The organism is Longimicrobium sp. (assembly GCA_036389795.1).
Lineage (GTDB): Bacteria > Gemmatimonadota > Gemmatimonadetes > Longimicrobiales > Longimicrobiaceae > Longimicrobium.
Map to the genome: position 1 here is coordinate 1 of DASVWD010000020.1, position 47,987 is coordinate 47,987.

Consider the following 47,987-nt stretch of genomic DNA (forward strand, 5'->3'; position numbering starts at 1 on the left):
GCCCGGACTACTTCGACTCCCAGGGTGGAGAGCGCGTAGCGCGACGCCTGCAGCGGCGTCTGGAGAGGCTCGGCTACAAGGTGGAACTGCGGAAGGCCGCCTGAAGAGCGCGACCCCGGCTCCGTAGTTTCTATTCAGGGAGCCGCTGCGCCGAATCTGTTTCAGCACCGATGTTTGGCGGCGACCGAAGGATCTACTCACCCCGAAGCGAGGCCGGCTTCCGCGCGCTGCATCTGGCCACCAGCACGCGGAGTAGATCCTTCGGTCGCGTCCCACCCTTGGTGCGGGAGCGAATTACGCGCGGACGCTCCCTCAGGATGACCCTTTCGTCTTAAGTGGAATGCACAGTCGGTTTCGGAAGATGGTATCACACGGAGGAAACGGAGTTGACGGAGAACGGCGGGGTTCCCCTGCTGACTCCGTCAACTCCGTGCGAGGCTTCTCGTCGGAGGATCGCAATCCAGCGCCATCCCTGGAAAACGGGATCAGAAGCTCAGCTCCGGCTCGTGGTGGCACGAATAGCACACCATCGGGTGCGGGACGCTGATGCGCGCGCCGGGCTTCAGCCGAATCGACGTGCCGCAGCGCGGGCAGCCGCCCTGGAACGAGCGGACCAGGTACTGGCCCCGCCAGCTGCGGTAGACGGTGAACGCCCCCACCAGCACCGGGATCGAGGTGAGGAACGGGTCGAAGATGGTCACGAAGAACATGGTGACCGCCGCGGCGGCCCACGCGCCCGCCAGCGCGGCGGTGCGCACGGCGCGCGACCAGAACGGGACGGGGACCACTTCCGCCTTCCCTTCGGCGTCGCGGTGCCCCGGAAGGACGATCCGCGCCACCACCGGCACGGCCTGATCGGCGTCTCGCATCGCTAGAGGCTCCCTGACGAGGACTCCCCGGATCTCCTGCTCGGCCTGAAGGACTGCGCCGCGCGGCCTCCCCGGGCCCGCGGGAATACAACGGGGCGGCGGGAGGACGCCTCGTAGGGGGCTGCGCGATTCGCGTGTGGGGGATTTCCTGATCTTCTGTCGGGGACGGCCGATCAACCGTCACCGGCTCGTCCGGACAGGCGAAAAGCCCCGGGCGCTCGCCGCGGGGCCTGGAGTCCGCCTGGTCGTGGAGGGAGGGTTATGCGTCGGCGCCCGCGCGGGCGCGGCGGCCGCCGGAGGGGGCGCGCGGGGCCTCGGGGGGCTGGAGCTGGTCGAGCAGGAGCCGGCGCAGGAAGCCGGTGAGCTCGGCCAGGGGGATGGTGGCGCGCAGCTTCACGTGCTGGAACACCATGCCGTCGCGCGCGGCCAGGATCAGCCCGGCCACGTGGTCGGGGTCCACCTCGCGGCGGAAGGCGCCCTCCTCCTGCCCCCGGCGCACCAGGGCCGCGATGGCGCTCAGGAACGCCGCGAAGCGGTGCTCGATGGAGGCGCGCACCGCGGGGACGTCGCCCGCCGAGGTCCACAGGTCGATGAACCCCCGCTGGGTGGCGGCCATCTTGGGGTCGAGCCCGGCCATCATGAAGCTCTCCATGAACGCCGTGAGCTGGTCGGCGGGGCTCATCCCCTCGCGCGGCTCCAGCAGCTCGAGCTGCTGCCCCACGTAGCGCTCGACCACCGCGGCCAGGATCGCCTCCTTGTTCTCGAAGTACGGGTACAGCCCGCCCTTGGTGAGCCCGACCGCCTCGGCGATGGTGCGCATGCTGGTGCCCGCGAGCCCGTGCTTCGCCAGGCAGTCGACCGCGGCCTGGAGGATGGCCTCGCGGCGGTTCTCCTTCAGCTTCTGGGGGATCTTGGGCATCGTCGGAGAAGGCGGGGAATGGCCTCCGGGTGGGCGGTATACGGATGTAGTGCGCGGACGGCGCGGACGCAAGGGGAGCGTGCGAGCCGCGAAGTGCGACGTGCGAAGTGCGCCGTCGGGTGCAGCTCCTACCCCGCGGTGATCGGCACCTCGGGGCCCAGCGCGTACCCGCGGCCCAGCCGCAGCCCGCGCTCGGCGCAGAAGTCGAGGGGGACGTACTCGTTGGACGGCGGGCCCTCGGGCCACTCGGGGAGGAGGCCCATCGCCTGGTACGCCTCGGCCACCAGCTCGGAGCAGAAGACGCTGGAGAGGTCTTCGCCCGGGCTGGCCCCGCCGGGACCGTCGTACGCCGCGCGCAGCTGCTGCAGCCGGCTCCGCTCGAACTCCGTTTCCGCGAAGCGGTGCCGCACCTCCTCCAGCCGGGCCAGCATCGGCGGGGTGAGGGGCCGGTCGAGCGGGCGCAGCATGATCTCGCCCCGGTAGGTGGCCACCCGCTCCGCCACCGTCACCAGCTGCACCCCGGGGCGGGCGAGCCCCGTCTCCGCGTCGGGGACGTCCACCAGGGTGGTGGACTCCCAGAGGAAGGGCTCGTCGCGCCCGGGGAGGCGCACCACCATCCCCACGTGCGACCACCTGCCCCCCGAGCAGAACTTGATGGTGGTGGAGATGGCGCTGGTCCCGGAGAAGAGCAGCAGGTCCCCGGTCTTCAGCCGCTCCCGGACCTCCTGGTAGGTGGGCATCGCTTGCGTGGGGTAGATGCGGACGCCGCCCGGCGGAGACCATCTACAGCGGGCGCCGGCTTTTTCTTCCGGTAGGGGTACGACCTCGCGCCTGCCTGCACGCTCAGAATTCGAGCGCATCGTCCACCAGCTTCAGCCCTACAAGCTCCACCTGCTTCGGCAGAATGCGGTAGTAGATGACGAACGCGGGAACTCCGGGGGCCGCCTCCGTCGGCAACGCGAAGATCTCGGGGTGGCTCGTCGGCTGCCCGATCCCGTGCGGGTCGCGTGCGAGCGCGAAGATCACGGCCTCCATCACCTCGTCCCAGCGCTGGATGTCCGAGTGCTCTCCCATCTGAGCCCGGAAGCGCTGCGACTCCACCACCTCGTAGAGGATGTATCTTCCCATCGGAAGCGGGGCCGAAAGCGTGCGCGCGAAGGGGGGACGCCGCTTTACAGCTCCGCCAGCTGCAGCGCGAAGTCGGCTTCCTCCTGGGTGATCTTCCGCTCCGAGAGGAACACCGTCGCGTACGGAATCGTCTCCCCCTCCTCGGCCAGCTTCCAGCCGAGCTCGGCGTGTGAAAGCTCGCTGGACTCCGCGGCGGTCAGGCCTCGCAGCGCCTCGATCACGAAATCCACCATCGCGATCTCCTCCCCGCTGAAGGGCGAGAGGTCGGCCTCGCGGATCGCGATCGCCCGGACCTGCTTGAGACCGCCCACGAAACGGGTCCTGAGCGCGAGATCGCCGGCCTTTTCGAGCGCGTCGCGCACCGGGACCAGCCGCCGCGGCGCGGGACCGTTCGGGAGCCGCTGATACTCCTGGCCCGTGATCGAGCGCCCGGTCTTCTGGTGGAAGAGGAAGTCGGCGTAGAAGAGGATCTTGTTGAGCTTGATCGCCCCGAAGAACCGGTCAGCCTCGGAGCGCTCCGCCACGTACAGGATCAGCTCCGCCAGCTTCCTGTCTTTCTTCGCAACCATGGTCCTTCACTCCATGGCTCGGGTTCGCATCCTTCAGCTCAAGATGATGGCCACACTCTCAAAAAACCTACCGTACGTCGTGTAGCCGGTCAATCAGAGCGCCCGACGCATACCCCGATGTCGACGCTCGCGGGAGGGCCACCTGTCGGGCTCACGACTTCTCACGCAGAGCCGGCAGAGCCAGCGGAGGGGGTTCCTCCGCTGACTCCGCTGACTCTGCGTGAGACCTGATGTTCTTATCAGGCGGCGCGGACGGGGACGGGGCGGTCGGGGAAGCGGCGGACCGGCACCTCCGCCTCGGGGCGGCAGGCGCGCGGGACGGCCGCCTGGGGGAGCGCCTCCAGGACCGCGCGCAGCAGCTCGGCCCGGTCGGCGGGAACCAGCGTGGCGCCGTGCAGGCGTCGCAGCCGGCCCAGCAGCCGCGGGTCGGGGAACGTGCCCTCCAGGTCCACGCTCAGCAGGATCGGCACGGCCGGCCCGCACGCCTCGCGCACCCGCACCACGTCGGCCTCGAGCTCGGCGTCGGGGCCGGCGGCGTGCAGCACCACCAGCGAAGGCGCCCGCTCCGTGCGCAGGCGCCCGAGCACCTCGTCGGGGGAAAAGAGCAGCTCCAGCGTGTTGCCGCGGAGCCGGTACGCGAGCCACGACCCGATGCTGGGCGGCGGGCTCGACAGGAGGATGGTGGCCACTGTGCCTGACCGGCGGTGGAAGGGTTCCGGGGGATGAAACGCCGCGGAGGTTCGGGAGGTCTTACGCCGGCTCGCCGGGCGAGGGGCCGCCGGCGCCGTTCTCGGAGGCGCGCATCCCCACGCCGCCCTCGTCGGTGATCACCAGCGCGGCGGGGTCGTGCTCCAGCGCCGCCAGCCGCGCCGCCAGGTCGCCCAGCCGCTGGGCGGCGTCGTAGATGGCCGCCACCTGGCGCTCCAGGGTGGGCTCGGCCTGCACCAGCCACTCGCGCCGGAGCAGCTGCGCCTCGCCGGTGACCACCGCCAGCGGGTTGTTCAGCTCGTGGCGCACCGCCCGGATGAACGCGGGCAGCGCCGCCGGCGGGGCGGGCGCGGCCTCGGGCTCCGCCTCGGGCGCGGCGGCCTCCCGGGCGCGGCGGGCCGAGGCGCGCGGCGGCGGCTCGGCGGCGGGCTCGGCCTCCTCGCGCCGCGCCTCGCGGAGCGCGCAGAGGAGCACCTCGGCGCCGCCCTCGCCGGGCGCGGCGTCGGCCGTGAGCTCGAAGGCGCGGTAGATCTGCGTGGCGTCGGAGAGGCGCACCTGCAGCCGGGCCGGGCGCGGCGTCTCGCCGCGCAGGAGCGCCGCCAGGCTCCCCCGGTCGTCGGGGTGCACGCGGGTGATCCAGTGGTCCAGCCGCGCCCCCAGCGCCTGCGGGGCCACCCCCAGCACCGCCTGGACGGCGCCGCTCCAGCGGGCGGCGCCCGTGCCGCGCTCCACCTCCAGCACCACCACCCGCCCGAGCTCCAGCGCCGCCTCCAGCCGCTCGGCCCGGCCCTGCACCTGGCGCCCGGCTCGCCAGGCGTCGAGCGCGGCGCGGCTGCGGCGGCGGGCGTCGTGCGCCTGGGCCCCCGCCACGGCCGCGGCGGCCGCCCGCGCCACCAGCTCCACCGCCGCGCGGTCGGCCTCGTCGAAGGCGGGCTCGCCGGCGGCGCGCGCCGCCACGGCCACCCCCACCGCGCGCCCCTCCACCAGGAGCGGCGCCGCCAGGTAGGGGCCCCCCAGGTCGCGCTCCACCAGGAACGCCGCCGGGTTGGCGGACACGGCGCCCGTCGTCCGCGTGGCCTGCTGCTGGAAGGCGCCCCCCGCCAGGCTCCCCTCGAGCGGGAGGAGCTCCCCCTCCTCGCCCGCCAGCGCGCCGGTGCCCGCCCGGAGCCGCAGCGTGTCGGGCTCGGCCGCGTCGGGGGTGGCCAGCGCGGCCGCGGGGGCGTCGGCCACGAGCGCCAGCGCCTCGGCCAGGGTGCGGAAGAGCCGCTCCGTCTCGCCGGGTCGCGCCGCCGCCTCCACCACCCGCGCCAGCGCGGCGAGCGCCGCCCCCGCCCGCTCGGGCGGGAGGGCGGGCGTGCCGGGCGCGGGGGGGAGCGCGAACGGGTTGGACATGGGGCGGGGCGGCGGGTCCGGGGGGCGGGTCAGTTCAGCAGCGGGACGGCGCGCAGCCGCTCGGGGAGCGACTGGTCGGGGCGGGCGGCGTCGTGCAGGCGCAGCGCCTGGATGCAGGAGAGCTCCGCGCCGCCCTTGAAGCCCTCCCCGAAGGCGCGCAGGAAGGCGTCGACCACCCGCGGGTCGAACTGCGTCCCCGCGCAGCGGCGCAGCTCCTCCAGCGCCACCGGCTCGGGGCGCTCGGCGCGGTAGGGGCGGCTGCTCACGATGGCGTCGAAGGTGTCGACCACCGAGACGATGCGCCCGGCCGTCGAGATCGCCTCGCCCGCCAGGCCGAAGGGGTAGCCCGCGCCGTCCCAGCGCTCGTGGTGGTGCAGGATCCCGGGGACCGCCTCGCGCAAGGACGAGCTCCGCTCCACGATGGCCGCGCCGATCAGCGGGTGCTGCTTCATCACCGCGTACTCTTCGGGGGTGAGCGTCCCCGGCTTGGTGAGCAGGTGGTCGGGGATCCCGATCTTCCCCACGTCGTGCAGGAGCCCGGAGACGGCCAGCGCGCGCAGCTCCTCCTCGCCCAGGCCCAGCTCGGCGCCGGTGGCCACCGCGTAGATGGTCACCCGCTCCACATGACCGCGGGTGTAGCGGTCGCGCGCCTCCACCGCGTTGGCGATGGTGAGCAGCCCGTCCAGGAACATCTGCTCGATCTGGTCGGCCTGCTCGCGCACGCGCTGCTCCAGGCGGCTCTGGTAGTAGCGGTTCTCCAGCAGCAGGCGGCGGTGCTCCACCGCGCGCGAGAGCGCGTGCAGCACCTGGTCGATGTTGAACGGCTTCAGCAGGTAGTCGTCGGCGCTCAGCCGGAGCGCCGCGATGGCGTTCTCCATCGTCCCCGCGCCGGTCAGCAGGATCACGGCGACGGTGTCGTCCATCGCCTTCACGCTCTTGAGCAGGTCGATCCCGCTGATCCCCGGCATCATCAGGTCGGTGAGCACCACGTCGGCCCCCCGCTCGGCGAACAGCTGCAGCGCGGCGGCCCCGTCGGGCGCCTCCAGCACCTCGTACGGCTCGCCGGCCAGGAGCTGGCGCAGCACCTGGCGGATCCCGGCCTCGTCGTCGACCAGGAGCACGCGCGGGCGTCCGTCTACGGCGCCGAGCAGGGGCGTCGTGGGGGTGAGGGTCACCATGCTTCGAGTTTTTCCGGGGGGAACGGAGGCGAGGCAGCGGGCGCAGGGCCCGCCTCAGGGAGAGGCAGGTGCCGGGCCATCTCTGCCACGGATGCGCGTATCAGCCCGTAAGTGTAAGCTGCGTTTCGGCATGTGTCCACGCCTACGATCGCGGCGTCTCCCGGCGGCGCGCATCGCCGCGTTACAACCCCCTGCCACGCCGCGATACGGGCGTGTCGTTCGGAAGCCGCGCTTCTTCATGCCCGCGCGCGCGGATCGGTGCGGATCGGTAATGTGGATCGCGATCCGGCGCCCGTTCCGGACGAGAAAGCGCCGGCCCGCCACCCCGACACCCGCACTCCGCACCCAGGACTTCGCACTTCGCACTGCGCACTGCGGTTTGGGCGTGTCCCTCCGCTGCGCTCCGGGCCGGGCTGCGCGCGCGGTAGGGCACGATACGACCGTGCCCAACCGCGCCGGGCCGCCGCCGCGACGATACCCCTGTCGCGGCGCCGTCCCGGCCCTCCGGGCGCGCATCCCTCACGCGAACGGCGAGGGGACAGGGGACAGGGAACAGCCCGCGAACCCCGTCTTGTCGGCACAACGCCGCATCCCGCGCCCGCTACGAGCGGAGCGAGGAAGTCCCTCTCCCGCGCAGCGGGGGAGGGACAGGCGCCTCAGGCGCCAGGGAGGGGGCCCCCGCCGCCGCGACGGGCGGGGTTTCGTCCCCGCTGATACCGGGAACGGTGCCAGTTCGGGTGGCGGGAGAAGAGGCGGCGCTGTAACGGGATGTTGCGGCGGGCGGTAACATTCCAAGGCACCGCGCCGGGGAAGACCCGGCCCGCGTTCGCTCCAAGTGGTTTTCCCGCCGTCACTTATGCGGGGCGCGGGCAAAGGCATGGCGTCTGCCCCTGAGCCCCGGACGCGCCGGCACGGCGCGAAGTGACGGCGGCCGCCGGACGGGGCCGCCGCCGGCAACGCACCCGCCCGGGAGAAACCCATGACACGTGCAGGGTCGGCCCTCTGGAGAGCCGCCGCGCTCTTCCTCACCACGGCCGGCGTGCTCGCCGCACCGGCCTCCGCGCAGGGCGTGCGCGACCAGCTGCGCATCCCGCTGCCGCCCTCGTTCGACGTCCCCGCGCGCGGCTCCTTCGCCGCGCCGGCCATCGCCATCGGCGTCCCCACCGGCTTCGGCGCCGACTTCGGCGACGTGTTCGTGGGCGTCGGCTACCAGTCGCGCACCCGCTTCTCCGAAGACGCCGACGGCGGCGCCGTGATCGGGCTGGGGCTCGGCGACGCGCGGCGCTACGTGGGGCTCGAGGTGGCCGCCTCGCAGTTCGGCACCTTCCGCAGCTGCTGCCGCGGCGGGCTCTCATTCAAGCTGCACCGCATGCTCCCGGGCGCCACGGGCATCGCCGTGGGGTGGGAGAACGCCGTGGGCTGGGGGCACCTGCGCGGTGAAGACGACGGCCCCTTCACCGACGCCGGCAGCAGCGTCTACGGGGTGGTGAGCAAGGTGTTCTTCCTCCAGGACGACCCGGCCATCCCCTTCAGCAGCGTGGCCGCCACGGTGGGCGTGGGCAACGGCCGCTTCCGCACCGAGGACAACATCCTGGAAGACCGTGAGTCGGCGAACGTGTTCGGCAGCCTGGCCGTGCGCGTGGTGGAGCCCGCCTCGGTGATCGCCAGCTGGACCGGGCAGGACCTGAACGCCGGCGTCTCGCTGGTGCCGCTGCGCCGCTTCCCGCTGGTGATCACCGCCGGGGCGGCCGACCTGACCACCGAGCCGCGCGCCATCATCGGCGTGGGCTTCGGGATTTCGTACCCCTACTGAGGCTGAGCCTACGATGAACGCACCTTTCGTCCGGCGCCTCCTCTGGGGCGCGCTCGCGCTGCTGCCGGCGGCCCTCGCGCCCGCGGCCGGCGCCCAGGTGGTCTACCCGGGCTTCTCCCGCTCCGACCAGTCCGACGTCACCTTCGTCTCCCTCACCACGGCCGACATGCTGGGGCTGGAGCCGGGGGTGGCCAAGAGCTACTCCTGCCCCGTGGCCTGGGGAGTCCGCAACGCCGCCCAGACCGTGGCGGCCGACCTCTCCGGCCAGCGGCTGCGCCCCACCCTGGTGGCCGCGCCCGCCCTCGGCAGCGCCGTGCAGGCGGACCTGGGCTCGGTGCTCGCGGGCGAGGACAGCGACGTGGCCGAGGACCGGCTCGCCGCCGCGCTCACGCCCCCCGAGAGCCGGGGCGGGGCCGCCGCGGCCCGGCGCCTGGTGAAGCACCTGGACGGGCTGGTGGCCGTCACCTCGCAGCTGAACCCCGAGCGTCCCGGCTACATGATCCCCTCGCGGGTGAACGCCGCGGTGGCCGTGTACAACGCCTACCTGGACGCCGTCCCCGAGAGCTGGCTGGAGAGCCGGCCCGAGGCGGTGCTGGCGGTGGGCTCGGTGCTCGCCCGCATGGTGACGGGGGCCATCGAGAACCACGGGCGCACCGAGCTGGGTGCCTCCTGCGCGCCGCTGGTGTCGCCGCCGCCGCCGGCAGTCGCGGCCCCGCCGCCGCCGCGGCCGTTCGCCCTGTGCGTGCTCGCCGCGTCGGGCCCGGTGCAGGTGTACGGGCTCATCGATGCCGAGCGCGGCGACAGCACGGTGGTGGTGGCCGGCCAGCGGCGCGCCTTCCGCGAGGCGTACCCGGCGCAGCCCACGGCGGCCTCCGCCCGCTGGCTGATCGAGGACGAGGACATGGTGCTGGGCACGCGCACCTACAAGCGGTCCGGCCTCGCGCGTGAGATCCTCCCCGGCCGGGTGGCCCGGTTCGCGGAGTACCGCGGCGTCACGGTCTACGCCGAGCCGGGCGTCACGCGCCCCGAGAAGGTCTACGTCCCCGTGGGCGAGTGCAGCTTCCAGGAATACGCCATGTTCGAGGCCCGCGGCTGAGCCGGGGGTACGGAAGTACGAAGTACGGATGAAGGGCCGGGCGGCGAGGGTGCCGCCCGGCCCTTCGGCCGTTCGTCCCGAGCGCGCGGAGCCGATCACCAGAGGGCCGGCTCCGCCCCGCGGGTTGCGGTTGAAGCCTCGCGGGGTCGGCGAGGCTTTCCGTGGCTCCAGCGGGTGTCTTCAGGCACTCGTCCCCGGGCCGCGCGGATCCCGATCGCCCGGCCCCTGGGCTCCCGGACGGCCGCCGGCCCTCCCCGCGGCGAACTCCGTCGGGGTGAGCCCCGTCTCGCGCTTGAACGCGCGGCAGAAGTGGCTCTGGTCGTAGAAGCCCACCCGGAGCGCCACCTCGGCCCCCGGCACGCCCGGGTCCAGCAGGAGCCGCTCGGCCGCACGCACGCGCACCGAGCGCAGGTAGCCCGCCACCGTGCACCCCATGGCGCGGCGGAACTCGCGCGAGAAGCGCGGCGGCTCCACCTCCACGGCGGCCGCCGCGTCGGCGATCGTCACGGGGCCCGCCGCGTGGGCCCGCAGCCAGTCGAGCGCGCGGGGGAGCCATCCGGGGCGGTCCGCCCCGCGCCCCGGCCGCGCCCGCCCCGCGGTCGCCACGATCTCCAGCCACAGCCCCTCCACCGCCAGCGGCGACAGCGCGTCGGCCTCCAGCAGCTCCCGCCTGAGGCGCGCCACCAGCGGCTGCAGGGGCGAGGCGGCCCCGCCCAGGCGCTGCCCCAGGGCGCGCGTGTGGTCCGCGTAGCGCGCGGTCACCTCCGGGCCGATCTCCAGGCTGAAGCACCGCGCCGGACGCGCGCTGAACTCCTGCGCGTGCACCTCGCCCGGCGGCCGGTACAGCACGTCCAGGGGGACGCACTCGGCCGCGGCGCCGCCGGAGCGCTCCCGCCAGCTCCCCTCCAGCACCACGCACAGCAGCGCCCGCTCGTGCGCGTGCGCCTCCAGGCGCTGGCGCGGGCGGTAGCCCGTCTCCTCCAGCAGGAAGGAGCCGGCGTGGGCGCGGCGGACCGCGCGGCCGCAGAACCGGCCGGCGGCGAGCAGGGGGACCGTCTGCATGGTGACGACCGGGGCGAGGGGTGGCCGATCCGCCGACCCGGGCAAGCTACGGCGTCCCGGCGGCCCGCACCACGCCCGCGTGCCCCGCCGCGCCCGTCACGGCGCCACCCCGGGCACCACCGGCCAGCCGTACCGCACCGCCAGCCGCTGCAGCACCTGCACGGCCAGCCCGTAGCCCGTCAGCCCGTGGTTCGCGAGCACCACGGCGCCGCGCCCGGGCGACGGGAAGCCGACCAGCAGCGCCGTGTGCCCCGCGCCGATCCCGGCCGCGTGGAAGGCCGGCCCCGCCGGGGTCTCGGCCACGCGCAGGCCGCCGCCCGCGCGCCGCGCCGGCCCCAGGAGGTCGCGGCCCGCGTCGGCGCCCGGCGCGAGGAGCCGGCGCGCCACGGCCGCGTCCAGCGGCGCCGGCGCATCGCCCGCCGCGGCGCGGAGCAGCGCCGCCAGGAGCGCGCCGAGCTCCGCCGCGCTCGTCTCGAACGCCGCCGCCGCCGCCGGGTCGACCGTCTCCCGCGGCAGCGCCACGGCGCCCGCCCCGTCCGCCCGCGCTCCCAGCGGGGCCAGCACCACCTCGCGCGCGAGCGCCGCCGGCTCGCCGAGGGTCTCCAGGCGGCGCCGCAGCTCCGCCTGCTCGGCGGCGCGGCCGCGGAGCAGCGAGTCCAGCCCGGCCGTGTCGGCGAGCCGGCCGCGGCGGGCCAGCTCCAGCGCGGCGAGCGCCAGCGGCAGGCGCGCGAGCTCCGCCGCGTCGAAGCGCGTCGCCGCGGTCGCGGGCGCCCCGCCCGGCGCGACGGTGCCGAACCCCTCCGCCCACGCCACGCGCCCGTCCTCCACCACGGCCACCGCCACCGCCGTCGCCCCGAGCCCCGCCGCGAGCCAGGGGACCTCCGCGCGCAGCCACGCCCGGAACTCCGCCTCGCTCCACCGCTCCGTCACCCCCGGCACCGGCCCGAACGCGCGCTCCCACAGCGGCAGGCGGTGCTCCGGATCCAGGCGCACGCCGGTGGGCGCCCCGGCGGACGCCAGCCGGAACGTCGCGACCGAGTCCGCCAGGAGCACCCGGTGCGTGCGCGTCCCCGCGGCGCCGTCGACGGCGATGGCGAGGGGGAGCCGGTACGGCGCCGTCCGCTGGCGGAGGGTGACCCGCGCGGCGGGCCCGTCCGCGCCCCGCTCCGCGCGCCACGACACGTCCAGCACCGGCAGCCCCGGCCGCTCCAGCCAGTCCGCGAAAAAGCGAGCCAGGCCGGTGTCGGCGGGGACGGCGCGCCGGAACGCGTCGGCCAGGTCCACCAGCGACATCGCGCCGCCCGCGCGCTCCCGCGCCAGCGCGCGCAGCGTGCCGAAGAACGCCGCGTCGCCCACGCGCTCGCGCAGCATCTGGTAGATCCACGGCCCCTTGGAGCGCGCGGGGAGCGGCGTGTAGTCGTCCAGCAGGCGGCGGTCCTGCCCCGTGCGCCACAGGTGCACGTGCGCGCGCGTGCCGAAGAGCGGGTCGGCGTCGCGCAGCAGCGCGCGGGCCGCGGCCGCCCCGCGCGTGGCCTCCACCACCAGCGCGGCGCCGTGGCTGGCCAGCGCCTCGTCCACCATGTCGTCGCCGGGCGGGCGCGAGTCCACCAGGTTGGGCCACCACATGTGCGCCAGCTCGTGCGCGAAGAGCGGGACGTTCACGCTGTCGCCCAGCAGCGCGTGCGTGTGGGCGACGAAGTAGCCCGGCTCCGAGCGCCCGCCGAACCCGGGCGGCGCCAGCGCGGCCGGCAGGTCCGCGATGGCGAAGGACTCGAACGGGTACGGCCCGTACGCGCGCTCCAGGATCTCCACCATCGGCGGGATGGCGCGGGCGTACAGCGCCGCCTTGCGCGCGTGCCCCGGCGAGAGGTAGACCGCCACCTCGGCCGCGCCCACGCGGTGCCGGCTCACCACGTACGGCCCCGCCACGAAGCTGCGGGCGAGCCGGCGCCCCGTCCGCCACGTCTCGCTCCGCCCCATGCCTCCGTCGGCGCTGTCCGCCAGGACGCCGACCGCCAGCGCGTGCCACCCCGCCGGCATCCGCACCCGCGTCTCGCCCGGGGCCGCCAGCGCGGGCGGCTCTCCCGCCGCGCCGGCCAGGCCGGGGTACCAGTTGCCCCGCCACGAGGCGAACGCCCCCTCCCGCCCCACCGAGAAGCCGCGCCCCGGGTCGAGCGCGACGAGCGTGTGGGCGCGGAAGCGGAGCACCAGCGAGTCCGCGCCCGCGCCGCCCTCCAGCGCCACCCGCGCCGAGTCGCGCCCCGCGCTGAGAGTGGCCTGCACTCCCGGCCCCGTCACCTCGTCGAGCGCCGCCGCCCCCGCGCTCACCACCAGCACCGGGCCCGCGGCGGGCCGGCCCCGTGAGCGCAGGTGCATCGTCCCGCCGATCCGCAGCCGCGCGCTGTCCGGCAGCACGTCGACCTCCAGGTCGAGCCGCACCAGCTCCCACCCTCCGTCCTGCGCCCGGACCACGGCGGGCATCGCTGCGAGGATCGCCGTCGCGGCGAAGAGGAAGCAGAGCCGTCTTCGGGATGAGGTTCGCATGCGCGTGGCCCGGGCAAGGGTCTGCGGACGTGGTCACGGAAAAACTAGCGTTCCCCGCACGCCCGGGCTTGTACGGATTGGAGGGGTGTTTGTACGGATTGAAGGCTTATCGGCCAAGAAAGCACTCAATTTCGTGGATCCGGTGCTTGATGCGGTATTCCTTGACCTGCCGCCACATTCCCGCATCATTGATGTAGCCGCTCCAGACCCACCGCTCCGCCGTTTCTTTCTTCGCCAACGTTCGCAGGAGAAACAAAAATGAGCCCAATACTCGCCTCCGTGTCGATTCGTGCGACCATGCCAGTGGCCGCACTCCTGTGCTCAGCGCTTTCAGCCTCCAACGCCTCTGGCCAGCGCGTATTCTTCGGCAATCTGCACAGCCACACCTCGTACAGCGACGGCACAGGCACCCCCTCGCGCGCGTACAGACACGCCCGCGACGCCGCCCGTCTCGACTTCCTCGCAATCACAGAGCACAACCACGCGGGGGCCGAGTTCGGCGCCGGAGAGCGCGCCGACGGACGATTGATCGGAACGGACCACAGGCTCTATTCGGGTCCGCAGAACTCCGCCCTGATCCCGAGCGCGAATCGATACAATGAAGATGGGCGTTTCGTCGCCATCTACGGCCAGGAGTTCTCGACCATCGGCAAGGGGAACCACGTCAACGTGTTCGACGTCGACCGGGTCATTGAGGTAAGCAACGGCGAATTCGCCGAATTGATAGATTGGCTGGAGGACCATCCCGATGGCACCGGCCATCCAGCGGTGCTCCAGTTCAATCACCCGGCGTTGCACAGCACGTCGAAGGAGTACGGCGCCGACGACTTCGGCTCGGAGGAAAACTGGATAGCAATGATGGGGCGCCACGCCTCGCTGATCGAGGTCCTCAACGGGCCGGCGATGGAGAGCAGCGCAGGGCACCGCGCCGAAGAAGTAATGGAGGAGGACTTCTTCCACTATCTCAATGTGGGATTCCACCTTGCTCCCACAGGAGACCAAGACAACCATTATGCCACCTGGGGCACGGTCACCGATGTGCGCACCGCCGTGATCGCAGATGAGTTGACCCGCGCCAAGGTCATGGGCGCACTCCGGAACCGGCACGTCTACGCGAGCGAAGACCGCAACCTGGAACTGATCTTCCGTGTGGGCGGGCACCTGACAGGGGACATCGTCCGTGATCCACCGGCCATCGGCTCAGAATTGCCAATCGAACTCACCATCCGCGACGCGGACGAGCCGAACGCCCAGTACACGGTCTCGGTGTTCGCGGACGACAAAGCGGGCGGCGAGCCGGCGCGGTTCGTCACCTCTCGAACCGTCCAGGGAGACACCCCCGCCGGGACACCGCTGCGAATCGGCGGGGTCCGGTACAGCGGCCCGGGGCAGTACGTATTATTGAAGGTGCGCCAACGCAGTGGAGTTCTGGCGGATCGCGCCTGGACCGCGCCCGTCTGGTTCGAGCCCTGAGTTGTCGGCGCCGGCAGGGCGGCCCCGGAAGGGCCATGGGATCCGGCGGGTCGCTTGCGGTGGCCCGCCGGATCAACGTCCAGGCACTTCCGCCTCCTCGCCCCGGTACACGCACCCCGAGGTGCACGTCTCGCGGACGACGACCTTGCGGAGGCCGGGGAGCGACGGCGCCAGGCGCTCCCAGATCCAGCGCGCCAGGTTCTCGCTGGTGGGGTTCTCCAGGCCGGGGATCTCGTTCAGGTAGCGGTGGTCGAGCGCGTCGTGCAGCGGCCGGAACGCCGCCTTCACGTCGGCGAAGTCCATCACCCAGCCCAGGCGCGGGTCCACCGGCCCGGCCACGTGCACCTCCACCCGGAACGAGTGCCCGTGCAGCCGCGCGCACTTGTGGCCGGGCGGCACGTTCGGCAGCAGGTGCGCGGCCTCGAACTGGAAGACCTTGAAGACGTCCATCGGCGGATCCCCGGCCGGGTCTGGGCTGAACGGCGCGAGCGGGCGCGGGAAAGGTGCTCCCCGCCCCCCCGCCGCGCAACGTGCCGCATGCGCCGGGCCGCCCGCCGCACGGCACGCTTCCGCCAAGTGCGTCCGGCGCATACATTTGATCCGCCCGCCGCGCGCGGGCGTCCGCCGCCGCCTCCCGCCTCTCTTCCCGGTCCCGAGCGAGAATCCGCCGCGATGAATTTCTCGACGATGATGCGCCGGCTGCCGCTGATGTGGCTGCTGATCGGCGCATGCCTGGTGATCCTGGCCGCCGGCATGCGCGCCGCCGCCTCGGTGCTGAACCCGGTGATGATGGCCGTCTTCCTGGCCGTGCTCCTGGGCTCCACCGTCAACGCGCTCACCCGCCGCCGCGTCCCCTCGGGGCTGGCGGTGACGGTGGTGATCCTGGTGGTGGTGCTCACGGGCCTGGTCGGGGTCGCCTTCCTGGCGGGCTCGCTGCGCCAGGTGGCCGTGCAGCTCCCGTCCTACGTCGCCCAGCTCAACGGCCTGTTCCAGCAGTTGAAGGCGGACCCCAGCATCGGCCCGCGGCTTCCCGCCGACCTGCCGTCGCTGGTGGGGGGGCGCGACGCCGCCCGGGTGGCGGTCTCGATGGTGACCGCGCTGCTGGGAGCGGTGGGGAACCTGAGCCTCACCCTCTTCATCTTCGCGTTCATGCTGGGCGGGGTGGCGCGCATGGAGCGCGACGTGGAGACCCGCGCCGCCTCCCGCACCGACTTCGGGCTGCGCTTCCAGGCGTTCACCGAGAAGATGCGGGCGTACATGGGGGTGCGCGCCGTGCTGGGGCTGGTGGCCGCCGCGCTCGACTACGTGCTGCTGCTGGTGATGGGGGTGGAGCACGCGCTGCTGTGGGCCGTGTTCTCCTTCCTGCTCTCCTTCGTCCCCAACATCGGGTTCACCCTCTCGGTGATCCCGCCCGCGCTCATGGCGCTGCTGGGGCTGGGGTGGAAGCAGGCGGTGATCGTGGTGGTGGTCTACATGATCATCAACAACGTGGTCGACAACGTGATCGGCCCGCGCTACGTGGGCGCCGAGATGAAGATGTCGGCCCTGCTCAGCTTCCTCTCGGTGATCTTCTGGGCGTGGGTGCTGGGCCCCACCGGCGCCGTGCTGGCCATCCCGCTCACCGTCTTCCTGCGCGACGTGGCGCTGGGGATGGGCGAGAAGCCCGTGGTCGTCCAGGTCCCCGGCCCCGGCCCGCTCCCGGTGGAGGAGGTCTCGCCCCCACCCCCCGTCCCGGCCGTCTGAAGGCGGCACGGCGCGGCGAAGGGGCGAAAAGCACGGCCTTCGCCCCTTCGTCGTTCGTGGCGACCTCGATCCCTCCGTCACGCGCACCCGGTCTCCCGAACCATGCCCGAGCCGACCGCCGCCCCCGACCCCGCCCTGCGCGCGCGCCTGGAGTCCGCCGCCGGGGGGCTGGTCTACACCAGCGAGTCCGACCGGCCGTTCGAGTGGTTCTTCCTCCCCGGCGGCGCGGCGGGGTGGCCGTACGGCGTGGACGAGTTCGCGCGGCGCCTCGGCGCGGCGCCGGGCGAGAAGCGGGAGGAGCGCTCGCTGGAGCACTTCCTGGCGCGCCACATCGAGACCAGCGACCCCTACGACGTCGAGGCCCAGCGCATCCGCCCCCGCTACGAGGACCTGCGCCGGGTGCTGGAGGCGAGCCTGGGAGAGGTCCGCGTCTTCCGCCTGGGCACCATGGAGGTGCGCTGCTACGCCGTCGGCAGCGACGGCCGCGGCAACCTGGCCGGCCTGCGCACCATCGCCATCGAGACCTGAGCCGCCCGCACTTCGCACTTCGCACTTCGCACCTCGCACTTCGCACTGCGGTCCCGGGCGTGTCCCTCCGCTGCGCTCCGGGCCGGGCTGCGCGCGCGGTAGGGCACGATACGACTGTGCCCAACCGCGCCGGGCCACCGCCGCCACATAACCCCCGTGGCGGCGGCGTCCCGGCCCTGTCGGGCGCGCATCCCTCACGCGAAGCCTGGTCACCGAAGTCCGCCCGACGCGCCGAACCCCATCCCCCGCCCCGAACGAGCCTGCGCGGGTGGGCTTCGTGCACGATTCGACATCTCCGCCCGGAGGGAAGCTGGCAGAACTCGCGTTCGACCGGGAGGAACCGGCCGGGATACCCGCGGTCCAGCCTGCGAGACAGGAGTCGCCCGGCGGTCACCGGCCCGAGGAGGTCCTGCTCGAATACTGATCGTTCCCTTCGGACTCCGCTCCCCTGGCGCCGGCCTTGCGCATGGAGAGCGCACTTTGTTGGCGGACTCCTGCGTTTGAACAACCTTTTCGGCCGGTAAGCCGCGCTTTATTGTTCAGCCTGTTTGCTTTGAAGGCCTCCGCCCCCGCTACCGGAACAAAAAAATGACCAGGCCCTCCGATCCGCGCCGCCGGCCGTTCGTCCCTTTCCGGGCGCCTCGGCCGCTGCTTCACCGGATCGGAACCCTTGCCTTCAGCGGGTCTGAAATCCTCGAAGAGTATGCCGGGATCGCCGGATTCGTCCTCTGGCAGTCGTTTCGGGATGTGGAGCTCTCGGCTACGGCCAGTCTGGGAGAGGAACTCTTTCACAGGCTGACGGTCGACCGGCGCAGCCTGATCGACGAGCTGGAGGAGCGGTTCACTCCGGTCAAGCCCCCGCTTCTGCTGATCTGCGAGCTCACGGCAGCGGAGGCTCCAGCCGCGGCTGAGATTGCCGCCGGTTGCGACCTGATCGCTGATTGGTCAGAACAGCAGAGCAGGCTTGCAACCGCATCCGAATACGCGCAGATGGCGAGCCTTACTGACCCGAAAAAGGCCATGTATGCCGTGCGGGCGGCGCGGACGCTCAGGATGCGGGCGGAGTGGGCGCGCGCCTGGAGCTGGTTCGACCATGCCATTTTTCTGGCCCGCAGGTCCGGCGATTGGAACGCCTACTCCCTCGCCTGTGTCAGCCTCGGCTACCTCTATCTGGAGCGCGGCAACTTTCCGAAAGCCCGTCAGGTTCTAAAACGCGCCTTGCGCGCTGCCCTTCGGCATCACCTGGTCGAGCAAGCCGGAGCCGCGTACCACAACCTTTTTGTCCTCGAAGCCTCCTCGGGCCATTGGGATGCGGCCGAGTCCTGCGTGGTGAAAGCCCTCAAAGCCTATCCGAGCGGTTCGCGCTTCCGCCCGCGCCTGGCGCGCGATCTGGAGTATCGCTTCATCCAGCGCGGCTACTTTGGGCGGGCGCTGCCGCTTGCCCAGGAGGTGCTTGAGCACTTCACTGCGCCGGCCGAACGGGCGCTGGTCTGGTCTGATATCGCGAGAGCCGCAGCCGGAGCCGGTAACCTCGAGGTCTTCGAGCGGGCCTGGACTCAGGCCTTCTTTCCGGTCGAGGAAGGGTTAACCGAGCCGTTCACGATCGCCATTCTTCTAAACCTCGCCCACGGGGCCGCATTCCGCGGTGAAGCGGCAAGAGCTTCGGTGCCTGCGAGACAGGCAATGGAACTGGCTCGTGCCCGGCAGGAAGGCCAGTCCGTACTGGAGGCCGAAGCCCTTCTTGATTCCCTTCGGTCCGTCAGATCCGAACCCGCGCCAGCGCCAGATCATCCCTCCCGAGCGACTGATGCGGTGACCGAGGTATTTCTTCGCACGCTTCAACAGGATCGGGCGGCGGCATAAACCTGTCCGCCGCCCGTTCCGAATGGGTCAGAGGATCACTTCCCGCTGCCCATGTACCCCGTACCTTCGAACCTCGCCTGCTCAGGGGGAGTTGTCTCGGGCGCCGTGGGGCTGCCGGTCGTACAGGCAGAAGCGAGCGCCAGGAGCCCGAGCAGGGCGATCATGCGAAACCTCATCTTGCCACCTCCGGAAGAAGGGTAGGGAGAGCGCGGAAAAATCCGCGGGTGGCAAGTTAGTCGGTTTCGTTCACTCTGTCGCTCTTTTGGAGTCTGGGGCGGCAGGAGCATGAAAACCCCAGGTCCTGCCCCGGGGCGGCGCCTGCACCCCGTTTCGCCGCGCGCAGCGCCGAAGTCCCCTCCCCAGGGTGTTTCGGGTGAGGGACGGGCTCCCCGGGCGCCAGGAGAAGGGCCCCCGCGCGCCGCGGACCAGCCCTCTTCGCGCCCTGGGATAAACATTTGTGGTCCAACGACTTACCCGCCGACGCCCGCAGTCGCCCGGCAACGGATTCGTTGCGCCGAAACAATTGCCAGATGGCGGTAAATGTGTTAGCTTTCGAATCTGTGCGGTGCCCGCCGCACGCGCTGCAACGCCCCCGCCGGATTTGAACCGGGGGCGTCTTCACTTTCCGCCTCCGGATCCGATGCGACTGAATTCCTTCCGCGCCCCCGTGCTCGGCGCGCTGGCGCTGGTGCTGTGGTCCTGCACCGACGCCGGCATCACCGACCCGACGCTCACCGCGCCGGCCGGCCCCCGCCGCGCCCTCACCGGCAACGCCGGGATCGTCATCAACGAGATCATGCCGAACCCTGCCGCCGTCGCCGACGAGGTGGGCGAGTGGTTCGAGGTCTTCAACGCCGGCGACACCGACGTCAACCTGCAGGGGTGGAAGATCGCCTCGGCCAACGACGCCGTGCACACCATCTCGTCCAGCGTGCCGGTTCCGGCCGGCGGCTACGTGGTGCTGGCCCGCAACGGCAACACCACCGTCAACGGCGGCGTGAGCGCGGCGTACGTGTACACGGTGGGCACCGTCACGCTCAACCTGAACAACAGCAACACCGACTGGCTGGCGCTGCGTGACCCGTCGGGCGTCTCGGTCGACTCGGTGCACTGGGGGACCAGCTCGCCCCCCACCGGCGCGTCGCGCGGCGTGGTCAACCCGCTGCTCGACAACACGCTGATGAGCGGCACCGGCGCCAACTGGGCCACGCAGACCACCGCCTACAACTCCGTCGACAAGGGCACCCCGGGAGCCCAGAACAACGGCGCCATCCCGCCGCCGCCTCCCCCGCCGCCCGTGGGCGCGCTGGTGATCAACGAGATCCTGGCCGACCCCAGCGCCGTGCTCGACGCCGACGGCGAGTGGTTCGAGGTGCACAACCCCGGCGCCGCGCCGGTCGACGTGCAGGGGTGGACGATCGCCTCCAACAACGACGCCCCGCACACCATCGCCAGCAGCGTGGTGATCCCCGCGGGCGGCTACGCGGTCTTCGGCCGCAACGACGACCCCGGCAGCAACGGCGGCGTGACCCTGGCGTACAGCTACGCCACGGCCACCACGCTCAACCTGTCGAACACCTCCGACTACCTGGCGCTGCGCAACGCCAGCGGCGCCACCGTCGACTCGGTGGCCTACGCCGTGGCGCCCCCGCGCGGGGCCTCGCGGGCGCTCACCAGCCCGACGTCGGACAACACCGACGTGGCCGGGAGCGGCTGGTTCAACTCGACCACGATCTTCGGCGCGGGCGACCGCGGCACGCCGGGCGCGGCCAACAACTCGGTGCCGCCGGGCGAGCCGGGAGTGCCGGCCGCCATCAGCATCTCCATCAACTTCCCGCAGCGGGTGCCGGTGGGCTACACCAAGCCCGCCTTCGCCACCGTGCGCGACGGCACCGGCGCCGTCATGTCTCCGCCGCCGGCGCTCGCCTGGAGCAGCAGCAACCCCGCCGTGGCCACGGTCGACTCGCTCGGCTACATCACGGGCGTGTCGGTGGGCACCACCACCATCCGCGCCACCGCGCCCAACGGCGTGGTCGGGCAGGCCAACTTCAGCGTGATCGACGCCGACGCCACCACGCCGGCCATCTACCGCAACCACGTGGAGTTCGGCGCCCCGGCGGGCGGGCCCGCGGGCGTCCTGCTCAACAAGCGCCAGTTCGTCACCTCGTACAACCCCGGGCGCGGCGGGCCCAACTGGGTGGCGTGGAACCTGAACGGCACGCAGTTCGGCGCGGCCCCGCGCTGCGACTGCTTCTCGGCCGACCAGACGCTGCCGGCCGACGTCTACCACGTGGTGGACTTCGACTACCGCAACGGCGGGTACGACCGCGGGCACATGGTGCAGTCGGAGAGCCGCACCACCACCGACCAGGAGAACGCCAGCACCTTCCTGCTGACGAACATCCTCCCCCAGGCGGCCAACAACAACCAGGGGCCGTGGGCGCAGCTCGAGATCGCGCTCAACGACATGGTGCGCACCGGCGGGAAGGAAGTGTACGTGATCGCGGGCGGCATCTACGCCGCGAGCCCCGCGACGCTCAAGAACGAGGGGAAGGTCGCCATCCCCGACTACACCTGGAAGGTCGCGGTGGTGGTGGACGCCGGCGAGGGCCTGGCCGACGTGCACTCGGCGGCCGACCTGCAGGTGATCGCGGTGAAGATGCCGAACCTGCTCACCACGGCCGCCGCCATCCGCAACACCCCGTGGCAGAACTTCGCGGTCACCGTCGACCAGCTCGAGGCCGAGACCGGCTACGACCTCCTGGCGAGCCTGCCGAACCAGATCGAGATCCTGGTGGAGGCCAACGACCGCGCGCCGGTGGCCGCCACCGACGGGCCGTACAACGGGCTGGAGGGCTCCGCCGTCACCCTGGACGGCTCGGCGTCGAGCGACCCCGACGGCGACGCGCTCACCTACGCGTGGAACTTCGGCGACGGCACCACGGGAACGGGCGCGAAGCCCACCCACACCTACGCCGACAACGGCAACTACGTGGTGACGCTGACGGTGACCGACCCGGCCGGCGCCGAGTCCACCACCACCACCTCGGTGACGGTGTTCAACGTGGCGCCCGCGGTGGCCGCCTTCCCCGGGGCCAGCATCCTGGCGCACCAGGGCTACGCCGCCACGGGGAGCTTCGGCGACCCCGGCGCCGACAGCTGGACGGCCACGGTGGACTACGGCGACGGCTCGGGCGCCCAGCCGCTCGCGCTCGACGGCAACGGCTTCTCGCTCAGCCACACCTACCACGCCGCGGGCACCTACACCGTGACGGTGACGGTGACCGACGACGAGGGCGCCCCCGGGACCCGCACCGCCACGGTGGTGGTGACCAACGTGGCGCCCGCGGTGGCCGCCTTCGCCGGAGCCACCATCCTGCCGGGCGAGACGTACTCCTCGGCGGGGAGCTTCGCCGACCCGGGCCCCGACACCTGGACGGCCACGGTGGACTACGGCGACGGCTCGGGCGCCCAGCCGCTCGCGCTCGACGGGAAGAGCTTCTCGCTGTCGCACGCCTACGCCGCCGCGGGCACCTACACGGTGACCGTGACGGTGACGGACGACGGCGGCCTGTCGGGGAGCCGCACCGCCACGGTGACGGTGCTCAGCGCGCAGCAGGGGATCCGCGAGCTGATGTCGCAGGTGAGCGCGCTGGGGCCCACGCTCGGCAGCGGCAACGTGGTGGCGCTCACCGCGATCCTGCGCAACGCGACGGCGTCGCTCAACCGCGGCGACACGGGCGCGGCGATGAACCAGCTGCAGGCGTTCATCAACCAGGTGGAGGCTTACGTGCTGGCCGGCGACCTCACGCCGGCCCAGGGCGAGGCGCTGACCGGCTACGCCCGCCGCATCGTCGCCAGCCTCGGCGGCTGACGCGCGGCCCGGACGGTAGCAGTCGGTTCGACAGACGGTAGACGGAGGAGACGGGGCCGCACCCATCCGGGTGCGGCCCCGTTTCGTTTCTGGCATCAACCTTCCATGCTCCCCCTCCCCGCGCGCTCCCCTTCCCCGTCCCCAGGACGCTTCCCGCCGTGGACACCGACGAAAGCGCAGGCCCGCGGACGACGAGCGGCGAGACGACGCCCACGCGGCGGCCGGTGATGACGCCGGCCCTGGCCGAGGCGCTCTTCGACGCGTCGCCGTTCAGCAGCGTGCTCTACGACGCCGAGGGGCGCATCCTGGCGGTGAACCCGGCGTTCGAGCGGCTCTGGGGGGTCACGCTCGAGACCGCCCCGCCGGGGTACTCGGTGCTCACCGACCCCGAGCTGGAGCGGCAGGGCGCGCTCCCCGCCGTGCGGCGCGCCTTCGCGGGCGAGACGGTGGCGACGCCGCCCGTGCGCTACGACATCTCGCACGTCTCCACCACCGGCGAGGGGCGCACCGTCTGGACGCAGGGCTACTTCTACCCGGTGCGCGACGAGGTTGGCCGGGTGGCCTGGGTGGTGCTCACCCACGTGGACCTCACCGAGCAGAAGCGGGCCGAGGAGGCGCTGGCCCAGCAGGAGGAGCGCCTGCGCCTGGCCCAGCGCGCGGCGGGGATCGGCACCTTCGACTGGGAGGTCCCCACCGGCCGCCTGACCTGGACCGAGGAGGAGGAGCGCCTCTTCGGCCTGGAGCCGGGCACCTTCGAGGGGACCATCGAGGGGTGGACGGCCCGGGTGCTCCCCGAGGACGAGGCCCGCATGCGCGAGGCGATGGCCGCGGCCATGGCGCGCGGCGAGCGGGAGATGGACTTCGCCTTCCGCATCCGCCGCCCCGACGGCGAGGTGCGCTGGATCGAGGGGAGCGCCGAGTTCCAGTACGCGGAAGACGGCCGGCCGCTGCGCATGGTGGGCGTGAACGTCGACGTCACCGAGCGCCGCCGCGCCGAGGAGGCCCTGCAGCGCAGCGAGGCGCTCCTGCGCCAGGCCGAGCGCATCGCCCACATCGGCAGCTGGGAGTGGGACCTGGAGACGGGCGCGCTGCGGTGGTCCGAGGAGCTGTACCGCATCTACGGGCTGGACCCCGCCACGGGCGAGGTCACCTACGAGCGCTTCCTGGCGTGCGTCCCCCTGGAAGACCAGGAGACGATCCGCCGCGCGGTGGAGCGGGCGCGCGCCGACGGGCGCCCCTTCGCCTTCGACCACCGCATCGTGCGCCCCGACGGCGCCGTGCGCTACCTGCACGGGCGCGGGCGCGTGGCCACCGACGAGCAGGGGCGCGCGGTGCGGCTGATCGGCAGCGGGCAGGACATCACCGAGCGCAAGGAGGCGGAAGTAGCGCTGCGGCGCGCCAAGGAGGAGGCCGAGGAGGCCAGCCGCGCCAAGAGCGAGTTCCTGGCGGTGATGAGCCACGAGCTGCGCACGCCCCTGAACGCCATCGCCGGCTACGCGGAGCTGATGGAGCTGGGGATCTACGGGCCGCTCACCGACGGCCAGCGCGACGGCGTCCGCCGCATCCAGGAGAGCGAGCGCCACCTGCTGGGGCTGATCAACGAGGTGCTGAACTACACGCGCGTGGAGGCGGGGGCCGTCTCCTACGAGCTGGAGGCGGTGCCGGTGGGGGAGGCGCTGCAGGCCGCGCGGGCGCTGGTGCTCCCTCAGGTGGGCGCGCGGGGGCTCTCGCTCGACGTCTCGCCGCCCGCGGGCGACGTGGCGGCGTGGGCCGACCGCGACAAGCTGCAGCAGGTGCTGCTGAACCTCCTTTCCAACGCGGTGAAGTTCACCGAGCCCGGCGGGCGGATCACGATGGACGCGGAACCCTCGGACGACGTGGTGCTGGTCCACGTGCACGACACGGGGATCGGCATCGCGCCGGAGAAGGTGGAGAGCATCTTCGAGCCGTTCGTGCAGGTGGGCCGCGCGCTCAACCGCCCCACCGAGGGCACGGGCTTAGGGCTCGCCATCAGCCGCGAGCTGGCGCGCCGCATGGGCGGCGACCTCACCGCCCGGAGCGAGCCCGGCGCCGGCTCGACGTTCACGCTGCGCCTGCCGCGGCATGTAGCGGGAACCGAGCACCGGGGCGGTTGAAACCGCTGCAACAACCACACGAAGTCCGCCTGCGCGGACTAGCGGGCTGCGCCCGCGCGCTTCGCGCCCTGAATGCAGTCTGCCCGCGCTGAAGCCAATCCCCGCACCGAACCAGCCTGCGAAGGCAGGCTTCTCACCGTTGTTGCCGCAGCTTCAGCCGCCCGGCTCGGGTGCGTAGGCCGGCGATTCGGCTTCGTCCTCACCCACTCACCCGACCCCGCTCGATCGCCACGCCCGCCATGCGCCCGCAGGCGCGCACGACGTGGAGGAGGCCGGCGAAGCGGGGGTCCTTCGTCTTGCCGGCGCGGAAGCGGGCGTAGATCTGCTGGCAGATGACGCCCACCTTGAAGAGGCCGTACACGAAGTAGAAGACCACGCCCGACACGTCGCGCCCCGTGGCCGCCGCGTAGCGCTCGGCCACACCCTGGCGGTCCAGGTTGCCGGGGAGGTGCGTGAGGCCGAACATCTTCAGCTCGGGCGGGTCGCGGGGCTCGCTCCAGTAGCCGAGCGTGGTGCCCAGGTCCATCAGCGGGTCGCCGAGGGTGGCCATCTCCCAGTCGAGCACGGCGCGCACGCGGGTCAGGTCCGCCGGGTCCAGCACCAGGTTGTCGTACTTGTAGTCGCCGTGGATGAGCGCCGCGCCGGACTCGGGCGGCCGGTGCGCGGAGAGCCAGGCGGCGGCCGCGTCCATCTCCGGCACCGCGTCGGTCTTCGCCTTCTCCCAGCGCGCCGCCCAGCCCTCCACCTGCCGCTGGACGTAGCCCTCCGGGTGGCCGAGCCCCTCCAGCCCGGCCGCGCGCCAGTCCACCGCGTGCAGCTCGGCCAGCGTGTCCACCAGCGCCAGGCAGACGCCGCGCATCGTATCGGCGTCCAGCGCCACGCCCGCGGGCGGCCGGTCGCGCAGGATCACGCCGGGGACGCGCTCCATCAGGTAGAACGGGGCGCCGACCACCTCCGGGTCCGCGCAGTAGAGGAGGGGGCGCGGCGCCTTCGGCCACACGGGGTGCAGCCCCGCCAGCACGCGGTGCTCGCGCTCCATGTCGTGCCCGCCGCGCACGTTCGCGCCGAAGGGCGGGCGGCGCAGCACCATCTCCCGCTCCCCCACCCGCACCAGGTAGGTGAGGTTCGAGAACCCGCGCGGGAACTGCCGCACCTCGACCGGGCCGTCCGCGCCCGGCAGGCGCGCGCGGAGGTACGCGGCCAGCGCGCCCGCGTCCAGCTCCTCGCCGGGGCGCACGTCGCTCGCGCGGTCGAGCGCGGCAGGGGCCTCTGCTTCCATGGCGGGACGGGATGAGGGGGTGGGATCGCGCCGGGCGGCTCAAGCCGCAGCAACAACGGCAGGAAGCCTCCTGCGGAGGCTGCGAGGCTGCCTGCCGTGCACCAGCGCTACCTCTGGTGCGGCAGTAACGCTCCTGAACCTTCGTGGCGCCGCGCCGGCTGCACCGGGGCGGCGCCGCTGCGGTTGAAGCCTCGCAGGGTTTGCGAGGCTTCCTGCCGTTGTTGCCGCGGCTTCAGCCGCCCGCAACCCCGCGAGGGCGGCCCCAGGCGAAAACCTACTCGCGCACCACGCGCTTGACGAGGCCGGCGGGGAGCACGGACGACTCGTTCTCCACCTGGTTCAGGATCGCCAGCTCGGGGAGCGGGATCACCGAGGGATACTGGCGGTTGAACTCGGCCAGCGTCATCGACCGCGTGGTGCGCACCACGTCCACCCGGTTGGGGCGCACGTTCAGCACCGCCGGGTCGCTCACCGCGGCGAAGCTGCCGATCACCCGGCGGAAGGCGGGCTCGTACTGCCCGAACCGCTGCGCCGGGGTGAAGGCGAGCACCTGGTACGTGCGGCCGCCGTACTCGATGAAGCCGGCCATTCCCGTGATCACCCCCTGCTGGGTCTGCGCCTGGAAGTACGAGACCACGGCCGGGTTGCCGTTGATCGCCTGGCGCTGCGCCTGCCCGGGGCGGATCCCCTGCTGCGAGAGGAAGCGGCGCGCGGCGTCTTCGGCGTTGGCGCCCTGCGCCAGGGTGAGCTGGAGGACGGCGTCCTGCTGCGGGGCGAGCGCGTTGACCGACTGCGGGAGGTTCTGCGTGCGCCACCCCTGCGGGAAGTCGATGCGGAAGCGCAGGTCCGGGTGCAGGAACACGCCGTTCTGGAAGTAGCCCTGCCGCGGGTTCTCGCCGTAGAGCAGCCCGTCGATGCGGTTCAGGTACTCCTCGCGCCGCAGCGCCAGCGGCCTGCGCGTGACCGTGTCGGCGCGCGCCTGGGCGGCGCGGATGCGCTCGGGCTCGGCCGGGTGGCTGGCGAGCCACGACGGGAGCTGGCTCCGCCCCGACGCCTCGCCGATGCGCATGAGGGTGGCGAAGATGTCGTCCATCTCGCCCACGTCGTAGCTCTCGCGGAGCGCGTAGCGGAAGCCCAGCTCGTCGGCCTGCCGCTCGGCGTCGCGGCCGTAGCGCAGGAAGAGGAGCTGCATCCCGGTCTGCGCCAGCCCGCCGAAGGTCTGGGCGGCGCTGGGGAAGAAGATGGACCCCAGCCCCAGCCCGAGCTGCGCGAGCTGGGCGCGGCTGAGCTGGGTGACGGAGTGGCGCGCGGTGACGTGCCCGATCTCGTGCCCCAGCACCGCGGCCAGCTCGGCCTCGGAGTCCATCAGGTCCATCATCCCGCGGGTGACGAAGATGTACCCGCCGGGGAGCGCGAAGGCGTTGGGGGTGGGGTCTTCGACCACGCGGAAGGTCCAGGGGAGGTTGGGGCGCTCCGACCCGCGCGCCAGCTCCTCGCCCACGCGCTGCACGTACTGCTGGAGCGCCTGGTTCTCCACCAGCCCCAGCTGCTGCGCCACCTCCTGCGAGGCCTGCTGCCCCAGCTGGATCTCCTGCGCCTCGGAGATCAGCGCGAGCTGCCGCTGCCCCGTCACCGGGTTGGTGGCGCACCCCGCCGCCAGCGCGCACACCGCGGCCGCCGCCGCGCACGCCGCCGCCCGCCCGCGAAACGTCGCTCTCCCGGCCATCTTCCCCTCCCTGCAAGCGCTCCCGTTCTCGGTCAGCTGGGACGGAGGGGCAAGAAGCACACCTTGCGGCGGCGAGCTCCCGCGCAGGGCCCTCTCCCTGGCGCCTGAGGCGCCTGTCCCTCCCCCAAAACAGCCTGGGGGAGGGACTTCGGCGCTTCGCGCGACGAAACCGGCCGCGGAGGAGAATGGGGTGCGCCGTTGAAGCCTCGCGGGGTTCGCGAGGCTTTCCGTGGTTCCAGCGAGTGTCTTCAGGCACTCGCGATCGCGGGCGGAAGAGGAGCCGGACGCGGCCTCTCCCCGCCCGGCGCGGCCCGGCGCCCGACTCACGCGGCCGCGGCGCCGCGGCCGGGCGTGGCCCACTGCCAGGCGCCGCCCTGGTGCAGCGCGGCGTAGACGTCGTCGCGCAGCGCGTTGGCCTCGTCGCGGGTGAGCGCGCGCGCCAGGTCGCGGATCACCACGCGCACCAGCACGTTCTTCTGGCCGGGGCCGATGCCGATGCGATCGCGGGCGGCCGGCGGCAGCCGGTCGTACGGCGTCTCCGAGAGCACCTCCACCGCCTCCAGGCTCTCGGCGCGCGGGCCCAGCGCCGTCCGCACGCGGTCGCCCACCTCCTCGGGCGTGACGTCGGCGGGGAGCGCCACCGACAGGTCGCGGCGGACGGGCGGCTGGCGCGAGACGGGGCGGTACGGCTCCAGGTCCAGCATCTGCCCGGCGACGCGCGGGTCGTCGGCGCGCAGCAGGCGGATGTCGTCGATCCCCTTCCGCAGCATCAGCAGGCGGTCGAGCCCCAGCCCCATCGCCAGGCCCGTGTAGCGCCCCGGGAGCCCCGACTCGCGCAGGATGGCCGGGAGAGCCAGCCCGCACTCGCCGATCTCCACCCAGGCGCCGCCCGCGCGCGCCTCGATCTCCACCCCGTCCACCGTGTAGGGGTGCGGCGACGCCTTGCAGCGGACCTCGGCGCCGGGGAGGAGGGCGGCCGCCACGGCGCCGATCATCTCGCCGAGGTCGACCGGGCCCAGCGGCCGCGCGGCGATGCGCCAGAGGTCCAGCTGGTGCGGCTCGCCGGTGTGCAGGCGGTCGATCTGGTCGCGCCGGTACACCAGGCCGGGGCAGGCCACCAGCAGGTCGGCGGGCGCCTCGGCGGCCGCCCGGCGCAGGGCGGCCGGCACCATGGCGCTGGTGTGGGTGCGCAGCAGCGTGGCCTCGCTCACGTAGCGCGTGTAGCGGGCGTCGCGCGAGGCGCCGTCGGGCGGGAAATGCAGCCGGTCGTAGTTGTCGGCGATGGTGACCACGGGGTGGGCGCGGTGCACGCGGACGGCGCACCCCCAGGCCCGGGCGAGCGCGGCGGTGGCGCGCTCCACCAGCAGCTGCAGGGCGTGCGGGCCGTGCGAGGGGTCGGTCAGGTCGCGGAGCCGCAGGGCGCGCTCAAGCGCCTCGGCAGACAGGAGCGTGGGACGCATGGTATTTCCTCTCCGGGAATCGCGTGGACGGCCCGGCGGAAGCGTTCCGCCGGGCGACGGGCAAACGAAAACGCCCCCCGGGCCCGGAGGCCGGGGGGCGTGCCCGTGGAGCACGCCGGAGAGGAGCGGCCGCGCCGCTACCGCGTACGCACGCGCGCCTCCCGCCACCCGGCCGGGGCCCGGGGGCGGCTAAATCGACGGAGGCTGCGGACGCGGCGGACGCTCATGGCAAGTCGGAGTCGGACGTTCGGGACATCTTCCCGAAGCTAGAGGAAACGCCCGGCCGGTGTCAACCCGCTGGCGCGCGCACCTCCGCCGGGAAGAGGCGCCGGTCGCGCGCCAGCTTCGGTTCCGGCTGGACGCGACGTGCCCGAGGGCGGCGAAGCAGCCCTGCGACAGCGGGCGGGGGGCGCAGGCGGTCGTGGCGGAGACTGCCCCGTGGATCGGCCGGGTTCGCGCGCGGGAGACACCAGGCGGCGGTCGCCTCCGGCCGGCGGAGGAAGCCGTCCAGCGAGGCCGGGCAGCCGGGCTCCCGGCGAAGGAGGGCGCGCGGCATTCTCCTCCCGGGAACGAGGGCGACGGCGGCTCAGCGCGCCGCGATGTACCCCGGCAGCGCGCGGAGGAGGGCCTGGGTGTCGACGGGCTTGACCAGGTAGGCGGCGCCGCCGGCGGCCAGGAGGGCGGCGCGCTCGGCGTCGTCGTCGCGGCCGGTGAGGGCGACCACGGGGACGGCGGCGGTTTCGGGAGAGGACTTGAGGCGGCGGGCCACGTCGACCCCGCTCATGTCGGGGAGGCCCAGGTCCAGCAGCACCAGGTCGGGGGGGCGCTCGGCGGCCAGGCGCACGGCCTCGGCGCCGGTGGGGGCGGCGGCCACCGCGTAGCCGCTCTCTTCCAGCAGGATGGTGAACGCCGCGCGGACGGCGTCGCTGTCCTCCACCAGCAGCACCAGCGGCCGGCCCGGCTCCGTCACGCCGGCTCGCCCGCCTCCGCGGCCACCTCGGCGCCGGCCGGCTCGCCCGCGCCGCCGTTCACCTCCACGGTGGGGAGCGTGAAGTAGAAGCGGCTCCCCCGGCCCAGCTCGCTCTCCACCCAGATCCGCCCGCCGTGCAGCCGCACGAACTGCCGCGCGATGGCGAGGCCCAGCCCGGTGCCGTGGTGGATGCGGGCGCGGCTGGCGTCCACCTGGGCGAACTCCTGGAAGATCAGCTCGTGGTGCGCGGGGTCGATGCCGATCCCCGTGTCCTCCACCCCCACCTCCAGCCACCCCTGGCCGCCCGGCGAGCGGCGGGCCACCACGTGCACGCTGCCGCCGTCGGGGGTGAAGTCGATGGCGTTGCCCAGCAGGTTGCCCAGCACGTGCGCCACCTTGTCGCGGTCGGCGCGCACGAGCGGCAGCCCGGGGTCGAGGTCGGCGGCGAAGCCCAGGCCCTTGCGCTCGATCAGCGAGGCGTTCATCTCGTGCACCGAGCGCACCACCTCGCCGATGGCGAACTCGGAGGGCTGCAGGTTGATGGCCTGGGCGTTGGTGCGGGCGTAGGTGAGGATCTCCTCGATCATCCCCAGCAGCTGCCGGCACGAGCCGATCATCGACTCGATGGCGTCCCTCTGGCGCGGGGTGATCTCGCCCAGCAGCCCGTCGCGCAGCACCTCGCCGTAGGTGACGATTGCCGTGAGCGGGGTGCGCAGCTCGTGGGAGACGTTGGTGAGGAACTGGCTCTTTGCGACGTCGAGGTTGCGCAGCTCCAGGATGTTGCGCTCCAGCTCCTCGATGCGCCGCCCCACCTCGCGCGAAGAGGGCGCGCCCGACACGGGTGCGCCCTCGGGCTCGACCACCAGGGAGGGTGCGCCGGCCGGCTCCGCCTTCGGCGGCTCCACCACCCGGAAGCCTTCCCGCACCAGCACCTCGCGGAGCCGGGCCTCGGCCTCCCGGCCGCCCTGTACCCAAAGTCGAAGGTCGGACATCTCTTGGGCTGCGAGGGAACGGATGGAAGCCACAATCTAGACCCCGCCCGGGGAGGCGGCAAGGAGATCGTCCCCTTCCACCTCTTCGGCCAGGAGCTGCCTGCGCTGCAGCGCCGCGTACACCCCGCCCAGGCGCAGCAGCTCCTCGTGCGTGCCTCGCTCCGCCACCCGCCCGTCGTCCAGCACCAGGATCAGGTCGGCGTGCATCACCGCCGTCACCCGGTGGCTCACGATCACGCTGGTGCGGCCCCTCAGCACGTCCCTGAGGCCTTCCAGGATCTCGTGCTCGGTGTGCGTGTCCACCGCCGAGAGCGCGTCGTCGAGCACCAGGACCTCCGCGTCGCGGGCGAGGGCGCGGGCGAGCGCCGCCCGCTGCTTCTGCCCGCCGCTCAGGTTGATCCCCCGCTCTCCCAGCAGGGTGTCGTAGCCGCCGGGGAACTCGCTCACCGTGGCGTCCAGCCGCGCCACCTTGGCGGCGTCGCGGATGCGCGCCAGCCGCTCGCCCTCGTCCGCCTCGTCGAACCCCAGCGCCAGGTTGTCGGCGATGGTGGTGGAGAAGAGGAAGGTGTCCTGCGGCACCACCGCGATGGCGCTCCTGAGCCGCTCCAGCTCCCACTCGGGGAGCGGCACGCCGTCGAGCCGCACCTCGCCTTCGGTGGGGTCGTAGAGCCGCACCAGCAGGGCGGCCAGCGTCGACTTCCCGCTCCCGGTGGGGCCGACCACGGCCACGGTGGAGCCCGCGGGGATGGTGAGCGAGACGCCGCTGAGCACCCGGCGCTCGGTGCCGGGGTAGCGGAAGGAGACGTCGCGGAACTCGACCTCGCCCCTGACGAGCGCGGGGGTGCGCGGGTCACGCGGCGAGACGATGGCCGGCTCCGCCTGGAGCACGCGCGAGACGCGGCCCATGGAGGCGGCGCCGCGCTGGAAGAGGTTCACCACCCACCCCAGCGCGATCATCGGCCACATGAGCTGGGCCAGGTACATCAGGAAGCCCACCAGCTCGCCGTCGCTGAGCGCGCCGCGCATGATGGCGCGCCCGCCGATGCCGAGCGCCACGGCCGTCGCCACGCCGCCCAGGAGCCCCAGGAGCGGGTAGAAGAAGCCCGACGTCCGGGCCAGGTCGACGTTGCGGTCCATGTACTCGCGCGAGAGGGCGCGGAAGCGGCGGGTCTGGTCGTCTTCCTGGCGGTAGGCCTTGACGATGCGCTGCCCGGCCAGGTTCTCCTGCGCGAAGGTGGAGACCATGCCGAGCTGGTCCTGGATCTTCTCGAAGCGGCGGTGGATGAGGTTGCCGAAGGCGATGGTGACGGGGGGCAGCGCCACCAGCGGCAGGAGCGACCACAGCGTCATCCACGGGTCGATGAGCGCCATGCGCACGGCGGCCATGGTGCCGAAGACCACGGTGTGCACCAGGTACATGTACGCGGGCCCCGCCACCATGCGCACGGCCTGGATGTCGTTGGTGGCGCGGCTCATGACCTCGCCCGTGGGGTGCTGCGCGTAGAACGAGGCGTCCAGCCGCATCAGGTGGGCGAAGAAGTCGTCGCGCAGGTCGGTCTCCACCCGGCGCGAGACGCCGTTCAGGATCTCGCGCATCCCGTAGCGCGCGGCGCCGCCCAGCACGGCGAAGAGCACCGAGAGCGCGGCGTAGCGGAAGACGAGCTCGCGGCCGACGCCCGCGCGCCCGAGCGCGTCGACGCCGTCCATCACGAACTCGACGCTGGCGACGCCCGCCGCGCCGGAGGCTACCACCATCACCAGCCCCCAGGAGATCGGCCGGCGGTAGCGGGCCAGGTAGGGGAGGAGCGCCTTCAGGTTCTTCATTCCGAATCCGGTCGAACAGTGAACGAATTCAACTCGACGGATGTCATCCCGAGAGGGGCGGTAGCGACCCGAGGGATCTACTCGATCTTTCTGGTGGACGGCGAGTGGAGCAAAATGCCTGACGCCACCCTCGCATCGCCCGCCGTTCGTCCGGCTGTGTACCACCACCGCGCAGGCACGGGCGTTGCCCCCTCCCAGCCGGGCCGGACCGGGGGAGGGGGAGCCGGACGATAACCCCCCGGACGTCCGTTCTTCAAGCCACCACGCCAAATCGGAGCAGTCCCATGACCAGGCGCACGCTCGCGGCGGCCCTGCTGCTGTCGCTTCCCCTGTCCTCCCTGCTGGTCGCCTGCGGGGGCGACGCGGGGGACACTTCCGCCCGCCGGGCGATCGAGAACGAGGCGCTGGAGCGCGACCTGAACCTGGCGCTCCAGGCCGACTCGCAGCCGGCGCCCGCGCTCCAGGACGTGCCCGTGGCCGACGAGCCCGCGCCCAAGCTGCCGGCGTTCGTGCCGCCCCCGGCGCCGGAGCCCAGGCGCCAGGCGCCCACCGTGCGCCGCCGCGAGGAGCCGCGCCGCGTCGAGCGCCCGGCGCCGGCCCCCGCGCCCGAGCCGGAGCCGGCGCGCCCGGCGGAGCCCGAGGCGCCGCGGTACGCGACGCGCACGGCCGCCGCGGGGCAGACCTTCGCGGTGCGGATCGACGAGGAGATCAGCGCGCTGGAGGACGGCGCCGGCTCCACCTTCACCGCCACGCTCAGCGACGGGCTGACGGACGAGCTGGGGCGCGTGGTGATCCCCGCGGGCGCCACGGTGCGCGGGCGCGTGGTGAGCACGGAGGGCGGCCAACTGGCGCTGGACTTCACCTCGATCTCGCACGAGGGCGAGAGCCACCCGATCCGCGCTACGGTGGTGGGTGCGCCGACGGTGCGCCGCGTGAACCGCACCAGCGGCGGCGAGACGGCGGCGAAGGTGGCCGGCGGCGGGGCGGTGGGCGCGGTGCTGGGCCGCGTGCTCGGCGGCGACCGCGGCTCGACGCTGGCGGGCGCGGCGATCGGCGCGGCGGCGGGCACGGGCGTCGCCATCGCCACCGCCAAGGTGGACCGCGTGATCGACGCCGGCTCCACGGCCACCATCCGCCTGGACGGCCCGGTGTCGGTGCGGCGCGAGCAGTAGCCGCGGGCAGAAGAGAGACGGAGCGCCCCCGCCGGGTTCGCCGGCGGGGGCGCTCCGCTATCGTAATCCCGATCAGCGGCTCTCGATGAAGCCCAGGCCATCGCTGAACCTCGTCAGCAGCCTGCAGCCGTGGCCGGCGAGCTGGCCGCGGATCCGGGGCTTGTAGAAGTCGCGCGTGTTCTTGGTGAGAAAGCACTTGTCGCCCGTTTCCGCCGCCGCCAGGTGCCGGAGAACCGATGCGTAGACGATGGCATCCTGCGGAGAAAGGCCGGTTTCGTGCTGCACCGAGACCGCCGAGCGCGCCACTTCCGCATCGATGGGGATCAATTCCGCGACGTCGAGCGTCGTCTTGATCGCCTCGTCCAGGCGAGCCTTCTCCTCGTCTCTGCTCAACGTGAGCAGGGTGGCGACCGTCTGCATCTCCTGGACGGACTTCTCGTAGGGCTTCGATCTGCTGAGCTCCTCGAGCTCGTCGGCGAGCTGGCTGCTCACTTCCAACCGGCGCCGCGAGCGCCGGACCCAGCTTTCGTACGGCTCGCCGACACTGAATGCCGGAAGAAGCAGGCGGACGCGGCCGGCACGGGCCAGGTCCAGCAGTCGGTCGCACGCCTCGTGCTCGTCCCGGACCAGCGCGCGCTCCAGAACGAAGTTCGATTCCACGTAGACGATCATGCCGTTTCCGCCAGCCTCACCGAGCCACCCTTGATCGTGTCGAGCAGCCCCGATTCGAGGAGCCACTCCTGCCGCTCGTCGGGCAGTTGGCCGTTCCTGCGCGCACGGGTAAGCAGTTGAAGCCAGGTGGCTACGATCATCTCGAGGCTGAGTCGAGTGACCTTATCGAGGCAAACGCGGTCCAGGTCGACCACCCTGCCCAGGAACGGACGCGCGTCCACGACGTAATCCGGCAGTGCATCGGCGTCGTGCGGGCGGTCCGTCCGCCAGACGAAGAAATGGCTCGGCACAGCGATCAGGAAGTATGGCGCAGTCCCCACGATCGGCATGTGCTGCAGCAGCTCGCTTCGGAGCTCCGCGGCCCATTCGGGCGACGTTCCTTTCTCCGTCGTGACTTCCGCGACCAGCAGAACTCCGCGGTCGGGCGCATACACGGTGATGTCGGGTCCCGGGTTCATCTCCCCGTCTCCATCAGGATGTCCAGATTGAAGGTAACATGCCTGGATCTGTTCCGCTATCCTCGCTGTTCGCGTCCCTGTCCATTTCGTCTGACGGATGCCAGGGGCGGCGAGGATGGTATCGCAACACATGACGACGCTGGCGGTGGATGTGCAGACGGTCGATCGTCGGCGCACAGGGTGTTCCTTGACTTTGACGCCACCGCGAGCGAAGGTGGGAGGCGCACCCGTGGTCGAGATGCGACCGCGCCACCGCTCACCCCACCGCTCGGCGCCCGTGCTCCGCGCGGCCGCCGGACGGACCTTTCGCGACGGAGGACGGCTGATGAGAAAGCTCGCGCTCGACCCGGAATCGCTGCAGGTGATGAGCTTCGCCACCGTGGAGGCGGAGGGCGATCCGCGCGGCACCGTGCACGCTCACGACGACACGCTGCCCACCGAGATGCAGTGCAGCAAGTTCGGATGTCCCACCAAGACCTGCGACACCCAGGAGGACTGCAACTCGATCGATCCCTACTACTGTAACTCGGTCGAGCCTTACTGCTGATCCGGCGGGCTCCGAACCGGGGGCCGGTGCCCGGCCGTCCCCCGACCTGCGGCCTTCGCTCGCCACCCGCCCGGCCGCCGCGGCCGCACGACGTCCGGGCAGACCTCTCCCGAACGGAGTAACGACCATGAGAAAGCTCGCGCTCGACCTCGACGCCCTGCAGGTGGAGAGCTTCGCCATCGAGGCGGAGGGCGACCTGCGCGGCACCGTGCAGGCGAACGAGGACACGGCGCCGACCGAGTTCTGCACGCCGGGCAACGGCTGCCGGACGAACCACTGCAACACCAACCAGCAGCAGTGTAACACGGTGGCGCCGTACTGCCGGAACGAGCCGGCGGAGTAAGGGCACGAGCGCGCCGGGACCCGCGTGATCGGTTCAACCCGGGTTCGCCGAGAATGGAGCGCCCCCGCCGGATTCCGGCGGGGGCGCTACGCTTCCAGCCACTCGATGGAGTGGGGGGCTCCTACTGCACCACCCGCCGCACCTCGCCGAATCCCACCGCCGCGCCGCCGCGCCGCGGATCCGCTGCGCCGGCCAGGTAGCCGCCGGGGAGGAGGATGATGGACTGCACGTCGCCCTGGTAGCCGGTGCGCTCGGCGACGACGTGGCCCATCCGGCGCAGCGCCTCGGCCGTGGCGGGCTCCAGGCCGCCCTTTTCGTAGCGCAGGGTGTCGGGGAGGTGCTGGTGGTGCAGGCGCGGGGCGGCCGTCGCGGTGCCCACGTCCATGTCGAAGTCCACCACGTTGGAGACCGCCATCGCGATCGAGGTGATGATCGTGGCGCCGCCTGGGGTGCCCGTCACCAGGCGCACGCGGCCGCGCGGGTCCAGCACGATGGTGGGCGACATCGCCGAGAGCATGCGCTTGCCCGGGGCGATGGCGTTGGCGGCGCCCTGCACCAGGCCGAACTGGTTGGGGACGCCGGGCTTGGAGGTGAAGTCGTCCATCTCGTTGTTGAGCAGGAAGCCGGCGCCCTCCACCGTCACCAGGCTCCCGTACAGCGAGTTGATCGTGGTCGTCACGGCGACGGCGTTGCCCAGGCCGTCGACGATGGAGTAGTGCGTGGTGTTCTCACCCTCGGTGCGCGCGGCGACGGGGGCGGGGCCCAGGCCGGGCGCGACGTCGGCGGAGGGGGTGGCGCGGTCGCGGCGGATGGTGGCGCGGCGCTCCCTGGCGTACGCGTCGGAGGCCATGCGCGCCACCGGCTGCGGCACGAAGTCGGGGTCGGCCAGGTACGCGTTGCGGTCGGCGTAGGCGCGCCGCGCGGCCTCGACGAAGAGGTGCACGTGCTGCGGCGACAGGAAGCCGAGCGAGCGCAGGTCGTAGCCTTCCAGGATCTTGAGCATCTCCGCCATGGTCACCCCGCCCGACGACGGCGGGGGCATCGAAATCACCGTGTGGCCGCGGTAGGTGAAGCGCAGCGGGTCGCGCCAGACGGCGCGGTACTGCGCCAGGTCCTCCCGGGTGATCAATCCGCCGCCGCGCCGCATTTCGGCCTCGACCAGCTCGGCGGTGCGGCCCTGGTAGAAGCCGTTGGCGCCGTGCTGCTGGATGCGGCGGAAGGTCTCGGCCAGGTCGCGCTGCACCAGCCGCTCGCCGACCACGGGGGCGCGGCCCTCGGGGAGGAAGATGCGGGCGGTGGCCGGGAAGCGCCGCAGCTCCTTCTCGTTCCGGTTGAGCGAGCCCGCCAGCCGCTCGTGGACCACGATCCCCTCGGCCAGGGCGATGGCGGGCTGCACCAGCTCGGCCCAGCGCAGCTTGCCGAAGCGCCGGTGCGCCTCCCACATCCCCGCCACCGAGCCGGGGACGCCGGCCGCCAGGTGGCCGACGAGCGACAGGCTGTCGGAGACGTTGCCCTGCGCGTCGAGGTACATGTCGCGCGTGGCCTTGAGTGGCGCCTTCTCGCGGAAGTCGAGCGCGGCCGTGGTCCCGTCGGCCATGCGCACCACCAGGAAGCCGCCGCCGCCGATGTTGCCGGCCTCGGGGTTCACCACCGCCAGGGCGAAGTGGGTGGCCACGGCGGCGTCGACGGCGTTGCCGCCCCTGCGCAGGATCTCGGCGCCGATCTCGCTGGCCACGCGGTCGGTGGTGACCACCATCCCGCGCGAGGCGAGGACGGGGGCCACGCGGTCGCGCTGGAAGTCCCACGCGGCGGGGAAGCGGACCGCGCTGTCGGCGGCGGCGGCCGCCGCCGCTTCGGTGGCGGCCCAGGCGTCGCGCTCGGGGGCGCAGCCGGTGGCCGCGGTGGCGGCGAAGAGCGGGAGGAGCGGGAGGAGCGCGAGGCGGCGGAGCGGCATCGTGAACTGCAGGGGACAGGGTACAGGGAACAGGGGCCAGCGAGCGGAAACGGCTTCGAGAGTCGCGATCCGGGGCTGTCGTGCGTTCCTGAAGATGACGGGCGGGGCGGGGGCGGGGCAATGGGGGGTGCCCCCTCCCCCGCGCGGCCCTCGGCTGCTCGTTCCTCGCAGCCGGAGGGCGCGCTCCCCTCCCCCGCTGCGCGGTAGAGGGGAACACCCGGGCCCTTCGCGCGACGGGCGGGACGAGAATCTGTGCGTAAGGCGAAGCCTGCCTCGACCGGGTGTCCGCGGGTGCGCGATGAGGTCTCCCTCCACCGCGCAGCGGGGGAGGGCCGGGGAGGGGGCATCACGGCTGGCGCCGCGACAATGCCGCTCGAAGCGGAACGACGGTGCTCAGTGCGAAGTGCGAGGTGGGAAGTGCACAGAGACGACTTCGCTGGCTGTCTCCTGTTCCCTGTCCCCTGTTCCCTCGCGGTTCGGAGCGGGCCGGGCTCTTGCATCCGCGCCCGGGAGCGCGCACGTTGGGGCGTCGGCGGGAGACTCGCTCCCGTGGCGCCACGCGCGCCGGTCCCCTCGCCACCGCGTGATGATCCAGAAGCCCCCGCTCGACCCCCGGCTCACCGAGCAGCGCAACCCCGCCACCACGGACATCGACCGCCTCTCGGCGCTGGAGATCGTCCGGGTGATCAACGAAGAGGACCACCGCGTCGCCCCCGCCGTCGCCTCCCAGCTGGAGCAGGTGGCCCGGGCCGTCGACATGGCCGAGGAGACCTTCCGCGCGGGCGGCCGCATGGTCTACTTCGGCGCGGGGACGTCGGGGCGGCTGGGGGTGCTGGACGCCACCGAGATGCCGCCCACCTACGGCACGCCCCCGGAGATGGTGCAGGGGGTGATCGCCGGCGGGCCCGACGCGCTGGTGCGGGCCGTGGAGGGCGCGGAGGACAGCCGCGAGGACGGCGCGGCCCGGGCCGACGAGCTGGGGCTGGGGCCCGACGACTTCGCCTTCGGGATCGCGGCGTCGGGGAGCACGCCCTGGGTGCACGGGGCGCTCACCCGCGCCAAGCAGCGCGGCGCCAAGACGGGCTTCCTGCTCTGCACGCCGCCCGAGCCGTGGATGCTGGAGGTGTACGACGTGGTGATCGCGCCGCTGGTGGGGCCCGAGGTGGTGACCGGGTCCACGCGGATGAAGGCGGGGACGGCCACCAAGATGGTGCTGAACACCGTCACCACGGCGGCGATGATCCGGCTGGGGAAGGTCTACGGCAACCTGATGGTTGACCTCAGGGCCACGAACCAGAAACTTCAGGACCGCAGCGAGCGCATCCTGATGGAGACGCTGGACCTGGACCGCGCGGCGGCGGCCGACCTGCTCAAGCGGTCCGGGGGGAGCGTGAAGACGGCCATGGTGATGCACTGGTGCGAGGTCGACCGGCGCAAGGCGTCGGAGATGCTGCGGCGCGCGGGCGGCCGGCTGGGCGAGATCCTGCAGGGCCGCGGGCCCGGATGACCGGCCGCTTCGAGGGCTTCCCCGAGCGCCCGCCCTCGGAGGCCGAGTGGGAGGACCTGCTCGTGCGCTTCGAGCTGGGCCCGCGCGCCCTGCGCGACACGATCGCCGACGCGCGCTGGACGGTGGGCGAGGAGGAGCTGCTGGAGCCGCTGGCCATGCTGCTGGCCCACGAGGCGCTCACCACCGAGGCGCTGGTGGCCATGCGCGAGCGGCGCACGCTCCCGGGCGACGGGGCGGGGATCGACGGCCTGGGCGCGATGGACGCCGGGGCGCGGGTGGACGAGTTCGCGGCGATGCGCTCGCGCAACTTCGCGGCGGTGCAGCGGCGCGGGATCGAGGTGTGGGACTGGCGCACGGAGATCGCCGGGCACCCGGTGACGGCGTTCCAGCTGCTGCAGGCGGGGGTGGCGCTGGACGGGGCCGTGCTGTCGGCGATCCGCGCCGCGCACCACGAGGGGTGAGGGCGTGCTCCTGGTGGGCCTGATGTCGGGCACCTCGCTCGACGGGGTGGACGCGGCGCTGGTGGAGGTGGAGGGGGAGCACGCGGACGACGTGCGCGCCCGCGTGCTCCACTCGCTCACCCTCCCCTACGGCGAGGAGCGCCGCGCCGCCATCCACGACGCCATCCTGCGCGGGAGCGCGGAGGCGCTCTGCGGGCTGCACGCGCAAGTCGGCGAGTGGCTGGCCGAGGCGGTGCTGAAGGTGTGCGCGGAGGCCGGCGTCGCGCCGGAGCGCGTCGACGCGGTGGGCTCGCACGGGCAGACGGTGTGGCACCGGCCCCCGACGGAAGAGAAGCGTGGGGCGACGCTGCAGCTCGGCGACCCGGCGACGATCGCGGAGCGCACGGGGTGCACGGTGGTGGCGGACTTCCGCGTGCGCGACATGGCGGCCGGGGGGCAGGGGGCGCCGCTGGTGCCCTGGGTGGACCGCGTCCTCTTCGCCGCGCCGGGGCGGGCGCGGGCGCTGCAGAACATCGGCGGGGTCGGCAACGTCACCCGCGTGCCGCCGAAGGGGAGCCAGGAGCCCGTGTTCGCCTTCGACACGGGGCCGGGGAACGCGCTGATCGACGCGGCGGTGGAGATCGCCACCGGGGGGCGGCTCACCTTCGACCGCGACGGGAAGCTGGCCGCGCGGGGGGAGGTGGACGCGGCGCTCCTCGACGAGCTGCTCGCCCACCCGTACTTTGCCGCGCCGCCGCCCAAGTCCACCGGCCGCGAGGAGTTCGGCCGCCCCTTCGTGGAGCGCCTGGCCGAGGCCGTGCGGCCGGAGGGCGACCGCGACTGGCTGGACCTGGTGGCCACGCTCACCGAGCTCACGGCGCGCTCGATCGCCGACGCGTACCGGCGCTGGGTGGTCCCCCGCGGGGTGGACGAGGTGGTGGTGAGCGGCGGCGGGGCGAACAACCCCACGCTGATGGCGCGCATCCGCGACCTGCTGGCGCCGCTCCCCGTGCTGGGCGGCGACGCGCTGGGGGTGGACCCCGACGCCAAGGAGGCGGTGGCGTTCGCGCTGCTGGCGTGGGCGCACCTGCGCGGGATCCCCGCCAACGTCCCCGAGGCCACGGGGGCGGCGGGGCCGCGCGTCCTCGGCTCGCTGACGCCCGGCGCCCGCGCCGGCTCCCTGATCCACGCACCCGCGACCTGATGCCCCTCCTGCCCACCCGATCCACGCTCCGCCGCCCGGCGCGCCTGCTGGCGACGCTCGCGGCGCTCGCGCTGCTGGGCGGGTGCGCCTCGCTGCTGCGCCGCACGCCGCCGCCGCGCTACGGCTACCAGCGCCTGTACTACGAGACCGTCAGGGTGCTGAACGAGGAGGAGCCGGACCCGGCGTTCTACCGCCAGCGGGCGCGGCTGGAGGTGATGGGGCCGGAGCTGGACGAGGTGCTGATCGACCTGGCCACCGACCCCTCGGTGAACGAGAACGTGCGCGCCAACGCCATCACCCTGCTGGCGGACCGGCGCGGCTTCAACGCGGTGGGGGTGCTCAGGCGGCTGCTGGTGTCCAGCACGTCGGACCCGGTGCGGGCGGCCGCCGTGGTGGGGCTGCAGCGCTTCGCGGCCGACAGCCCGCAGGCCAGGAACGCCTTGCGGGCGGCGCTCAGCGACCCGTGGTCGCGCGTGCGGCTGGGGGCGCTGCAGGGGCTGGACGTGGAGGACGCGCCCCTCCTGCGCGCGCTGCTGCCGGAGGAAGACGACCCGCAGGTGCGCACGGTGGCGCGGCAGCTCCTGACGCTCTTCGAGGCGAGGGGGGCGCGGCTCGCCCGCAACGAGCGCGGCGACCTGCGCACGGCGGGCGACGACACGGTGCCGCGCATCGTCTTCCACGCGGCCCAGGCCGACACGGTGGGGCGGGTGAGCGTGGGGGCGCTGTGGGTGGAGCTCCCCGGCGAGGGGGGGCTGGTGCCGCTGGCGCAGCAGGTGGAGGTGGTGGACGACGTGGTGCCGGCGTTCTTCGACCCCCGCCGCCGCGCGGTGGTGTTCGAGGCCGACCGGCAGATCCAGATCCGCGAGCTGGCGAGCGGGCAGACGCGCGTGGTGTCGGGGGGGATCGCGCCGCGGCTGGTGCCGTTCAGCGAGAGCTTCGTGTTCGCACGCGAGGTGGCGGGGTCGCGCCGGCGGGGGCTCGGCAACACCACCGAGGTCGACTACCAGGTGATGCGCGCCTCGTTCGGGGGCGGGACGCCGGAGCCGCTGGGGACGCTGCACGCCGTGATCCGCCCCGACCGCTTCCACGGGGCGTCGCCCGTGCGGGTGATGGTCGTCGGCGAGGCGCGCGACGGCTTCGTGCTGCGCGGCCCGGACGTGACGTCGTTCGCGTTGCCGACGACGGCGGAGGGGGCGCCGCGGAGGTAAGTGCGGAAGTGAGAGAGTGCGAAAGTGCGAAGTGCGAAAGTGCGAAAGTACGTGAGTACGTGAGTACGTGAGTGCTGAGTGATGTCATCCTGAGGCCCGATCACACGGAACCAGCGTCCGCCCGGATGGTTGCAGGGCCGAAGGATCTACTCACCCGGGCAGGTGGGTCGGGCGCGGCAGCGGCACGGATGCCCGCATGCACCATCCGCTGAATGCCGGTCGGTTTATCCGGTTCGACGGGTCTTTCGCCGCCCTCCTCTCGACACACTCGGGGGAGGGTGATCTACTTCGGCTCGCCGTCGCGGCCGCGCGGGTGGACCGGGTGATGCGTGGGGGGCGCGGGCCCGGATTTCGGCGGATCGATCCTGATCGGACGAGGAGAGGAGTGGGGCGGTGAACGTTGCGCGTCTGCTGCTGCCGGCGCTGAGGTGGAGCGCCGAGTCTGGATTCGAGGGGTTCCGGGAGACGATCGAGCGGGGGCTGGAGCTGGGCGTCGGCGGCTTCATCCTCTTCGGCGGGGAGGCGGACGCGGTGCGCGGGCTCACGGCCGAGCTGCACCGCCGCTCCCCGCACCCGCTGCTGGTGGCGAGCGACCTGGAGCGCGGGGCGGGGCAGCAGTTCCGCGGCGCCACGCCCCTGCCCCCGGCCGCGGCCATCGGCTTCCTGGGCGACCCGGAGGTGACGGAGCGCGCGGGGGAGCTGACGGCCCGCGAGGCGCGCGCGCTGGGGGTGAACTGGGTCTACGCGCCGGTGGCGGACGTGGACCTGGAGCCGGAGAACCCGATCATCGGCGTGCGCGCGTTCGGGACGCACAGCGGCGAGGTGGCGGCGCAGGTGGCGGCGTGGGTGCGCGGGTGCCGGCGCGGGGGCGCGCTCTCGTGCGCCAAGCACTTCCCCGGGCACGGGCGCACGGTGGGCGACTCGCACGCGGAGCGCCCCACCGTGGCGGTGCCGCGCGAGGCGCTGGAGGACGACCTGCGCCCCTTCCGCGCGGCCATCGACGCGGGCGCCGACACGGTGATGACGGCGCACGTCTCCTATCCGGCGCTCGATCCCACGCAGCTGCCGGCGACGCTCTCGCCCCGCATCCTGGGCGGCGTGCTGCGGGGGGAGATGGGCTTCGGCGGGCTGGTGGTGACCGACGCCATGATCATGGAGGGGCTCACCGAGGGCGGGAGCGAGGCGGGCGCGGCCGTGCTGGCCATCGCGGCCGGCTGCGACGCGCTCCTCTACCCGCAGGACGCCGAGGCGGTGATCCGCGGCGTGGAGCGGGCGGTGGAGGACGGGCGCCTCCCGCGCGCGCGGGTGGAGGACGCGGCGGCGCGGATCGCGGCGGCCGCGGAGCGCGTCCGCGGCCCCGCGGCGGGCGAGGTGGGGCGCGAGGAGGACCGCCGCTGGGCGCTGGAGATCGCGGTGCGCTCGCTGCGCGTCTGCCGCGGGGAGCCGCGGCTGCCCCGGGGCCCGGTCCGGCTGCTCGAGATCGAGGACGACGCGGGCGGGCCGTGGCCGCCGTACCCGCGCGACGCCTTTCCCGCGGCGCTCCGGCGCGCGGGGGTAGAGCTGTCGGACGGCGGCGCGCCGCTGGTGACGCTCTACTCCGACATCCGCGCCTGGAAGGGGCGGCCCGGCATCTCGGCCGCGGCGCGCGCGCGGGTGCGGGAGATCGCGGCGGAGGCGCCCGACGCCACCCTCCTCCTCTTCAGCCACCCGCGCCTGGCGAACGAGGTCCCCGAGCCGCGCCACCTGCTGGCCGCCTGGGGCGGCGAGGCGATCATGCAGGAGGCCGTGGCCGCGTGGCTGCTGGGGGAGACGGGTGGGATGGCCGGCTTCGCGACGGGGTTCGACCGCTAGGCGACTGGTTGCAGGTCGTTGATGTTCTTCGGACCGCGCAGATCGCTTCGCAGCCTTGTCAGCGCGAGGTGTTCCGTAGGGGCGAGCATGCGAGTCCGAAGACAGGTGGCCTCGGCGCGAGTGGCCGCCTGCAGCACAGGGGCTGGCATCCGCCGGTCGAGGCATGCCTCGCCCCTACGGGAATTTCCGATTGTACGAGCATCTGCACGGGAACCGAGGATCGTATGTCCTGCTCGGAAGAGGCCGGCGCGCTCGAAAACGATCCCGTGCTCCAGGCCTACCTTGCGTTCTTGGAGCGGGAGATGGTCGCGCATCCGGAACTGATCCGGCCGCTGGATCCGGACGTCGTCGCCAGTGCGCGCGAACTGGTCGAAGGAATTCCGGTCGATCTGGATGAAGAGCTCGGGGAAGGTGCGTTTCTCCCCTGACACTGGATTCGTGTGGACTGCGGAGTAACCGGTTGGTGGCATCAGGGTCCCTGTCGACTCGCGACCCACCAGCAACGCCGAGTAGATCCCCCGGGTTGCTACCGCACCCGTCGGGACGACATCCGTCGGGTGTGCGCGCTTTCGCACTTCGCACCTCGCACCTCGCACTTCGCACTGATTTTGCAAACGGCGGGGCGGGTTCCTGACGAGGGGAGGGGATGACCTTGGCCGACGACACCGCGGTTCGCGAGCACCGGTCCCCGTCGCTGTTCCGCATGTTCGGACAGCGCAAGATGGCGGCGATGCTGCTGCTCGGCTTCGCGTCGGGGCTCCCCTTCCTCCTCACCCGCGACACCCTCCAGGCCTGGCTCTCGGTGGAGGGGATCGACCTGGCCACGCTGGGCTTCGTCAGCCTCATCTCGTTCCCCTACACCTGGAAGTGGCTGTGGGCGCCCTTCATGGACCGCTACACGCCGCCGTTCATGGGGCGCCGGCGCGGCTGGCTCCTCCTCCTCCAGGTGCTCCTGATGCTCGCCATCGCGGCGATGGCGCTGCACGACCCGTCGAAGGGGCTCCGGCTGCTCTCCGCCACGGCCATCGCCATCGCGTTCATCGGGGCGTCGCAGGACATCGTCTTCGACGCGTACAAGGCGGACGCGCTGGAGGAGCGCGAGCTGGGGGCGGGGGCCTCGATCGGCGTGCTGGGCTACCGCGTGGCCATGCTGCTGGCGGGGTCGCTGGGGCTGATCCTGGCCGACCGGCTCAGTTGGCCCACGGTCTACCTGATCATGGCGGCGCTGATGCTGGTGGGGATCGCGGGCACCCTGATCGCGCCGGAGCCGGTGCTGCGCGCGCCGCCGCCGCAGACGCTGCGCGACGCCGTGGTGCTGCCGTTCCAGGAGTTCTTCCAGCGCGCGCACGCGGGGCGGGCCATCGCGATCCTGGCGTTCATCGTCCTCTACAAGCTGGGCGACTCGTTCGCGGCGAACATGGCCACGCCGCTGCTGATCTCGGAGAAGGGCCTCGGCTTCACGCAGACGGACGTGGGGGTGGTGAAGAACGGGGTGGGGCTGGCGGCCACCATCGTGGGCGTGCTGGCGGGGGGGACGCTGCTGGCCAAGCTGGGGATCAACCGCTCGCTCTGGCTGTTCGGCATCCTGCAGATCGTAAGCAACCTGGGCTACTACACGCTCTCGCTGCGCGGGAAGGACTACGCGGTGATGACGGGCGCCATCACGGTGGAGAACTTCTGCGCGGGGCTGGGGACGGCGGCGTTCGTGGCGTTCCTGCTGGCGCTCTGCAACCAGCGCTTCTCGGCCACGCAGTACGCGCTGCTCTCCAGCCTGACGGCCGCGGGGCGCGACTTCCTGGCCTCGCCGGCGGGGGCGATCGCGGACAAGATGGGGTGGCCGGGGTTCTTCCTCTTCACCGTGGTGATCGGCATCCCGGGGCTCCTGCTGCTGCCGATCTTCGCGCCCTGGCACCGCGACGCGCCGCTGGGGGCGGCCGAGCACACGGGCGAGGTGGCGGAGGGGCCGGTGGTCGCGGAGAGGTGAGATCATCGGTCCGGGCGTCTGTCCCAAGGCGGGTGAACCCGCGGCTACGACGGCGAAAAGCCCGCCTGCGCGGGCTCCTTCGTTGCATTTCCCGGCGCCGGTTCGTTCGGCCGGCTCCGCTCGGGCCCTCACCCGGCGCCGCTACCGCGTCGCCACCCTCTCCCAACTTCGGGAGAGGGTACTTTACGGGTTCGGTGAGGCGTCGCAGGGTTGCGTTCGTGGATGGATGCGATGATTCGACGTGCATTGCCGGTGGTGATTTCTCTCGTCGCCGCGTGCGGGCCGGGGCGGCGTCCGGCGCCGGTGCCCGCGCCCGCGCCCGCCGCCGCGCCCGGACCGGTGGGTGAGGCGCCGCGCGGGGAGGGGCTGCCGCCGGTGCCGGCGCGCACGGGGCCGCTGGCGATCGACGTGGTCTACCCGGCCGAGGGGGCGCAGCTCGCGGCGAGCGACAGCAACTTCATCTTCGGGAGCGTGGGGACGGGCGGGGCGCGGCTCACCATCAACGGCGCGGCCGTCGAGGTGGCGCCGAACGGGGCGTTCCTGGGCTTCCTCCCCGTGCCGCCGAACGGGGTCTACGACGTGGTCGCGTCGGCCAGCGGACAGCAGGCGACGCTCCGGCGCACGGTGCGCGTCCCGGCGCGGCAGGCGGCGCCCGCGGCGGGGGGCGAGCTGGCGTTCGTCTCCGGCAGCATCGGGCCGCGCGGGGTGGTGACGGTGGCGGAGGGGGAGGTCGTCGAGGTGCGCTTCCGGGCCACGCCGGGGGCGCGGGCGCGGATCGTCTTCCCCGACGGCACCTCGATCCCCCTCGCCGAGCGCGTGGCGACGGAGCGCGACGAGGGGTTCCAGCAGGACCTGGCGCTCCGGCCGCGCGAGTTCACCGAGTACGCGGGGTCGTTCCCGGCCAACCTCCCCCTGGTGGCCCGCGACCGCGAGGTGGGCGCGGCCACGCTGGTGGGGCCGAGGGCCGGCGCGGGGACGGCGATGCTCGAGCTGGTGCGCGGGACGGACACGGTGCGCGCGCCGCTGGAGCTGTCGCTGGGGGTGCTGCGCGCGGGGGAGGCGCGGGTGGGGGTGGCGGCGGGCCAGCGGGCGGACGGGACGGTGATCGCCACGGCGATCCCCGGCGGGGGGACGCCGTACCACTGGTTCTTCCCCAACGGCACGCGCTTCACCATCACCGGCGAGCGGGCGGGGGCGTACCGGGTGCGGCTGGCGGAGGGGCAGACGGTGTGGGTGGCCGCGAACGAGGTGCGCCTGCTGCCGCCGGGGACGCCGCTGCCGGCGGGGACGGTGGCGGCGGTGCGGCTGGCGCCCTCGCGCGACTGGGTGGACGTGCGGCTCACGGTGTCGGACCGGCTCCCGTTCGAGGTGCGGGCGGACAGCAGCCGGCTGGTGATCGACGTCTACGGGGCGGAGACGCGCACCAACTGGCTGCACTACGGGCCCGAGGACCCGTTCGTCCGCCGCGTGGAGTGGAGCCAGCCCGCGGACGACCGCTACCG

The 47,987-nt window shown here is 73.1% G+C and carries 39 protein-coding genes; 19 read left to right on the plus strand and 20 right to left on the minus strand.

Translation table 11 applies throughout. The features are described from left to right. Positions 1–485: 485 nt before the first annotated feature. The 8 genes from VF746_02280 to VF746_02315 form a co-directional block, all read right to left on the minus strand. Positions 486–869: a hypothetical protein gene (locus VF746_02280; protein HEX8691242.1), complete on the minus strand. Its 384-nt coding sequence runs from the start codon at positions 867–869 to the stop codon at positions 486–488. A 259-nt stretch (positions 870–1,128) separates the two neighbouring features. After that, a complete protein-coding gene (locus tag VF746_02285) occupies positions 1,129–1,788 on the minus strand; it encodes a TetR/AcrR family transcriptional regulator (protein HEX8691243.1) in 660 nt (219 codons plus the stop codon). Between the two features lie 128 nt (positions 1,789–1,916). Beyond that, on the minus strand, positions 1,917–2,528 hold the full coding sequence (locus tag VF746_02290; GenBank protein HEX8691244.1) for a hypothetical protein: 612 nt from the start codon (positions 2,526–2,528) through the stop codon (positions 1,917–1,919). A gap of 103 nt (positions 2,529–2,631) precedes the next feature. Beyond that, entirely contained in the window at positions 2,632–2,916 is a 285-nt protein-coding gene (locus VF746_02295) for a hypothetical protein (GenBank protein HEX8691245.1), read from the minus strand. Positions 2,917–2,960: 44 nt separating this feature from the next. Next, positions 2,961–3,485, minus strand: a complete 525-nt coding sequence (locus VF746_02300; GenBank protein HEX8691246.1) for a Panacea domain-containing protein — start codon at positions 3,483–3,485, stop codon at positions 2,961–2,963. Positions 3,486–3,724: 239 nt separating this feature from the next. After that, positions 3,725–4,174: a hypothetical protein gene (locus VF746_02305; GenBank protein ID HEX8691247.1), complete on the minus strand. Its 450-nt coding sequence runs from the start codon at positions 4,172–4,174 to the stop codon at positions 3,725–3,727. A gap of 61 nt (positions 4,175–4,235) precedes the next feature. Beyond that, entirely contained in the window at positions 4,236–5,585 is a 1,350-nt protein-coding gene (locus tag VF746_02310; GenBank protein ID HEX8691248.1) for a histidine kinase dimerization/phospho-acceptor domain-containing protein, read from the minus strand. Between the two features lie 29 nt (positions 5,586–5,614). Beyond that, complete coding sequence (locus VF746_02315) at positions 5,615–6,763, minus strand: HD domain-containing phosphohydrolase (protein HEX8691249.1); 1,149 nt, start codon at positions 6,761–6,763, stop codon at positions 5,615–5,617. 979 nt (positions 6,764–7,742) lie between these two features. On the opposite strand from VF746_02315, the gene VF746_02320 reads away from it, so the two are divergent. Next, the gene (locus tag VF746_02320; protein ID HEX8691250.1) at positions 7,743–8,576 is read left to right on the plus strand and encodes a hypothetical protein; all 834 of its coding nucleotides are present in this window, start codon (positions 7,743–7,745) and stop codon (positions 8,574–8,576) included. 13 nt (positions 8,577–8,589) lie between these two features. Next, positions 8,590–9,672 (plus strand): hypothetical protein, encoded by a 1,083-nt coding sequence (locus tag VF746_02325; protein HEX8691251.1) that lies wholly within the window; start codon positions 8,590–8,592, stop codon positions 9,670–9,672. Positions 9,673–9,852: 180 nt separating this feature from the next. On the opposite strand, the gene VF746_02330 is transcribed toward VF746_02325, so the two are convergent. Both VF746_02330 and VF746_02335 read right to left on the minus strand, forming a co-directional pair. Beyond that, entirely contained in the window at positions 9,853–10,734 is an 882-nt protein-coding gene (locus VF746_02330; protein HEX8691252.1) for an AraC family transcriptional regulator, read from the minus strand. A 96-nt stretch (positions 10,735–10,830) separates the two neighbouring features. Continuing rightward, entirely contained in the window at positions 10,831–13,215 is a 2,385-nt protein-coding gene (locus VF746_02335; protein HEX8691253.1) for a hypothetical protein, read from the minus strand. A gap of 321 nt (positions 13,216–13,536) precedes the next feature. On the opposite strand from VF746_02335, the gene VF746_02340 reads away from it, so the two are divergent. Next, complete coding sequence (locus VF746_02340; protein HEX8691254.1) at positions 13,537–14,751, plus strand: CehA/McbA family metallohydrolase; 1,215 nt, start codon at positions 13,537–13,539, stop codon at positions 14,749–14,751. A gap of 72 nt (positions 14,752–14,823) precedes the next feature. Here VF746_02340 and queD read toward each other — a convergent pair whose 3' ends face one another. After that, positions 14,824–15,201: a 6-carboxytetrahydropterin synthase QueD gene (gene queD / locus VF746_02345; protein HEX8691255.1), complete on the minus strand. Its 378-nt coding sequence runs from the start codon at positions 15,199–15,201 to the stop codon at positions 14,824–14,826. 222 nt (positions 15,202–15,423) lie between these two features. Between queD and VF746_02350 the strand changes: the two genes are divergently transcribed. The 5 genes from VF746_02350 (at position 15,424) to VF746_02370 (ending at position 24,894) form a co-directional block, all read left to right on the plus strand. After that, positions 15,424–16,494, plus strand: a complete 1,071-nt coding sequence (locus VF746_02350) for an AI-2E family transporter (GenBank protein HEX8691256.1) — start codon at positions 15,424–15,426, stop codon at positions 16,492–16,494. Positions 16,495–16,596: 102 nt separating this feature from the next. Continuing rightward, entirely contained in the window at positions 16,597–17,022 is a 426-nt protein-coding gene (locus VF746_02355) for a nuclease A inhibitor family protein (GenBank protein HEX8691257.1), read from the plus strand. Positions 17,023–17,610: 588 nt separating this feature from the next. Beyond that, the gene (locus tag VF746_02360; GenBank protein HEX8691258.1) at positions 17,611–18,885 is read left to right on the plus strand and encodes a hypothetical protein; all 1,275 of its coding nucleotides are present in this window, start codon (positions 17,611–17,613) and stop codon (positions 18,883–18,885) included. 640 nt (positions 18,886–19,525) lie between these two features. After that, the gene (locus VF746_02365) at positions 19,526–22,759 is read left to right on the plus strand and encodes a PKD domain-containing protein (protein HEX8691259.1); all 3,234 of its coding nucleotides are present in this window, start codon (positions 19,526–19,528) and stop codon (positions 22,757–22,759) included. A gap of 158 nt (positions 22,760–22,917) precedes the next feature. Then, positions 22,918–24,894 (plus strand): PAS domain-containing protein, encoded by a 1,977-nt coding sequence (locus VF746_02370; protein HEX8691260.1) that lies wholly within the window; start codon positions 22,918–22,920, stop codon positions 24,892–24,894. Positions 24,895–25,093: 199 nt separating this feature from the next. Here the strand turns inward: VF746_02370 and VF746_02375 are convergent, their stop codons facing one another. From VF746_02375 to VF746_02400, 6 genes are all read right to left on the minus strand, one after another. Further along, on the minus strand, positions 25,094–26,173 hold the full coding sequence (locus VF746_02375) for a phosphotransferase family protein (protein ID HEX8691261.1): 1,080 nt from the start codon (positions 26,171–26,173) through the stop codon (positions 25,094–25,096). A gap of 274 nt (positions 26,174–26,447) precedes the next feature. Then, positions 26,448–27,899 carry a M48 family metalloprotease gene (locus tag VF746_02380; protein ID HEX8691262.1) on the minus strand — a complete coding sequence of 484 codons (1,452 nt, stop codon included), beginning with the start codon at positions 27,897–27,899 and terminating at the stop codon, positions 26,448–26,450. 323 nt (positions 27,900–28,222) lie between these two features. Further along, a complete protein-coding gene (locus VF746_02385; protein HEX8691263.1) occupies positions 28,223–29,359 on the minus strand; it encodes a hypothetical protein in 1,137 nt (378 codons plus the stop codon). Between the two features lie 586 nt (positions 29,360–29,945). Next, a complete protein-coding gene (locus VF746_02390; protein HEX8691264.1) occupies positions 29,946–30,329 on the minus strand; it encodes a response regulator in 384 nt (127 codons plus the stop codon). After that, entirely contained in the window at positions 30,326–31,321 is a 996-nt protein-coding gene (locus VF746_02395) for a HAMP domain-containing sensor histidine kinase (GenBank protein ID HEX8691265.1), read from the minus strand. Before VF746_02395 ends, VF746_02390 begins: the two co-directional genes overlap by 4 nt. A 36-nt stretch (positions 31,322–31,357) precedes the next feature. Next, on the minus strand, positions 31,358–33,145 hold the full coding sequence (locus VF746_02400; GenBank protein ID HEX8691266.1) for an ABC transporter ATP-binding protein: 1,788 nt from the start codon (positions 33,143–33,145) through the stop codon (positions 31,358–31,360). A gap of 284 nt (positions 33,146–33,429) precedes the next feature. On the opposite strand from VF746_02400, the gene VF746_02405 reads away from it, so the two are divergent. Continuing rightward, on the plus strand, positions 33,430–34,317 hold the full coding sequence (locus VF746_02405; GenBank protein HEX8691267.1) for a hypothetical protein: 888 nt from the start codon (positions 33,430–33,432) through the stop codon (positions 34,315–34,317). Positions 34,318–34,389: 72 nt separating this feature from the next. Here VF746_02405 and VF746_02410 read toward each other — a convergent pair whose 3' ends face one another. After that, positions 34,390–34,989, minus strand: coding sequence for a hypothetical protein (locus VF746_02410; protein ID HEX8691268.1), 600 nt, complete (start codon positions 34,987–34,989; stop codon positions 34,390–34,392). After that, positions 34,986–35,447: a hypothetical protein gene (locus tag VF746_02415; GenBank protein ID HEX8691269.1), complete on the minus strand. Its 462-nt coding sequence runs from the start codon at positions 35,445–35,447 to the stop codon at positions 34,986–34,988. Before VF746_02415 ends, VF746_02410 begins: the two co-directional genes overlap by 4 nt. Positions 35,448–35,772: 325 nt before the next feature. On the opposite strand from VF746_02415, the gene VF746_02420 reads away from it, so the two are divergent. Further along, complete coding sequence (locus tag VF746_02420; GenBank protein HEX8691270.1) at positions 35,773–35,994, plus strand: hypothetical protein; 222 nt, start codon at positions 35,773–35,775, stop codon at positions 35,992–35,994. A gap of 127 nt (positions 35,995–36,121) precedes the next feature. Continuing rightward, positions 36,122–36,337: a hypothetical protein gene (locus tag VF746_02425; GenBank protein ID HEX8691271.1), complete on the plus strand. Its 216-nt coding sequence runs from the start codon at positions 36,122–36,124 to the stop codon at positions 36,335–36,337. A gap of 121 nt (positions 36,338–36,458) precedes the next feature. On the opposite strand, the gene ggt is transcribed toward VF746_02425, so the two are convergent. Beyond that, positions 36,459–38,291, minus strand: coding sequence for a gamma-glutamyltransferase (ggt, locus tag VF746_02430; GenBank protein ID HEX8691272.1), 1,833 nt, complete (start codon positions 38,289–38,291; stop codon positions 36,459–36,461). A gap of 586 nt (positions 38,292–38,877) precedes the next feature. On the opposite strand from ggt, the gene murQ reads away from it, so the two are divergent. The 8 genes from murQ to VF746_02470 form a co-directional block, all read left to right on the plus strand. Beyond that, positions 38,878–39,798, plus strand: a complete 921-nt coding sequence (gene murQ, locus VF746_02435; protein ID HEX8691273.1) for an N-acetylmuramic acid 6-phosphate etherase — start codon at positions 38,878–38,880, stop codon at positions 39,796–39,798. Then, the gene (locus tag VF746_02440; protein HEX8691274.1) at positions 39,795–40,259 is read left to right on the plus strand and encodes a hypothetical protein; all 465 of its coding nucleotides are present in this window, start codon (positions 39,795–39,797) and stop codon (positions 40,257–40,259) included. Before murQ ends, VF746_02440 begins: the two co-directional genes overlap by 4 nt. Positions 40,260–40,263: 4 nt before the next feature. Continuing rightward, on the plus strand, positions 40,264–41,442 hold the full coding sequence (locus tag VF746_02445; protein ID HEX8691275.1) for an anhydro-N-acetylmuramic acid kinase: 1,179 nt from the start codon (positions 40,264–40,266) through the stop codon (positions 41,440–41,442). Further along, positions 41,442–42,650 carry a HEAT repeat domain-containing protein gene (locus VF746_02450; protein ID HEX8691276.1) on the plus strand — a complete coding sequence of 403 codons (1,209 nt, stop codon included), beginning with the start codon at positions 41,442–41,444 and terminating at the stop codon, positions 42,648–42,650. Before VF746_02445 ends, VF746_02450 begins: the two co-directional genes overlap by 1 nt. A gap of 393 nt (positions 42,651–43,043) precedes the next feature. Beyond that, the gene (locus VF746_02455; protein HEX8691277.1) at positions 43,044–44,501 is read left to right on the plus strand and encodes a glycoside hydrolase family 3 N-terminal domain-containing protein; all 1,458 of its coding nucleotides are present in this window, start codon (positions 43,044–43,046) and stop codon (positions 44,499–44,501) included. 224 nt (positions 44,502–44,725) lie between these two features. Then, positions 44,726–44,929 carry a type II toxin-antitoxin system PrlF family antitoxin gene (locus VF746_02460; GenBank protein ID HEX8691278.1) on the plus strand — a complete coding sequence of 68 codons (204 nt, stop codon included), beginning with the start codon at positions 44,726–44,728 and terminating at the stop codon, positions 44,927–44,929. A 218-nt stretch (positions 44,930–45,147) separates the two neighbouring features. After that, positions 45,148–46,485, plus strand: a complete 1,338-nt coding sequence (locus VF746_02465) for an MFS transporter (GenBank protein ID HEX8691279.1) — start codon at positions 45,148–45,150, stop codon at positions 46,483–46,485. 252 nt (positions 46,486–46,737) lie between these two features. Beyond that, positions 46,738–47,987, plus strand: a 1,250-nt coding sequence (locus VF746_02470) for a hypothetical protein (GenBank protein HEX8691280.1), incomplete at its 3' end; no start/stop codon positions are given.

Bases quoted from the DNA above. Each gene is read 5' to 3' on its own strand.
- VF746_02365 (HEX8691259.1), top strand. From the start codon at position 19,526: ATGCGACTGAATTCCTTCCGCGCCCCCGTGCTCGGCGCGCTGGCGCTG.
- VF746_02405 (HEX8691267.1), top strand. From the start codon at position 33,430: ATGACCAGGCGCACGCTCGCGGCGGCCCTGCTGCTGTCGCTTCCCCTG.
- VF746_02330 (HEX8691252.1), bottom strand. From the start codon at position 10,734: ATGCAGACGGTCCCCCTGCTCGCCGCCGGCCGGTTCTGCGGCCGCGCG.
- ggt (HEX8691272.1), bottom strand. From the start codon at position 38,291: ATGCCGCTCCGCCGCCTCGCGCTCCTCCCGCTCCTCCCGCTCTTCGCC.
- VF746_02385 (HEX8691263.1), bottom strand. From the start codon at position 29,359: ATGCGTCCCACGCTCCTGTCTGCCGAGGCGCTTGAGCGCGCCCTGCGG.
- VF746_02415 (HEX8691269.1), bottom strand. From the start codon at position 35,447: ATGAACCCGGGACCCGACATCACCGTGTATGCGCCCGACCGCGGAGTT.
- VF746_02425 (HEX8691271.1), top strand. From the start codon at position 36,122: ATGAGAAAGCTCGCGCTCGACCTCGACGCCCTGCAGGTGGAGAGCTTC.
- VF746_02340 (HEX8691254.1), top strand. From the start codon at position 13,537: ATGAGCCCAATACTCGCCTCCGTGTCGATTCGTGCGACCATGCCAGTG.
- VF746_02280 (HEX8691242.1), bottom strand. From the start codon at position 869: ATGCGAGACGCCGATCAGGCCGTGCCGGTGGTGGCGCGGATCGTCCTT.
- VF746_02295 (HEX8691245.1), bottom strand. From the start codon at position 2,916: ATGGGAAGATACATCCTCTACGAGGTGGTGGAGTCGCAGCGCTTCCGG.
- VF746_02310 (HEX8691248.1), bottom strand. From the start codon at position 5,585: ATGTCCAACCCGTTCGCGCTCCCCCCCGCGCCCGGCACGCCCGCCCTC.
- VF746_02285 (HEX8691243.1), bottom strand. From the start codon at position 1,788: ATGCCCAAGATCCCCCAGAAGCTGAAGGAGAACCGCCGCGAGGCCATC.
- VF746_02400 (HEX8691266.1), bottom strand. From the start codon at position 33,145: ATGAAGAACCTGAAGGCGCTCCTCCCCTACCTGGCCCGCTACCGCCGG.
- VF746_02460 (HEX8691278.1), top strand. From the start codon at position 44,726: ATGTCCTGCTCGGAAGAGGCCGGCGCGCTCGAAAACGATCCCGTGCTC.
- VF746_02315 (HEX8691249.1), bottom strand. From the start codon at position 6,763: ATGGTGACCCTCACCCCCACGACGCCCCTGCTCGGCGCCGTAGACGGA.
- VF746_02465 (HEX8691279.1), top strand. From the start codon at position 45,148: ATGACCTTGGCCGACGACACCGCGGTTCGCGAGCACCGGTCCCCGTCG.
- VF746_02300 (HEX8691246.1), bottom strand. From the start codon at position 3,485: ATGGTTGCGAAGAAAGACAGGAAGCTGGCGGAGCTGATCCTGTACGTG.
- VF746_02380 (HEX8691262.1), bottom strand. From the start codon at position 27,899: ATGGCCGGGAGAGCGACGTTTCGCGGGCGGGCGGCGGCGTGCGCGGCG.
- queD (HEX8691255.1), bottom strand. From the start codon at position 15,201: ATGGACGTCTTCAAGGTCTTCCAGTTCGAGGCCGCGCACCTGCTGCCG.
- VF746_02355 (HEX8691257.1), top strand. From the start codon at position 16,597: ATGCCCGAGCCGACCGCCGCCCCCGACCCCGCCCTGCGCGCGCGCCTG.
- VF746_02290 (HEX8691244.1), bottom strand. From the start codon at position 2,528: ATGCCCACCTACCAGGAGGTCCGGGAGCGGCTGAAGACCGGGGACCTG.
- VF746_02350 (HEX8691256.1), top strand. From the start codon at position 15,424: ATGAATTTCTCGACGATGATGCGCCGGCTGCCGCTGATGTGGCTGCTG.
- VF746_02360 (HEX8691258.1), top strand. From the start codon at position 17,611: ATGACCAGGCCCTCCGATCCGCGCCGCCGGCCGTTCGTCCCTTTCCGG.
- VF746_02335 (HEX8691253.1), bottom strand. From the start codon at position 13,215: ATGCCCGCCGTGGTCCGGGCGCAGGACGGAGGGTGGGAGCTGGTGCGG.
- VF746_02450 (HEX8691276.1), top strand. From the start codon at position 41,442: ATGCCCCTCCTGCCCACCCGATCCACGCTCCGCCGCCCGGCGCGCCTG.
- VF746_02410 (HEX8691268.1), bottom strand. From the start codon at position 34,989: ATGATCGTCTACGTGGAATCGAACTTCGTTCTGGAGCGCGCGCTGGTC.
- VF746_02325 (HEX8691251.1), top strand. From the start codon at position 8,590: ATGAACGCACCTTTCGTCCGGCGCCTCCTCTGGGGCGCGCTCGCGCTG.
- VF746_02420 (HEX8691270.1), top strand. From the start codon at position 35,773: ATGAGAAAGCTCGCGCTCGACCCGGAATCGCTGCAGGTGATGAGCTTC.
- VF746_02320 (HEX8691250.1), top strand. From the start codon at position 7,743: ATGACACGTGCAGGGTCGGCCCTCTGGAGAGCCGCCGCGCTCTTCCTC.
- VF746_02440 (HEX8691274.1), top strand. From the start codon at position 39,795: ATGACCGGCCGCTTCGAGGGCTTCCCCGAGCGCCCGCCCTCGGAGGCC.
- murQ (HEX8691273.1), top strand. From the start codon at position 38,878: ATGATCCAGAAGCCCCCGCTCGACCCCCGGCTCACCGAGCAGCGCAAC.
- VF746_02395 (HEX8691265.1), bottom strand. From the start codon at position 31,321: ATGTCCGACCTTCGACTTTGGGTACAGGGCGGCCGGGAGGCCGAGGCC.
- VF746_02375 (HEX8691261.1), bottom strand. From the start codon at position 26,173: ATGGAAGCAGAGGCCCCTGCCGCGCTCGACCGCGCGAGCGACGTGCGC.